49 protein-coding genes are annotated in these 43,215 nt (G+C 27.6%); 29 read left to right on the forward strand and 20 right to left on the reverse strand.

Features of this window, described 5'->3' with window-relative positions; genetic code table 11:
• Positions 1-70: 70 nt before the first annotated feature.
• From BP997_RS04070 to BP997_RS04090, 5 genes are all read right to left on the reverse strand, one after another.
• Positions 71-358, reverse strand: coding sequence for a hypothetical protein (locus BP997_RS04070; protein WP_413828865.1), 288 nt, complete (start codon positions 356-358; stop codon positions 71-73).
• A gap of 45 nt (positions 359-403) precedes the next feature.
• Positions 404-1,516, reverse strand: coding sequence for a restriction endonuclease subunit S (locus BP997_RS04075; protein WP_413828867.1), 1,113 nt, complete (start codon positions 1,514-1,516; stop codon positions 404-406).
• Positions 1,506-3,011: a type I restriction-modification system subunit M gene (locus BP997_RS04080; protein WP_409197622.1), complete on the reverse strand. Its 1,506-nt coding sequence runs from the start codon at positions 3,009-3,011 to the stop codon at positions 1,506-1,508. Before BP997_RS04080 ends, BP997_RS04075 begins: the two co-directional genes overlap by 11 nt.
• A gap of 85 nt (positions 3,012-3,096) precedes the next feature.
• The gene (locus BP997_RS04085) at positions 3,097-6,126 is read right to left on the reverse strand and encodes a type I restriction endonuclease subunit R (protein WP_409197623.1); all 3,030 of its coding nucleotides are present in this window, start codon (positions 6,124-6,126) and stop codon (positions 3,097-3,099) included.
• A gap of 109 nt (positions 6,127-6,235) precedes the next feature.
• The gene (locus tag BP997_RS04090) at positions 6,236-6,514 is read right to left on the reverse strand and encodes a hypothetical protein (protein ID WP_409197624.1); all 279 of its coding nucleotides are present in this window, start codon (positions 6,512-6,514) and stop codon (positions 6,236-6,238) included.
• 185 nt (positions 6,515-6,699) lie between these two features.
• Here BP997_RS04090 and BP997_RS04095 point away from each other — a divergent pair, with 185 nt between their 5' ends.
• The 5 genes from BP997_RS04095 (at position 6,700) to BP997_RS04115 (ending at position 9,557) form a co-directional block, all read left to right on the forward strand.
• Positions 6,700-7,596, forward strand: a complete 897-nt coding sequence (locus BP997_RS04095) for a hypothetical protein (RefSeq protein ID WP_413828869.1) — start codon at positions 6,700-6,702, stop codon at positions 7,594-7,596.
• Between the two features lie 174 nt (positions 7,597-7,770).
• A complete protein-coding gene (locus tag BP997_RS04100; protein WP_409197626.1) occupies positions 7,771-8,082 on the forward strand; it encodes an HNH endonuclease in 312 nt (103 codons plus the stop codon).
• A 15-nt stretch (positions 8,083-8,097) separates the two neighbouring features.
• Positions 8,098-8,463 carry a hypothetical protein gene (locus tag BP997_RS04105; RefSeq protein ID WP_409197627.1) on the forward strand — a complete coding sequence of 122 codons (366 nt, stop codon included), beginning with the start codon at positions 8,098-8,100 and terminating at the stop codon, positions 8,461-8,463.
• A 77-nt stretch (positions 8,464-8,540) separates the two neighbouring features.
• Positions 8,541-8,855, forward strand: a complete 315-nt coding sequence (locus BP997_RS04110) for an HNH endonuclease (RefSeq protein ID WP_413828870.1) — start codon at positions 8,541-8,543, stop codon at positions 8,853-8,855.
• A gap of 105 nt (positions 8,856-8,960) precedes the next feature.
• Positions 8,961-9,557 carry a zinc ribbon domain-containing protein gene (locus tag BP997_RS04115; protein ID WP_409197629.1) on the forward strand — a complete coding sequence of 199 codons (597 nt, stop codon included), beginning with the start codon at positions 8,961-8,963 and terminating at the stop codon, positions 9,555-9,557.
• Between the two features lie 80 nt (positions 9,558-9,637).
• On the opposite strand, the gene BP997_RS04120 is transcribed toward BP997_RS04115, so the two are convergent.
• Complete coding sequence (locus BP997_RS04120) at positions 9,638-9,901, reverse strand: SHOCT domain-containing protein (RefSeq protein ID WP_409197630.1); 264 nt, start codon at positions 9,899-9,901, stop codon at positions 9,638-9,640.
• 128 nt (positions 9,902-10,029) lie between these two features.
• Between BP997_RS04120 and BP997_RS04125 the strand changes: the two genes are divergently transcribed.
• The 3 genes from BP997_RS04125 to BP997_RS04135 all read left to right on the forward strand — a co-directional run bounded on the left by BP997_RS04125 (position 10,030) and on the right by BP997_RS04135 (position 12,517).
• Positions 10,030-10,404, forward strand: a complete 375-nt coding sequence (locus BP997_RS04125; RefSeq protein WP_413828873.1) for a hypothetical protein — start codon at positions 10,030-10,032, stop codon at positions 10,402-10,404.
• 156 nt (positions 10,405-10,560) lie between these two features.
• Complete coding sequence (locus BP997_RS04130) at positions 10,561-10,860, forward strand: DUF2085 domain-containing protein (protein ID WP_409197632.1); 300 nt, start codon at positions 10,561-10,563, stop codon at positions 10,858-10,860.
• Positions 10,861-11,002: 142 nt separating this feature from the next.
• Positions 11,003-12,517: a hypothetical protein gene (locus BP997_RS04135; protein ID WP_413828875.1), complete on the forward strand. Its 1,515-nt coding sequence runs from the start codon at positions 11,003-11,005 to the stop codon at positions 12,515-12,517.
• Positions 12,518-12,555: 38 nt separating this feature from the next.
• Here BP997_RS04135 and BP997_RS04140 read toward each other — a convergent pair whose 3' ends face one another.
• From BP997_RS04140 to BP997_RS04150, 3 genes are all read right to left on the reverse strand, one after another.
• Entirely contained in the window at positions 12,556-12,936 is a 381-nt protein-coding gene (locus tag BP997_RS04140; RefSeq protein ID WP_409197634.1) for a hypothetical protein, read from the reverse strand.
• A 24-nt stretch (positions 12,937-12,960) separates the two neighbouring features.
• Positions 12,961-13,368, reverse strand: a complete 408-nt coding sequence (locus BP997_RS04145) for a hypothetical protein (protein WP_409197635.1) — start codon at positions 13,366-13,368, stop codon at positions 12,961-12,963.
• A gap of 61 nt (positions 13,369-13,429) precedes the next feature.
• Complete coding sequence (locus BP997_RS04150) at positions 13,430-13,819, reverse strand: hypothetical protein (RefSeq protein WP_409197636.1); 390 nt, start codon at positions 13,817-13,819, stop codon at positions 13,430-13,432.
• Between the two features lie 468 nt (positions 13,820-14,287).
• Here BP997_RS04150 and BP997_RS04155 point away from each other — a divergent pair, with 468 nt between their 5' ends.
• The 8 genes from BP997_RS04155 (at position 14,288) to BP997_RS04190 (ending at position 23,802) form a co-directional block, all read left to right on the forward strand.
• Positions 14,288-14,839 (forward strand): helix-turn-helix domain-containing protein, encoded by a 552-nt coding sequence (locus tag BP997_RS04155; protein WP_409197637.1) that lies wholly within the window; start codon positions 14,288-14,290, stop codon positions 14,837-14,839.
• Between the two features lie 52 nt (positions 14,840-14,891).
• Positions 14,892-16,565, forward strand: coding sequence for an AMP-binding protein (locus tag BP997_RS04160; protein ID WP_413824211.1), 1,674 nt, complete (start codon positions 14,892-14,894; stop codon positions 16,563-16,565).
• Between the two features lie 52 nt (positions 16,566-16,617).
• Complete coding sequence (locus tag BP997_RS04165; protein ID WP_413824214.1) at positions 16,618-16,869, forward strand: 4Fe-4S dicluster domain-containing protein; 252 nt, start codon at positions 16,618-16,620, stop codon at positions 16,867-16,869.
• Positions 16,870-16,872: 3 nt separating this feature from the next.
• Complete coding sequence (locus tag BP997_RS04170) at positions 16,873-18,039, forward strand: 3-methyl-2-oxobutanoate dehydrogenase subunit VorB (protein WP_413824216.1); 1,167 nt, start codon at positions 16,873-16,875, stop codon at positions 18,037-18,039.
• A 33-nt stretch (positions 18,040-18,072) separates the two neighbouring features.
• Positions 18,073-19,569 (forward strand): 2-oxoacid:acceptor oxidoreductase family protein, encoded by a 1,497-nt coding sequence (locus tag BP997_RS04175; RefSeq protein ID WP_413824218.1) that lies wholly within the window; start codon positions 18,073-18,075, stop codon positions 19,567-19,569.
• Positions 19,570-19,656: 87 nt separating this feature from the next.
• Positions 19,657-20,964, forward strand: coding sequence for a Glu-tRNA(Gln) amidotransferase subunit GatD (gene gatD, locus BP997_RS04180; protein ID WP_413824221.1), 1,308 nt, complete (start codon positions 19,657-19,659; stop codon positions 20,962-20,964).
• Positions 20,965-20,992: 28 nt separating this feature from the next.
• Positions 20,993-22,864 (forward strand): Glu-tRNA(Gln) amidotransferase subunit GatE, encoded by a 1,872-nt coding sequence (gene gatE, locus BP997_RS04185; protein WP_413824224.1) that lies wholly within the window; start codon positions 20,993-20,995, stop codon positions 22,862-22,864.
• A 29-nt stretch (positions 22,865-22,893) separates the two neighbouring features.
• Positions 22,894-23,802 (forward strand): NAD(P)/FAD-dependent oxidoreductase, encoded by a 909-nt coding sequence (locus BP997_RS04190; protein WP_413824227.1) that lies wholly within the window; start codon positions 22,894-22,896, stop codon positions 23,800-23,802.
• A 27-nt stretch (positions 23,803-23,829) separates the two neighbouring features.
• Here BP997_RS04190 and BP997_RS04195 read toward each other — a convergent pair whose 3' ends face one another.
• Entirely contained in the window at positions 23,830-23,973 is a 144-nt protein-coding gene (locus tag BP997_RS04195) for a hypothetical protein (RefSeq protein ID WP_409197645.1), read from the reverse strand.
• A 98-nt stretch (positions 23,974-24,071) separates the two neighbouring features.
• Between BP997_RS04195 and BP997_RS04200 the strand changes: the two genes are divergently transcribed.
• Positions 24,072-24,638: a GMP synthase subunit A gene (locus BP997_RS04200; protein WP_413828878.1), complete on the forward strand. Its 567-nt coding sequence runs from the start codon at positions 24,072-24,074 to the stop codon at positions 24,636-24,638.
• Between the two features lie 102 nt (positions 24,639-24,740).
• Here BP997_RS04200 and BP997_RS04205 read toward each other — a convergent pair whose 3' ends face one another.
• The gene (locus tag BP997_RS04205; protein ID WP_409197647.1) at positions 24,741-25,025 is read right to left on the reverse strand and encodes a DNA-binding protein; all 285 of its coding nucleotides are present in this window, start codon (positions 25,023-25,025) and stop codon (positions 24,741-24,743) included.
• Positions 25,026-25,319: 294 nt separating this feature from the next.
• Between BP997_RS04205 and BP997_RS04210 the strand changes: the two genes are divergently transcribed.
• From BP997_RS04210 to BP997_RS04230, 5 genes are read left to right on the forward strand one after another with little or no spacing between them, the layout of a single operon-like run.
• Positions 25,320-25,580, forward strand: a complete 261-nt coding sequence (locus BP997_RS04210; RefSeq protein ID WP_413824232.1) for a hypothetical protein — start codon at positions 25,320-25,322, stop codon at positions 25,578-25,580.
• A gap of 18 nt (positions 25,581-25,598) precedes the next feature.
• Complete coding sequence (gene guaA, locus BP997_RS04215) at positions 25,599-26,525, forward strand: glutamine-hydrolyzing GMP synthase (RefSeq protein ID WP_413824234.1); 927 nt, start codon at positions 25,599-25,601, stop codon at positions 26,523-26,525.
• 15 nt (positions 26,526-26,540) lie between these two features.
• The gene (locus tag BP997_RS04220) at positions 26,541-27,254 is read left to right on the forward strand and encodes a hypothetical protein (RefSeq protein ID WP_413824236.1); all 714 of its coding nucleotides are present in this window, start codon (positions 26,541-26,543) and stop codon (positions 27,252-27,254) included.
• A 33-nt stretch (positions 27,255-27,287) separates the two neighbouring features.
• A complete protein-coding gene (locus BP997_RS04225) occupies positions 27,288-28,475 on the forward strand; it encodes a hypothetical protein (protein WP_409197651.1) in 1,188 nt (395 codons plus the stop codon).
• 29 nt (positions 28,476-28,504) lie between these two features.
• Positions 28,505-29,479: a DegT/DnrJ/EryC1/StrS family aminotransferase gene (locus BP997_RS04230; RefSeq protein WP_413828216.1), complete on the forward strand. Its 975-nt coding sequence runs from the start codon at positions 28,505-28,507 to the stop codon at positions 29,477-29,479.
• A gap of 8 nt (positions 29,480-29,487) precedes the next feature.
• Here the strand turns inward: BP997_RS04230 and cgi121 are convergent, their stop codons facing one another.
• Genes cgi121 through BP997_RS04245 form a run of 3 tightly spaced genes read right to left on the reverse strand, consistent with a single transcriptional unit; the run spans position 29,488 to position 32,546 of the window.
• Positions 29,488-29,994: a KEOPS complex subunit Cgi121 gene (gene cgi121 / locus BP997_RS04235; RefSeq protein ID WP_409197653.1), complete on the reverse strand. Its 507-nt coding sequence runs from the start codon at positions 29,992-29,994 to the stop codon at positions 29,488-29,490.
• Between the two features lie 2 nt (positions 29,995-29,996).
• On the reverse strand, positions 29,997-31,487 hold the full coding sequence (locus BP997_RS04240; protein WP_413824240.1) for a (R)-citramalate synthase: 1,491 nt from the start codon (positions 31,485-31,487) through the stop codon (positions 29,997-29,999).
• 27 nt (positions 31,488-31,514) lie between these two features.
• Positions 31,515-32,546: a TIGR01177 family methyltransferase gene (locus tag BP997_RS04245; RefSeq protein ID WP_409199088.1), complete on the reverse strand. Its 1,032-nt coding sequence runs from the start codon at positions 32,544-32,546 to the stop codon at positions 31,515-31,517.
• 124 nt (positions 32,547-32,670) lie between these two features.
• On the opposite strand from BP997_RS04245, the gene nudC reads away from it, so the two are divergent.
• Positions 32,671-33,486 carry an NAD(+) diphosphatase gene (gene nudC, locus BP997_RS04250; protein ID WP_409197655.1) on the forward strand — a complete coding sequence of 272 codons (816 nt, stop codon included), beginning with the start codon at positions 32,671-32,673 and terminating at the stop codon, positions 33,484-33,486.
• A gap of 9 nt (positions 33,487-33,495) precedes the next feature.
• On the opposite strand, the gene BP997_RS04255 is transcribed toward nudC, so the two are convergent.
• The 3 genes from BP997_RS04255 to BP997_RS04265 all read right to left on the reverse strand — a co-directional run bounded on the left by BP997_RS04255 (position 33,496) and on the right by BP997_RS04265 (position 35,611).
• Positions 33,496-34,668 carry a geranylgeranyl reductase family protein gene (locus tag BP997_RS04255; protein WP_413824242.1) on the reverse strand — a complete coding sequence of 391 codons (1,173 nt, stop codon included), beginning with the start codon at positions 34,666-34,668 and terminating at the stop codon, positions 33,496-33,498.
• 169 nt (positions 34,669-34,837) lie between these two features.
• Positions 34,838-35,089: a hypothetical protein gene (locus BP997_RS04260; protein WP_409197657.1), complete on the reverse strand. Its 252-nt coding sequence runs from the start codon at positions 35,087-35,089 to the stop codon at positions 34,838-34,840.
• Between the two features lie 312 nt (positions 35,090-35,401).
• Positions 35,402-35,611 carry a TOBE domain-containing protein gene (locus tag BP997_RS04265; protein WP_409197658.1) on the reverse strand — a complete coding sequence of 70 codons (210 nt, stop codon included), beginning with the start codon at positions 35,609-35,611 and terminating at the stop codon, positions 35,402-35,404.
• Between the two features lie 213 nt (positions 35,612-35,824).
• Between BP997_RS04265 and tsaA the strand changes: the two genes are divergently transcribed.
• Genes tsaA through BP997_RS04295 form a run of 6 tightly spaced genes read left to right on the forward strand, consistent with a single transcriptional unit; the run spans position 35,825 to position 40,212 of the window.
• A complete protein-coding gene (gene tsaA, locus BP997_RS04270; RefSeq protein ID WP_409197659.1) occupies positions 35,825-36,316 on the forward strand; it encodes a tRNA (N6-threonylcarbamoyladenosine(37)-N6)-methyltransferase TrmO in 492 nt (163 codons plus the stop codon).
• Positions 36,317-36,345: 29 nt separating this feature from the next.
• Positions 36,346-37,563 carry an HD domain-containing protein gene (locus BP997_RS04275; protein ID WP_409197660.1) on the forward strand — a complete coding sequence of 406 codons (1,218 nt, stop codon included), beginning with the start codon at positions 36,346-36,348 and terminating at the stop codon, positions 37,561-37,563.
• A 26-nt stretch (positions 37,564-37,589) separates the two neighbouring features.
• The gene (locus tag BP997_RS04280; RefSeq protein ID WP_409197661.1) at positions 37,590-38,147 is read left to right on the forward strand and encodes a UbiX family flavin prenyltransferase; all 558 of its coding nucleotides are present in this window, start codon (positions 37,590-37,592) and stop codon (positions 38,145-38,147) included.
• Between the two features lie 23 nt (positions 38,148-38,170).
• Positions 38,171-38,734, forward strand: coding sequence for a precorrin-6Y C5,15-methyltransferase (decarboxylating) subunit CbiT (gene cbiT / locus BP997_RS04285; RefSeq protein WP_409197662.1), 564 nt, complete (start codon positions 38,171-38,173; stop codon positions 38,732-38,734).
• A 51-nt stretch (positions 38,735-38,785) separates the two neighbouring features.
• Positions 38,786-39,553, forward strand: coding sequence for a hypothetical protein (locus tag BP997_RS04290; RefSeq protein WP_413828880.1), 768 nt, complete (start codon positions 38,786-38,788; stop codon positions 39,551-39,553).
• A 32-nt stretch (positions 39,554-39,585) separates the two neighbouring features.
• A complete protein-coding gene (locus BP997_RS04295) occupies positions 39,586-40,212 on the forward strand; it encodes a molybdenum cofactor guanylyltransferase (protein WP_409197664.1) in 627 nt (208 codons plus the stop codon).
• A gap of 63 nt (positions 40,213-40,275) precedes the next feature.
• Here the strand turns inward: BP997_RS04295 and BP997_RS04300 are convergent, their stop codons facing one another.
• The 3 genes from BP997_RS04300 to BP997_RS04310 all read right to left on the reverse strand — a co-directional run bounded on the left by BP997_RS04300 (position 40,276) and on the right by BP997_RS04310 (position 42,896).
• Positions 40,276-40,479 carry a pseudomurein-binding protein gene (locus BP997_RS04300; RefSeq protein ID WP_409197665.1) on the reverse strand — a complete coding sequence of 68 codons (204 nt, stop codon included), beginning with the start codon at positions 40,477-40,479 and terminating at the stop codon, positions 40,276-40,278.
• 163 nt (positions 40,480-40,642) lie between these two features.
• Positions 40,643-42,124: an IMP dehydrogenase gene (gene guaB / locus BP997_RS04305; protein WP_409197666.1), complete on the reverse strand. Its 1,482-nt coding sequence runs from the start codon at positions 42,122-42,124 to the stop codon at positions 40,643-40,645.
• Positions 42,125-42,179: 55 nt separating this feature from the next.
• Positions 42,180-42,896 (reverse strand): (5-formylfuran-3-yl)methyl phosphate synthase, encoded by a 717-nt coding sequence (locus tag BP997_RS04310; protein WP_409197667.1) that lies wholly within the window; start codon positions 42,894-42,896, stop codon positions 42,180-42,182.
• Positions 42,897-43,215: the final 319 nt, after the last annotated feature.

Raw genomic sequence — 43,215 nt, forward strand, 5'->3', positions numbered from 1 at the left:
AGTAAATCATTATTTATCTAGCTAAAATTAATTATCAGTAATGCTCAAAAAAATAGAAAAAATGAACTCATTATTCCTCAAACGTAGCTAAATTTTTGAATTCAGAATGTTTTTCTATAAAACTATATAAAAGTCTAGCATCTTGTTCATGCTGTGATTCACCAGGTTTATCATAAAAACCTAAACGCATTTTCATATAAAAATCTTTTTGATTTTTACGTAGCAATCTTTGACAACACATTCTATAATCATTAAACAACCATAAATCAATAAGATTAGGAGGAATTACAACATCTTTAATTTCACAAATTTCTAAACAATGCTCATTTAAAAATTTTTCATTTACACAATACCTCATTTTAATAACTCCCTACAAGAAATGCTTTATCAAATATAATTTGAATTAAATCTCTATTTTTGAAACATCTATTTCACCAGACATCAACCTTGGAAGTAAGGTGTCCCTAATTTTAGATAGAACCTCATTCTCTGCATTGTTTCTAATGATTTTTAATCTAATGGTTTTAAATATATGGGATATTTCTGAAATATCTTCAGGCATTGGACATTTTAAATTTAATACTAATCCTTTATCTGTATGGGGAATTGCAGTACCTGTAGTATTGTCACCAATGTATTTTTCATAATATTTTAAATATTGATAAACAATTTCTCGATATTTTTCGTTAACTATTATTTTAGATAATGTAGAACCTAATAAACCATCTTTACCGTAAAAGAGTTTACCAGAGCTAGCTCCATCCATTACCATCAAAATATCTAATTCATTAATTAAAACTCCTTTTTCATCCTTGGCATATAAATAATCTTGTCCAGATAAAACATCAATAGTTAAATAATTTGAAAATCCCTTTTCAAATTGATCTGTTGAAATTTTAGGTTTTTTACCTTTTTTAAATTTACATATGTCCTTTAATTGAATTAAATTGTAGTTTTTAGGAATTTTTCCATTTTCAGAAATTATTAAATCTTCATTCTTTATATTATTAAAATTAATAAAAATTGATTTAAAAAGTTCCATAGCTTGACTTTCTAAATTTTGATTTAACTGATTATTGTTTTTTAAAATATTGTCTATATTTGATAACAATTTTAAAACCTGTTTTTGATACAAAATTGGAGGCACATTTATTTTTAAATGATTTAAAGTATCTGATCTCAAACTAGGAATTGTTGTTCCTTCATTATATTTATTTAAATCAATCCTAGATATATAATAATATAAATATTTGGGAATAATTAAATTTTCATTAATTTCTGTGTAAAAAAGAGTATCAACAGTCCAAAAAGGAGTTTGTTGATAATATACATTAGATATACTCCCTTTTCGTGGAATTAAAACAGAAGGTTTATCATATAAAAAATCAGTAGCATACCCCATTAATCCTCCAGTACCAAAAATAGGAAATTTTCCATTTTTATCCTCAACTTTTTTCTGATTTTTCCCATACTTTAGCTTAATTAATGAACTTAAATCAAATTCTTTAAAATTCAAATCCAATCACCTTTAAGTTTTCTCTGATTTCTTTTTCTAGTTTATTGGATTCTTTAAATAAACTGTCTAGTTCTTTTGTGAGTGTTTCCATTTTTTCTTCGAATGGTATTCCATCGTCTTCTTCTGGTTTAAATCCTACATATCGGCCAGGTGTTAAGATGTAATCGTTTTCTTTTATTTTATCGTAGTCTGCTATTGCGGTGAATCCTTTTTCTTCTTCGAGTGTTCCGTTATCGAAGGCTTCAAATGCTTCACTGATTTTGTTTATGTCTTCTGTTTTTAGTTCTCGTAGTTTACGAGATACCATTGTTCCCATTTCTCGTGCATCGATGAATAATGTTTTTCCTTTTTGTTTTTTGTCACGATTTATAAACCATAGGCATACTGGTATTCCTGTGGTGTAGAAGAGTTGTGTTGGTAGTGCTACTATTCCTTCTATTAAGTCGTCTTCTAGTATTCCTTTTCTTATTTTTTCTTCTGCTTTATTTGTTGTGGAAAGTGATCCGTTTGCTAAGACGATTCCCATTTTTCCTTGTGGTGATAGGTGATGTATCATGTGTTGGATCCATGCGTAGTTTGCATTTCCTTTTGGAGGTATTCCATACTTCCATCGTACATCATCTTCTAATTTTTCTTGCCCCCAACTTTTTAAGTTAAATGGTGGATTTGCCATTATATAATCTGCTTTAAGGGTAGAGTGTAAGTCGTTTAGGAATGTGTCCTCATATGTTTTTCCAAGGTTAGCTTCTATTCCACGGATTGCAAGATTCATTCTTGCCATTTTCCAAGTAGTAGGATTGGATTCTTGCCCAAATACACTTATATTTTTAATATTTCCACTATGATTTTCTATGAAATTTTTGGATTGTACAAACATTCCACCAGATCCACAACATGGATCGTAGACTCTGCCGTTGTAAGGTTGTAGTACTGATACTAAGGTTTTTACTACACATGTTGGTGTGAAGAATTCTCCTGCTTTCTTTCCTTCGTTTTCTGCAAATTTTGATAAGCAGTATTCATAGGTTCGACCGAGTAGGTCCTGTTTGTCTCCATGGGTTGACATTGTTATATTTGTAAATAGGTCTATTACATCACCTAATTTTTGTTTATCTAGTTCGGGTCTTGCAAAATTACTTGGCAATACTCCTTTAAGTGATGAGTTATTCTTTTCTATTGCACGCATAGCTTCATCTATAATTATACCATTATCTTTTTCATGTGCATGTGTGCTTATTATGTTCCATCTAGCTTCTGGTGGTACAAAGAAAATATTTTCTGCAGTGTATTCATCTTTATCCTCCTGGTAACCTTTACCACTTTCAAGGAGTTTGTTGTATTTTTCTTCAAATTTATCTGATAAGTATTTTAAAAATATTAATCCAAGGATTACATGTTTATATTCTGATGCATCCATACTTCCACGAAGCTTATCTGCAGCTTGCCAAATCTTTTCTTCAAAACCAATTTCACTGGTATTGTCTTTTTTAGTCATAAATATTCACTTTTTAATTTTTTTTATTTAATGGAAAAAGTTTATTTTCATTAGATTTCTTATTTTAATAATCTATTTTTATTAATTACATTTCTATTGCGTCTGCCCATTGTTCACATTGTTCTATTACTGTATTTATTGCGGTTTCTAGTCCGTCTGGTGGGTAGTCATGTTCTCGGAGTAAGTGTTTTACAGTTACTCTCATTAGTGCTCTTGCACTTTCTTTTTTATTCCAGTCTATGGTACGGTTTCGGTTTAATTTTTCTGTTAATTCTCGTGTGATGGCTATTAGTTCATCGTTTTCATAGAAGTCTTTTATGTTTTCTGGTTGTGTGATTGCATCGTAAAATGCTAGTTCTTCATTTGTTAGTCCTAATTTCTCCCCCGCATTATTATCTTCTTTTATTTCTTGTGCAAGGTTGATTAGTTCATCTATTACTTCTTGATTGGTGATGTGTCCGTTTACGTATTTGTTCATGATTTTTGTTAGCATTTCACTGAATTTTTCAGATTTAACAACATTTTGATTATATTTTTTCCCTTTTATTTCATCTTTTAAAAGTTTTTGTAATAGTTCAATTGCTAGGTTTCGCTCTTGCATTTTATTTATTCTAGCTAGAAATGTTTCATCAAATAAAGAGGTTTCTTCTTGCACATCAGAGAACAGGTTTATTACTCCTTCACTTTTAATACTATGTTCTAATAATTCTGAGATTTGTTTGTTAATTTCTGCTGGTGATAATTTACCTGGACGTGTGATACGTGTTAGTAATGTTCTTACTGCTTCAAAATAGGCTGCTTCTAATCTTTCTGTTTCAGTTGCTTTACTTCTACATAATGATAGTGCTTGTTTTAATCTTAAAGCATAGGTTAAGAATTCTTCTTTTTCCTCTTCATTGTCTGGTTTTAATAGGAAATTAACCCCTTTTTTAATAGTTTTTGCCCGAATTAAAGGATCATCAGTAAAGAACTGTGTGTAATCTAATCCATGGAATAAGTCATCACAAATTTCTAGTATTTCCTGAAATTTTGGGTATGCTACTTTAATTATATCCATATCCCCATAATTATTCCGATCACGTTTAGTATAATCACTCATTGCTTGGCGTAATGCTGCACTTATACCAATGTAATCTACTATTAATCCCCCAGTTTTATCCGGATATACTCGGTTTACTCTTGCAATGGCTTGCATTAAAGTATGATCTTTCATAGGTTTATAAATATACATTGTATCCAAACTAGGAACATCGAACCCGGTTAACCACATGTCTACGACTATTGCTATTTTGAATTCATCATTAGGGTCTTTAAATTTAGAGTCTAATTCTTTTTTATATGATTTAGTTCCAATTATATCATGCCAATCTTCAGGATCATTATTATTACTAGTCATAACTATTTTTACTTTATCCTGCCAATCTGGATGCAATTCAAGTATACGATTATAAATCTTCATTGCTATACCACGGGAGTATGCAACAATCATTGCTTTTCCTTTTAACTCATACATCCGATTATCCATATAATGATTACTCATATCTTCACATAATGAGTTAATTGTTTCAGAAGCACCTAATAATTCTTCCATTTGACTTAATTTATGTTTACTTGCTTCAATTGCATAAGGTTCAGCTTCAAGTGATAATTCTTCATATTTATCATCAATTTCTTGTAAAGTTTCTGAATCTAATTCTAAGTTAATTACCCGGCTTTCATAATGTATTGGACAAGTTGCACCATCCTCCACTGATTGTGTCATATCGTAAATATCAATATAATCACCAAATACTTCACGAGTACTTTTATCCCTTGTAGCTATTGGTGTTCCAGTAAAACCGATAAATGTAGCATTTGGAAGATTATCATGAACTTTACGTGCTGCACCAATTATCTTCTCACCAGTTTCAGGATTAAACTTCTCCTCTAAACCGTATTGACTACGATGCGCTTCATCACTAATTACAATAACATCCTCACGAAGAGTTAATGGTTCATCTGATAGTTCAAACTTTTGCATAGTAGAAAAAAATATTCCATTAGCAACACGATCATTTAATAATTCTTTAAGATTCTCACGATTAACAGCCTGTTTAGGACTTTGACTAATAAAACCAGAACACTTATTAAACTGATTATAAAGTTGATTATCTAAATCATTACGATCAGTTATAACAACAAAAGTTGGACTATTCATAATATGTTGCAACTTATTAACATAAAAAACCATAGATAAACTTTTACCACTACCCTGAGTATGCCAAAACACTCCCGCTTTACCATCACTAGAAACAGCCTCCTGAGTAGTAGTTAAAGCTTTATTAACAGCAAAATATTGATGATAAGCACCTAAAATTTTAATATACTTACTTGAATCAACAGAGTATAAAATAAAATTTTCTAGTATATCTAAGAATCTGTGCTTCTCAAACATTCCCTCAAATAAGACATCAAAACTTGCAAAACTAGTATCCTTATAATTCCCATCAACTGTTTTCCATTCCATAAAACGATCTTCATTTGAAGTGATTGTTCCAGCTTTACTTGTTGCCATATCACTCATAACAACAAAAGCATTATAAGTAAAAAGAGATGGGACCTCTTTCATATAATTTTTCAATTGCCGATAAGCATTACTAACATCAACTTCTTCACGACTAGGAGATTTCAACTCAACAACAACTAAAGGCAACCCATTAACAAAAACAACAACATCCGCCCTTTTAACACTCAAATCATCAACAGTCCACTGATTAATCACATGAAAAGTATTCTTATCAACATTATCATAATCTATTAATTTAACTAAAGCAGCCCTTTTCTCATTACCATCTAAATAATTAACAGACATTCCCTTCTGTAAAAATTCAGTAAAATTATAATTAGATTCTATAAGATTACTACTTGAAACTAAACCTTTTAACTGATTTACAGCACTATCAATAACACTAAATTTTAAATTAGGATTAATCCGACTTAAACTTTCCCTTAAGTGATCCTCATACAAAGGATTATTATAATCCCTATCAATATTAGGACCATAAAAATGAGTATAACCTAAACCCTCAAACAAACTTATAATAGATTGCTCAAATTCATCCTCAGTAAAAACCATACCATATCACCATTAAAAAAATAAAATTTTATAATTAATATATTATATTATCATTCAAGATATTAATATTAACTTAAAATAAGGTAAAAGTCAAAAAATAAAAAAAGGATTAGTTCATAATTTTCTTTGCACCATAATGAATAATAATACAAAGAATAATAGCACCAATTAAACCAATAGGACCAAGCAATAAACCCAAGAATAAAAGTATACAGTACCCTATTACTTTTAAGAATGCTAAACCAGAACTACCATAACTAGTACCAACACTATCAAAAATAGGCCTATTTACAGAATCAAAAACTCGTCCACACTTTGGACATTGCGTAACTGCCCCATTAGTCCAGAATGATTTACCACAATATGGACATATATACTTATTACTCATAAATATCTTCCCCTTAAAGTTTTTTATGTTAAAATTATTAATATATTATGTTATTCATATTATTTAAAAATTAATCATATTATATTCAACTGAGAAAAAAGTGAATAGTAAAATTTAAAATATAATCAAACATACTATAAATCAATGATAAAATTTAATTAAAAATAATAGGGGGGATATGTTTTATGAGGAATAAGAATTATTTAATATATTATACAATAATTTTAATAATATTTGCAATAGTAAGTTCTTTAATTAATAATTTAATGTTATGGGTTTTATTTGCTATTTATATCCCAGTTGGTTTTTTAACTTCTTTAGCAATAGGATCAGAAAGTAATGATTTTAAAATTGAAACATCTACTCCAAATTACTCAAATAAAACTCAAATAAATAAAGAAAAAGAAATTAATGATCCAAAAAAACAAAAGGACATTGAATCAATTAAAATTAAAAAACCAAATATCCATGATTCTAATGCAATTAATGATGTAACAATATTTCAAAGCCAAAACCTAAAAAAAGTAGAAGAAGCTAAAAAAGAACAGGAATGTTTGAAAAAAATTAAGGAAAAAAATTATTCTTTAAATATATTAAATGCATATGTAAATGATTCTGATTATTGTAAAATGTTATTATTTGAATATGATTTAAGTGATGATGACCTGAAGGAAATTATTAATATAATGAAATCTCAAATTGAATCTGGTGATTCATTAAAATATGGTGTAATGGAAGAGTTGGCGAATCGATCCAGATTCAAACAACAAGAAAATTTTCAAAGATTATTTGATGAGCAAAATGAGAGTAGTAAAATCACCTTATTAGAAGAGGAACCTGACATTAAAGATTTTTATATTGAATTTACCTATTTTGATCATGACAAAATTTACTACGAGGATCCTGAAAATAAGTATTTTCGTTTTGATTTGAGTAAAAATATTGAAAGTATTTGTGATGCAAATAGAATTAAAAAAAATCTAAAAGTAAAAAATAAATATTATAATATGAATGAATGGGATTGCACTCCTTTAGAAAAATTAGAACCTTTTTCAAAAGAAGAAATGAACCTTCTTTTTTAGCACTTATATAAAAAAATATTAAATAAGAATTTAAAATATAGGGAAGATGCTTGTTCTCATTTAGATTCTTTAACTGGTCTTAGCTATAAAAGAACTGATTATTTTAAAACATTATTAAAATAGAATAATTTAAACGAAAAAGAAGGAAATATTATCATTGATACATTAAAAAATTTGTTTAATGAACATTATCCAAAATATGTAATAAGAAACATACCCCCACGGAAAAATACATCTAATAACCCTCCAAAGGTATCCATAAAACGAAATGTTTCCTTAAGTACTAGAACAAAAGTATTAGAAAGAGATAAGTATACCTGTCAAATGTGTGGTAGAAATAGGCATGAGGGTGTTAAATTAGAAGTGGATCATATTATTCCAGTATCAAAGGGAGGATCTAATAATATGAGTAATCTCCAAACATTATGCTTTGATTGTAATAGAGGTAAATCTGCTAAAATATTACCAAATCAAATGAATAAATAAAGGGATTTAAGGAATATGGCATATGATGAAAAAAAAGAAACTATGAAAAAATTGTATGTAATAGTGGGTCCTTATCCCCCTAGGAAATCTTATTTTAATAAGTTATTATCTGACTATGAGTTATCTTATGAAGATGGAGAAGAAGTTATTGGGTATGTTAAAAAATTGATTAATAACAGCATTATAGATGAACTAGATATAAAGCATGAATTAGAAAAAGAAGTAAAAGATAGAAGTTCTATTAATAAACCACATGAAAATCGTTCTGTAGATAAGATTAGATTGAACGCTATGTTTGAATTAAAAATAATAGTAGGTTTACATGAACCGAGAAAACCTTATTTTTATGAATTATTAAATAAATACGAGTTATACCCTTAGATGGAGAGTATATTATTGAGGCTATTGTAGAAAAGATTCATAATTATCAATTATGGGATTATCAAGTAAGGGACGAATTGATATGGCATGTAAAAAATTATTCACAACCAAATTATTCACGAACCGGATATCATTACGAGAGTATTATCAGTGAAAGCATTATTAGAAAACGAGATATTACTTTAACTAAAAGAACATTAGTATTAGAACGAGACAATTACACTTGTCAAATGTGTGGTAGGGATAGATATGATGGTGTTAAATTAGAAGTAGATCATATAATACCAGTATTAAAAGGCGGAAGTGATGATATAAGCAACCTCCAAACTTTATGCTTTGATTGTAATCGTGGGGAATCTGATAAAATATTACATAATCAAATGAATAAATAACTTTTTTATATTAAATTGAAGATTTTTTTATTAGTGAGATGAAAGTATAAAATTTTATATATTTTTATTTTAAATAATTAAATAAAAAAAGGGAGTTTGATATGAGTGGTTAAATATTGCCCAGAATGTGGAGCCGAACTAGAGGATACTCATAAGTTTTGTCCAGAATGTGGACATAAGTTTGATAAAAAAGTAACTAATAAAGAAACAGAAGATATTAAATCTAAAATAACTAATACTAAAATAGATAAATCTACCATATTGAATAAAAAGGTAATTGTTGGAGTAATAGCAGCAATAATAGTAATTTTTGGTATAATTTTTGTAGCAGATTACTTAACCCCAACAGAATCCCCAGATACTAATTTACAATTTCAAATAGTGGATATAAATCAAAACATATATAAATTTAATGATGGCGGTTATGGATTTTATATTAATGGTGAAATAACTAATTTACCAAGCAATACTGATCCTTATACTATTAAAGCAGAATTCTTTGATTTTTGGGGTAATGCACTAGGTGTAGATACTCGTAATGTAACTCAAAGTGGTCCAACTAATGGACAATTCTCTTTAGCTTCATATGGTACAGATAGTGGTATTAAACCACACCATGTAGTGATAGAAATAAAAAATGGTCAAACTGTTTGTGGAAAAACTACTTATAAAATAAATACAAATAATATGCCAACTTTTTAATAGGGATTTTTAACACTTACCCCTTTTTTAACTTTTTCTAAAATTACATAATCAACAAAAATAGTTATTAAAAAAAGAATTTAAAGTAATTCTTTCTTTTTAGCTTCAAATTCTTCTTTAGTTAATAATCCTTTTTCGTATAGTTCAGCATATTTTAATAATTCATCAGCATTACTACTTTGGGGTTCTTCTTTTTGTAGTGGACTTGGAGTTGGAGTATCTTTATTTTTCTGGTAACTATCCCATTTTTCATGTAAATATGTATAAATAGTTTCACATACTTTGGCTGTTGCACCTAAGCTAATTACTTCTCCATCACGCATACGTACATTAACATTACTCATAGCATGTTTAACTTAAGATAATTACAAACGCTGAAAATTTAAAAAGAAAATTTTAAACTATTAATTTAACATACTATAAATCAATCATAAAAAAACTTTAATAAGTGAATGGGGATGTGATATGTTTTATGGATAATAAAGATTATTTAATAATTGGTTTAATAATAGTTATAGTTGGGGTTGTTGCATTATTTGCAGGATTTGCCCTTGCAGGTAATAATAATCCTACAATAACTAGCAATGTAACAGTTAATAATACTACTAACAGTACTAATGATTCTGTAAGCACTAACACTAAGGATTCTAGTGATTCTAAAAATGTGGCAGTTAGTAGTAATTCTCATACAAATTCTAAACAAGTTTCTAATAATGGTAATTTAGATGAAGAGGATGATGAAAAAAAGAGTGTTGAACTTCAAATTAAAGAGTGGGATGATTGGCATCAATCAAATATAACCCCTGATTGGGATAAAATTGGTGGAAATGATGGAATTATAATTTGATTTTTAATTATACGAACAAGACTTTTATATAAAATTAATTATAAAACATTTTCTTGAGAGATAATATGTGTTAAGTTTAACATATTACACCCCCTTTTAAACTTTTTTTATAAAATTTTATTAACTTGTTTTTTCAAATATTTTATTTGATAATGTATGGAATTTACTAATCTTATATGTCATCACAAGCTTGAGAGAAGTTTTCATTTTAAAGGTCATCAGTTTCCAGTCTGTGCTAGGCGTACTGGTGTTTATTTAGGAGTTTTTACCTATATTGTTTATGCTTATTTTTATTTTATAGATTATACTCCTTCACTACTTTTATTTAGTGTTTTAATTTTATTGCCATTGGTGGTTGATGGTGTTACACAAAGTTTAGGTTTTCATGAAAGTAATAATACTTTAAGATTTATTACAGTATTGCTTAGAGGACTAAGTATTGGTATTCTTATTTAAGCTTTGAAATATTATATTTTTTTAGGTTGAGAAGATACAATTTTTAATAGTTACCTAATAAATTCGATGTATACATAATTTTATATCGATTAAAATTTTATATAATAATTATTATAACTCCCAAAAAAGGAGGTGAAAAAAAATGAACTATAAAAAAAAGATTTTATTAATTAACCTATTCTTACTATTTTTAATAATTACAATACCAAGTGTAATAGCAGATGAAAACATAAGCACAGAACCTTCCGGAATTATTGCTAACTCACAAAATAATATTACTTTATATAATGAAGTTCAAAATAATGTAATTTCCTCAAATGATTCAATTCAAAGTAGTATAGATTCATCAAGTGAAGGATCCACAATTATTTTAGAACCTGGAACTTATAATCAAAGTGGAATTTTAGTAAATAAAAGTTTAACATTTGTAGGTAATGGAAAATCTAATTTAATAATCTTAAATGGTAATAATGACAATTCTTCTATTTTCACTATTACTGGTGGTGTTAATGTTAATTTTATTAATATGACATTTATTAATGGTAATAGTTCTGATGGTGGTGCGATTTCCAGTTTTGATAGCCCAATTACAATATCAAATTGTATCTTTGAAAACAATCATGCAAGCACTAATGGTGGAGCAGTTTGTCTTAAAAATTCTTCCCTACAAATAAGTGATTCCCAATTTTATAACAACCAAGCAGATTATGATGGTGGAGCTGTAGCTACTAGTAGTTCAATTAATTGTAAAATTACTAATACTGTTTTTAATAATAATTCTGCACTTGGATGGGGTGGAACTATTTATTCATGGTATACAAGTATGAATTTAAATAATATTAGTATTAGTAATGGGTTTGCAGAAATTGGTGGTGCTATCTTTAATAGTGGAAATATAGTTGCTACTAATAGTGTTTTTACTGAGAATAAGGCTTCTTCCGAAGGTGGATGTTTTTATAATTATGCTAACAGTTTAATAGTTAATAATTGTATTATTTTAAATAATTCAGGTATTCTTGGAAGTGATATTTATTTATATAGAACAAATTCTTTAAGTAATTTTAATAATAATTGGTGGGGTGTAAATAACCTATTAAATAGTACAGTTTATCCGATTAACTGGACTGGAAGATTTGTTCTTGATTATGATAAAACTATTAATTATCCTTCTACTTGGTTAAATTTGAAAACTAGTATAATTGAAAATAATACTACTGGAATTTTAACCATCTTTTTAGAATCAAATAATGGTATGAAAATTAGTAACATGCCTCTTAATGTAACTGTAAGTGTAGATGGTTCAAATTATTATAATAACTTAATTAATGGTAGTGTAACTTATAAGTTAAGCAAAACAAATTCTAATCAAACTATAATTACAACTTGTGATTATCAAGTATTGGTTAATAATTTAAATGCTTTAAACAATACTAATAGCAGCACTAATACAACAAACAATACTTCAAATAATACTAATTCAACAAATAATAGAAATAGTAATCAAAATACATCTACTTTTACTAATTCTACAAATAAACTTGATACAAACAGTTCAAATAAAATTAGTAATGAAGTAAATATGAAGGTAACGGGAAATGAATTCGGCTTACTACTATTAACATTAATAGGTTTAATAGTGTGTAAATTTAAAAAATAGTTAAAAATGAAAAAAATGTTTAAAAAATTTTAATAAATTTATTCTGCTAATTTATTGCGAAATTTTGAACTTTTTTTCATATTTTTATATTCTTCTTTTTTTGGACATTTAAATTCTTCAACTAGTAAAACTAAGTAATCATAATATTCAGGTATATTATTATCTTTACCTTTGATTAATCCACGATAATTAACACCAATATAACCTGTATCACCAATATCCATTTTTAATCTTTCAATAGTACTGAAATTATCGAAAAATCTTTCCATTTCAACAGTATCATTTAAAGGCGCTTTATAATGAATAGCCATAGTTTTATCTTGTCTAGATTTAATCCCTACAAATTCCTGTTTAATTTTAAGTATTTCACCAGATCTCTTCTTAAAAGTTATATAATCACTTATATCTGAATTTACCATTTTATACTCCATGAACCTTATTTTTTAATCAATATGATGGAAAGGACAAGTTCCACAAGTAGGATCATAATAAGAATCTTTAGGTACATTTTTAACAGGATCTAAAAGTAAAGACATGGAAAATATTACATCTCTATCAGGACTAGGTTCACGCACTACAGGTGATAAGCCTCTAAAGTTAACAGGAACAAATCCAGTGTTACTTATATTATATGCTAAATTTCCAACATCCCCAACATCATCAAAGAAGTCTATAATTTCTTTTAAAAATTTAGGTAATGTGTGAAAGTTCATACTTAATAAATGGTCTTGTCTTTGTTTTATTCCAACATACTTAATGTTTACAGCTAAACTTTCACCATTTTCTTTTTGAAAAGTGATATAATTTTCTAAATCCACGTCTTCATCTTTAATTTTGTTTTCTTCATCCATTTTTTTTATCCTCCATTAAAAAATTTTTTAATGTAATTTTTTTTATAAAAAAATATAAAGATTATTGTGATGAATTTTCAAAGTGTAAACCACAACCTGTACACTCATGACATAAATCAATTTCTTCAGGAGTTTTCACAGATTCTTGAACAGTTAATGCCATAAATGAATATTTATTCCCTATTTCATTTTTTTCAAGAACTGGAGATATTCCCCTAAAATAAATAGGTATGTCCCCTGTACTACATATATCCATTTTAAAAGGTTCTATCATGTCAAAACTTTGGAAAAATCTTTGTATAACTTCCATATCCTCTTTAGGTACTCTGAAGTTTATACTCATAAATGCATCTTCTCTAGATTTTATACCTACATATTTTTGATTTACTTCTAATACTTCTCCAGACTGTTTTTTAAATATTAAATTTTCACCAAGATCAGATTCTGACATATTAATTTTTCTCCGATTTTATTCTTTTAGTAAATTTTATAAAAATGATTTACTTTAATTTTTATTATTTCTTTTTTTATTCTTAATTAGAAATAAACTTTAATTTTTATTAATTTAAAATTTATGGTTTCTTATTATATAATAAAATTTATGGTTTCTTATTATATAATAATATATAGCATTTTTTTAATTACAAATAAAAATAATTTGTCATTAATTATCATGAAAATTAATAAAGTATATATTAATAAAAGACTGATATTATTATATGTTAAAATATTTAACTAATACTTTTTTAATATTTTAACTCGAAAAAAAATCTTATTTAATTAAAATTATTAATTTTTTATTACTAATTTTTTTAAAAACTAGAATCTGAAAAATAAAAAATTAGATAACATTATATTTAACTTAAAAATAAATTTTACAAAATTAATTAAAAAAAAATAATATGGTAGGTAGAAAAATATGAATGAATTCGCAAAAGAAATTGGACTTCGTATTAATGACTTAAGAGAATTGTCTGAAATTTCAACAAAAGACTTCGCTGAACAATTAAAAATTGATGAAGATACTTATATTTTATATGAAAAAGGAGAAAAAGATATTCCAGCAAGTTTACTTAATGAAATTGCAAATATTTTCGATGTAGACCTATCCTTATTACTTACTGGTGAAGAAACCAGAATGAACATTTTTGATGTTACTAAAAAAGGAAAAGGAACTAGTGTTGATAGAAGTAAAGAATATGAATATGAAAACCTTTGTAAAAGATTTGCAAATAAAAAATCTGAATTTTTTATAGTAACAGTAGATCCTAAAGAGGATAAAACACCTTCATTAAATAATCATCCAGGACAAGAATTTAATTATATTCTTGAAGGAAGCTTAAAACTATTCATACACAATAATGAAATTGAATTAAACCCTGGAGATTCAGTAATATTTGACAGTACCCATAAACATGCAATGGTTGCTTTAAATAATAAACCAGCAAAATTTTTAGCTGTTTTAATGTAAAAAATGTGAGATTTAACTAATAATAAATATTATTTTTTAGAGGAATAATAAAATGACATCACTATTAAAAAAATTTCTTAAAAGAGTAGATTTCGACTCTTACGAAGACTTTGAAGAAAACTTCGAATTAAAAATCCCAAAAAACTTTAACTTTGGATTTGATGTTGTAGATGAATATGCACGAATAGATCCAAATAAATTAGCACTTGTTTGGTGTGATGATAATGAAGAAAAAACATTCACATTTGAACAAATTAGTAAATTAAGTAACCAAGCAGCAAACTTCTATAAAAAATTAGGAATTAAAAAAGGAGATACTGTAATGTTAACCCTTAAAAACCGTTATGAATGGTGGATTAACATGGTAGCATTACATAAATTAGGAGCTATAGCTGTACCTGCAACCCATATGTTAAAACTTCACGATATTGATTATCGTATCAGTAAAGCAGAAATAAAAATGGTTGTAACAGTAGAAGAAGATTATTTAATCAGAGATTATAATAAAACTCATGAAAAGTATGATTTCGAACGAGTAATAGTAGGAAATAAAGAAATTCCTGGTTGGTATAATTTCAACAGCGAAATCATGAAAATGAGTGATGAATTCGAAAAACCAACAGGAAAAGATATTGTTACTAATGATGATACAATGTTAATTTACTTCACTAGTGGAACTAGTGGAGAACCAAAAATGGTAGCACACACTCCTATCTATGCTTTAGCTCATATTGTAACTGCAAAATATTGGCAAGATGTTGTTGAAGAAGGACTTCATCATACTGCAGCAGATACTGGTTGGGGTAAAGCTGTATGGGGAAACCTTTATGGTCAATGGATAGCTGGAACAGCTATATTTATTTATGACTATGTTAGATTTAATGGATTAAGTTTAATAAAAAAGGTTTTAGATCATCATGTAACAACTTTTTGTGGACCTCCAACTATTTACAGATTCTTAATTAAAGAAGACTTAAGTAAATATGATTTTAGTGATATAACACATGTTACAACAGCTGGTGAACCTTTACCTCCTGAAGTTTTCAAAGTATTTAAAAAACAAACTGGATTAAGTATTAAAGAAGGTTTTGGGCAAACTGAAACCACTTTAGGACTTGGTACATTTATATGGTTAGAACCTAAACTTGGTTCTGTTGGTAAACCAAGCCCATTATATAATCTTGATATACTTGGTAATGATGGTCAAGTTGTAGATATTGGAAGTCGTGGAGAATTAACTTTTTGTATTGATCAAGGTCGCCCTGCAGGATTATTTAAAGAATACTTTAAGAACCCTGAACAAATGAAAAAGAAAAATTTTGATGGTCATTATCATAGTGGAGATACTGTATGGGTTGATGAAGACGGATACTATCACTTTGAAGGCCGTAATGATGATATAATTAAAAGTAGTGGGTATCGTATTGGACCATATGAAGTTGAAAGTGCTGTAATATCCCATCCTAGTGTTCTTGAATGTGCAATTACTGGTGTTCCTCATGAAGTTAGAGGACAAGTAGTTAAAGCAACTATTGTTTTAACTCGAGGATATACTCCAAGTGATGAATTAGCTAAAGAAATTCAAAATCATGTTAAAAAGGTAACTGCACCGTATAAATATCCTAGAGTAATTGAATTTGTTGATGAATTACCAAAAACCATTAGTGGAAAAATCAAAAGAAACACTATACGTGGAGAAGACATAAATAAATCAGATAAAGAATAATTATTACAATAAAATAATGGAAATAAATAAAATATTTTAAGATTTGATAAAAATGAATGAAAATAAACCAAAAGCATATCCTATTATTAATAAAAATAATTGTAAAGCATGTGGGAGATGTATACTTTACTGTAAAAAGAATTGTTTAGTTTTAAGTAAAGGTATTAATAATAAAGGATATCAATATGCAGAATATACTGGAGAAGGTTGTATAGGTTGTGGAGATTGTTATTATACTTGTCCAGAACCTTTAGCAATTGAAGTACGTATTCCAGTGCAAAAAAGAAATTATAAAGGTGAATAAAATATGAGTAGTCAAATGGTTAAAGGAAACACTGCAGTTATAGTTGGAGCATTATATGCTGGTTGTGATTGTTATTTTGGTTATCCAATTACCCCTGCAAGTGAAGTACTCCATGAAGCAAGTAAATATTTCCCAAAAGTTGGACGTACTTTTATACAAGCTGAAAGTGAAGAAGCAAGTATCAATATGATTTATGGAGGAGCATCTGCAGGACATAGAGTTATGACTGCATCTTCCGGACCTGGAGTAAGTCTTATGCAAGAAGGATTCACTTATCTTGCTGGAGCAGAATTACCAGCTGTGATTGTTGATGTTATGCGGGCAGGACCAGGATTAGGTAATATTGGACCTGAACAAGGAGATTATAATCAAGTTGTTAAAGGTGGAGGTCATGGGAATTATAAAAACATTGTTTTAGCACCAAATAGTGTTCAAGAAATGTGTGATTTAACAATGAAAGCATTTGAATTAGCAGATAAATACCGGAACCCCGTAGTTGTTCTTGCAGATGCAGTATTAGGACAAATGGCAGAACCATTACAATTCCCAGAAAGAGCTTATCATAAAAAACCTGATAATTCTTGGGCTGTGAGAGGAAACAAAGAAACAAAAGATAATCTTGTTACAAGTATTTTCTTAGACTTCGACCAATTAGAAGATTTTAATTATTACATACAAGATAAGTATGCAGACATTGAAAAAAATGAAGTTCAATATGAAGGATACAAATTAGATGATGCAAAAATAGTACTTGTTTCATATGGAACAAGTAGTCGTGTAGCAAGAACAGCTGTAGATATTGCAAGAAAAAAGGGTGTTAAAGTTGGATTATTACGTTTAATAACATTATTCCCTTTCCCTAAAGATAAAATTGCTGAACTTTCCGAAAAAGGATGCGACTTCATTAGTGTTGAAATGAGTAATGGTCAATTACGTGAAGATGTTAAAAGTGCAGCATATTGTAAAGATGTGAGTCTTGTGAATCGTATGGGTGGAAATCTTATAGAATTACAAGATATTTTAAATAGAATTTATGTTAACGCAGGTATTGATGAAGAATATAAATTACATTCTAAAGAAAGAAAATATTATATCGATTACACTCACGATGAAACATACAAAGATGAATTAGATAACGATGACATTCTAAGACATAGGGTAATAGATTAAAAAAAAAATAATTTAATGGAGTGTGTAAAAAGAATGAAAACTCAAGAGGAATATGAAGATATACCAGGTTACCCAGATTACCAAATGAAAGTTATAAAAAAACCTAAAAGTCTTAACGATGAATTCACACATAAAGGAAGCGACATAACAAACACTCATTATTGTGCAGGATGTGGACATGGAATACTTCATAAATTAATAGGTGAAGTAATGGATGAACTTGAAATTCAAGATCGCAGTGTGATGATTTCACCTGTAGGATGTGCAGTATTCGCTTATTATTATTTTAATTGTGGAAATGTGCAAACAGCACATGGACGAGCTCCAGAAGTAGGAACTGGAATAAGTCGTGCTGAAGAAAATAGTATTGTTATGAGTTATCAAGGTGATGGTGACCTAGCTAGTATTGGTTTAAATGAAACAATCCAAGCTGCAAATCGTGGAGAAAAAATTTCAGTATTTTTCGTAAACAATACTGTTTACGGAATGACTGGTGGACAAATGGCACCAACAACACTTATTGGTGAAAAAACTAAAACCTGTCAAGAAGGAAGAGATGCAAATTATACAGGTTATCCTATGCATATGTGCGAATTATTAGATAATTTAAAAGCACCTGTATTTATAGAAAGAGTATCACTTGCAACTCCATCTTTAATTAGAAAAGCAAAAATAGCTATACGTAAAGCATTACTTATTCAAAAAGAAGGAAAAGGATATGCCTTCGTAGAAGTATTATCACCTTGCCCTACTAATTTACGTCGTGATGCACAAGGAACAGAAGATTTCCTTATAAATGAAATGGCTAAAGAATTCCCAGTAAAAAGATTCCGGGATAATTATCATGATGTTGAACCTATTGAACGTAGAACTCCAGATTACAGTATTAAAAAATTAGATGAAGTTTTTGAAATTGATCGTTCTAATATGATAACATTAAAAGACGATGAAAACTTTGAAGATGTAACTATTAAATGTGCTGGTTTCGGTGGTCAAGGTGTTTTAAGTACTGGTTTGACTTTAGCTCAAGCTGCATGTGCTGAAGGTAATCATGTTAGTTGGTATCCAAGTTATGGTCCTGAACAAAGAGGAGGAACTAGTAATTGTAGTGTAACTATCAGTCCTCATACTATTGGAACACCTGTTGTTGAGGCTTGTGATTATCTTATTGCCTTAAATAAATCTGCTTTAATGAAATTTGCAGTTGATGTTAAAGATGATGGATATATTTTATATGATTCTCGTGCAGGGAATTATACTCATGAAGATTTGAATGCTAAAGAAAGTGTTCATTTAATTAGAATTCCTGCAAGAGAAATAGCTACTAAAATTGGTAATCCTAAAGCTATGAATACTGCTATTCTTGGAGCCATTATGGAAATTGGTGGTGAAGGAGAATTAATAGCACCTGAAGCTTATGAGAAAGGTATTGAAGAAAGTTTTGCTTCTAAACCTAAATTAATTGACATTAATGTTAAAGTTTTACATGCTGGTGCTAAATGGATGAGAGAAAATCCCAGTAGCAAATAAATAAAAGGAGAATATATTACTTTTATTTCTATTTTTTTATATTTTTTTATAATAATTTTTTTTATATTTTAATTGAGGTATTTTTTTATGACTTATAAAGAATTAAGTGAAAAATTCATTGATGATGCAGGTATTTCTATTGGAGATACTGTTTTTATTGAAAAAGATGATGTTTCATATGAAGGTATTATTTTAGATAGATCTAATGATGCTCTTGATGAATTTATTGTTATTAAATTAGATAGTGGATATAATATTGGAATTAATATTAAGGATGCGAAAATTAAACTAGTTGAAAAAGGGGAAAAACCTAAGATTGGATACGATGATGTTAAAATTGAACATGACCCTGAGAAGATGGATATTAGTATTATATCTACTGGTGGTACTGTTAGTAGTATAATTGATTATAAAACTGGTGCTGTTCATCCTGCTTTTACTGCAGGAGATTTACTTCGTGCAAACCCTGAATTATTAGATATTGCTAATTATGATGTGAAAGCTTTATATAATATTCTTAGTGAAAATATGCGTCCTGAGTATTGGGTGGAAGCTGCTGAATCTATTGCTGATGATATTAATAATGGTTGTGATGGTGTAGTTGTAGCTCATGGTACTGACACTATGCATTATACTAGTGCTGCTCTTAGTTTTATGATGGAAACTCCTGTTCCTATTGTAGTTACTGGTGCTCAAAGAAGTAGTGATCGTCCTAGTACTGATGCTTTTATTAATTTATTTAATAGTGTAGGTGCTGCAAAATCTGATATTGCTGAAGTCACTGTTTGTATGCATGATAGTTTAAATGATAATACTTGCAGTTTACATAAAGGTACAAAAGTTCGTAAGATGCATACTAGTCGTAGGGATACATTTAGAAGTATTGATTGTGAACCAATTGCAGAATTACAACATGGAAATATTATAAGTACTAATTTACCTTACACTAAACGTAACGAAAAGGAATTAAAACTTAACACTAATTTAGAACCTAAAACTGCACTTATTAAAAGTTTTCCTGGTATAACTAATGAATTAATTGATTATCATATTGATAAAGGTTTCAAAGGTTTACTTATTGAAGGTACTGGTTTAGGTCATGTTCCTGAAAATTTAATCCCATCTCTTAATCGTGCTTATGATGAAAACATTGCAATTGTTATGACTAGTCAATGTCTTTATGGTAGAGTTAATATGAATGTTTACAGTACTGGTCGTGAACTTATTAATGCTCACGTTATAAGTGGACAGGATATGACTCCTGAAACTGCTTATGTTAAATTATCATGGGCCCTTGGTCAGAGCGAGAATTTAAATGATGTTGAAAATATTATGACTACTAATATTGCAGGTGAATTAAGTCATAGTAGTTCTGTTAAATATTTTTTAAACTAAAAAAAAATAATGATTTAGGTGATTATTTATGAGTAGAGATTGGAAAAAATTAGGTCTTAAAATGGGATTAGAAGTTCATCAACAATTAGATACTGAAAGTAAACTTTTTTGCCCATGCCCAACAGAATTACGTGATGATAATTATGATGCAGAAATTAAAAGAATATTAAGACCAACTCAAAGTGAATTAGGACAAATTGATAGAGCAGCATATCAAGAATCAATGCAAAAACAAAGATTCAATTATGAATCATATAACACTCATACTTGTCTTGTGGAAACTGATGATGAACCTCCACATGATTTAAATAAAGAAGCATTAGATATTTCATTAACTATAGCTTCACTTTTAAACATGAAAGTTGTAGATGAATTTCATACTATGAGAAAACAAGTAATTGATGGAAGTAATACTAGTGGATTTCAAAGAACAGGATTACTTGCAACTGATGGATATCTTGACACTCCTTATGGTGAAGTTAAAATAGAAACTTTAGGTTTAGAAGAAGATGCTGCTAGAAGAGTTGACAGTGAAGGACCATATACTGAATTCCGTCTTGATAGGTTAGGAATTCCACTTGCAGAAATTACAACAGATCCTAGTGTTCATAATCCTGATGCAATGCAACATGTAGCTTATATGATCGGACAAGTTCTAAGAAGTACTAAAGTTAAAAGAGGACTTGGAACAATCAGACAGGATGTAAATATTAGTATTGCTGAAGGTGCACGTGTAGAAATTAAAGGTGTTCAAGACTTAGAATTAATGCCTGAAATAGTTGAACGAGAAGTAACACGCCAATTAAAGTTAATTGAAATACGTAATCAGTTAAAAGAAAGAAATGCTAAGGTAATTGATGAAATTTATGACATTGATGAAGTATTTAAGGATACTGGAAGTAAGATTTTAAAGAGTGCTAAAAGTATTAAAGCAATTATTCTTAAAGGATTTGATGGTCTTATTGGATTAGAAGTTCAACCAGGTAGAAGATTTGGAACTGAATTATCAGGTTATGCTAAAAAACGTGGTGTTCATGGATTATTCCATACTGATGAATTACCTGCTTATGGTATAAGTCAAGAAGAAGTGGATAAACTTAAAAGATACTTAAAAGTTGAACCTGAAGATGCGATTATTATTGTTGCCGAAAAACCTGAAGTAGCAACTAGTGCTCTAAAAGAAGTTATACGTAGAAGTAAAATGGCATTTGATGGTGTTGTTGAAGAAACACGTAAATGTTTAGAAGATGGAAACACTGAATATATGAGACCTCTTGCAACAGCTAATCGGATGTATTTAGAAACTGATATTCCATTATTCCAAATTAGTAAAGAACACATAAATAAAATTGCTAATAACTTACCTGAATTACCAGATGAGAAAAAGGTTAGAATCATTAAAGAATATAGTTTAAGTGAAGATTTAGCTAATCAATTAGTACGTACTCAAGAAGCTGATATGTTTGAAGAAATCTTAAAACAAGTGAAAGTTGAAAGTACTCCTGTAGCTAGTGTTCTTGCATATGATTTAAAAGAGTTACGTAGGGATAATCATAATATTAACAATATTACTTTTGATAAACTCGTTGACATGTTTAAATTATTAAAAGATAATAAAATTAGTAAAGATGCATTAAATAAACTTTTAATTAGTATTAGTGATAATCCAAGTAAAAATGTTGAAAAATTAGCTGAAGAGAATAACTTAACTTTATTAAGTGAAGATGATGTTCAAAAAATTATAGAAAATATTGTATCTGAAAATGAAACTATGATTAGTGAACGTCAAATGGGTGCTATGGGTCCTTTAATGGGTATGAGTATGAAACAGTTAAAGGGTAAAGCTGATGGAAGTATTGTGAATAAAATTGTCCGAGAAGAAATACAAAAAAGATTATAAAATTATATTATTAAGGAGATTTTGTTAGTATGGAAGAATATGAAATTATCATTATTGGAGCAGGTCCTGCTGGTTTAAGTGCTGGGATTTATGCTGGAAGACAGAATAGTAAAACTTTACTAATAGATAAAGGTTTAACTGGTGGATTAGGATTAGAGGTTCCTGCTATGGAAAATTATCCTGGTTATGAGCATATAAATGGTATGAAACTTATTGAACATACAAAGAATCAATGTGAACAATATTGTCAAATTAATGAAATGGAAAATATTGAAAGTATTAGTAAAGAAGAAGATGGAAGTTTCATTATTAATACTGATAAAGATTCTTACCATACACAAAATATTATTTTAGCTACTGGAAGTAAACATCGCCAATTAAATGTTCCAGGTGAAGAGGAATTTAAAGGTAGAGGTGTTTCTTATTGTGCTACTTGTGATGGAATGTTTTTTAAAAATCGTAAAGTTCTTGTTATAGGTGGAGGTAATAGTGCAGCTCAAGAGAGTATATTTTTAACTAATCTTGGATGTGATGTTCAGATAGTGCATCGGCGGGATGAATTAAGAGCTGAAAAATATTTAACAGATGTTTTAGATAAAAAAGGAATTAATGTAATCTGGAATGCAGTTGTTAAAGAAATTAAAGGCAGTCAAACTGTAGAAAGTGTGATTCTTGAAAAAACTGATGGTAGTATAATTGATGTTGAAACTGATGCATTATTTGTTGCTATTGGAGATCTTCCTCAAAATGAGTTAGCTATTAGTTTAGGTGTTAAATTAGATGATGCTGGTTATATTATAACAGATAAACAACAAAAAACTAATGTGGATCATATTTATGCTGCTGGTGATATTACTGGTGGTATTAAACAATGGGTTGTTGCTTGTGGTGAAGGTGCAGTTGCTAGTAGTATTGCCTTTAATGAAAGAGATTTATAAAAAAAAGGGTTTGGATGGGAGTTTTAGTTAATACTCATCTGTGAAGTATACATAGATAAAATATGCTATTAATAATATAACTATTATTGGTAGTAACCACATGAATACTTTAAATATTATTACTGCAATTAAGATTGCAATTATTATTAATATTAATTGTTCTAATTCCATAAGCTAATTTAACATATTTATAGTATATAAATTTAATTAAGTATAAAAATTATAAATAATTATTATATTAAAAAATTTTTTTTTTACAGGTTATTTAAATGAAACAAATTATTATTATTAACAATAAAGGCCAATATAATCATAGAATTCAAAGAAGTTTATCTTATCTCGATATTCCTTCAGAATTAGTTCCAAATTCATTAAGTATTGATGAAATTTTAGAAAAAGAACCAATGGGTTTAATTATTGGGGGCGGTCCTTCTGCAGAAGGTGCTGGTAATACTGTAGAGTATATTAAGAATATTGATGTTCCTATATTAGGTATTTGTTTAGGTCATCAATTAATAGCTAAGGCTTTTAATGGTGAAGTTACTAGTAGTGAAACTGAAAGTTATGCTCAAGTTACTATTGATATTCTTAATGATGATGATCTTTTTAAAGGTTTAGCTCCAAATATGGATGTTTGGAGTAGTCATAAAGATGAAATTTTGAAATTACCTGAAGATTTTAAAATTATAGCTAATAGTGATTTGTGTGATATTGAAGCTATTAAACATGAAAATAAAGATATTTATGGTATTCAGTTCCATCCAGAAGTTCACACTACACCATTAGGTGATGAAATTTTTATGAATTTTTATAAAATTTGTAAGGATAAATTATAAAAACGATTTATTTTTATATTTTATCCATATTAACTATTTTTTTTTAATTTATTTTTTTTAAGGTAATGAGAAAATTTTAAAAAGAACTTAATTTATTTTTTTTTAGTCTTTGTATCCACAGCAGTTTTTCTTGTCGTGGGGGGTATTAGGGTTTGCATGGTCTGGTGCTGGTTTTCCACAGGTTAATGGTCCTTGTCCTCGTGCAGATCCACAGCATCCTCCTCTCATTTTATTATGATTTAAGATTGCTTCTACATCTAAGTCTTTTACTTCTTCTATTAATTGAATTTCTTCACTGTGACATTTTGGGCAAACTTTATGTTCTCCGTTTAGGGTTATCCAAGTAAATCCGCAATTTTTACATGTGTATTTTAAATTTTTTTCCATTTTAATGAATCTCCAAATTTTTTTTTATAGTAGATTTTGATTTTTTATTTTTTTTTACTACTAAGTATTATGAATATATATTCATAACCCTTTATAAAGATATTGGAAAAAATAATCTTAATAAAAAAAAATTACAAGCAAAAAAAGATAATCAAAAAAACTAATACTACTCCTAAAAAATAAAATTAATAAAATATAATTTAATTTTAAATCTTAGAAAACTATAATTAAAATAAATAATATAAATAAAAACCATATTTATAGATTTATAAAAAAAATTTTAGGAGATAAAAAATGATAGATAATTCTGAAGATTTAAAAAATAAAGCATTAGACAATAAAGTTGGAATCCGTAAAGAATACGTTAATATCATAGTTGGAGATGAAGAACAAAGTTTCAAAATCGCAGGTATCGGACAAAAAGCTGTAAAACTTGAAAAATACATTAAATATGATGATATCATGGAAGCTGTTGAAAGTGGACATGAAGACGGATTAGAAGCAATAATTAAAAAAATCATTGAAGATTATGAACCACCAGCTGAAGAAGAATAAAAAATTCAGGTTAAAATCATGTTTAAACCAGAAAAATTTATCCCAAATGCAATAAAACAAGTAAAAGATGAAATAGGTGATGAAAAAGCTATAATTGCATTATCTGGTGGAGTAGATAGTAGTGTTTGCTCAGTACTTGTTAAAGAAGCAATTGGGGATAATTTAACAGCTGTTTTTGTAGATCATGGATTATTACGTGAAGGTGAAGCAGAACAAGTTTGTAATATTTTTGAAGACCGATTAAACTTCAAATATGTTGATGCCTCAGAAGAATACCTTAAAGAATTAGAAGGTGTAAATGATCCTGAAGAAAAACGTAAAATTATTGGAAGAGTTTTTATAGAAATATTTGAACGAGAAGCTAAAAAGATTGATGCAAAATTTTTAGTACAAGGCACAATTGCACCTGACTGGATTGAATCAGAAGGTAAAATTAAATCCCATCATAACTTAGCATTACCTAGTGGAATGGTTTTAAAAGTTGTTGAACCAATCCGAGAATTATATAAAGATGAAGTTCGATTAATAGGTGATGAACTAGGTTTACCTGAAGAATTAGTTCAAAGACAACCCTTCCCAGGTCCAGGTCTCGCAGTTAGAGTCATCGGACCCTTAACTAAAGAAAATTTAAGAATTTGTAGAAAAGCTGACGCTATTGTTCGTGAAGAAATTAAAGCTTCAGGTGTAGATAAAGATTTATGGCAATACTTTGCAGTTTTAACAGATACTAAAGTTACAGGTGTGAAAGGAGATCAAAGAGATTTCGGTTATTTAGTAGTTTTAAGATTAATTAGCAGTATTGATGCTATGACTGCATATGTTCCAGAATTACCATGGAGTGTTATACGGAAAATTAGTCAAAGAATCACATCAGAAGTGCCTGAAGTCACACATGTTGCTTTAAGTATTAGTGATAAACCTCCAAGCACTATTGAATTTGAATAAAAATTTAATTAGAATATGTCAAATGAAGAAACAAAAAAATGTGAATATTGTGGGAGAGAAATACCCATAAAAGCCCAAAAATGTAGATACTGTTATAATTGGGTTAGTGATGAAGCTATATCAAGAAACCATATTCCAAATAGTTACAACACTAAAGAAAACATCCATCCCATAAATCACATTAATAATGAAAATTTTATGTATAAAAATAGGGAAAATTTCTTAAATTCTAATAAACAAGAGTTTAAGGAAAAAGGTCATATTACGTACAATCATGCTTTTCCTATTAGACGTTTATTCCTTTTAATGATTACTACATTTGGATTATATTCTATTTATTGGTTTTATAATAATAGTAAAATCTTAAAAGAAAATTATGGTAAAAATATTAGTGTAGGTGTACGTACCTTTATTTTTACTTTTATTCCTATTGGTAATTGGATAGTATTTTACTATTTACTTAATGATTGGGAAGATTTAATAGAATCTAGAGGAATTGAATCATTTTCTTCACCTGCTAATTTGTTAATTTATATTTGTATACCCTTTTTAGGTTTATGGAGTATTATTAACATTCAAGAATCTATGAATGATTTTTGGAGAATAGAAGATTTAAATCTTAGAACAAAAAGAAGTTTTACAAACACTGAAATAATTGTTATGATAATTTTTAGTATAATTTGGATTTTACTAATCTTTTTTATCTTAACACTAATAGTATTCATTTAAAAAAAAAAATTTATTTTATTTAATTTGATTTTTATGTCAAAAACAACAAAAAATGCTTACCTTGAAAAGTTAACTAAAGATCTTCAGATGAAATCTGTTAAGGTAGGTAAAGATCTTGAAGGTAGTACTCCTCCTAGTGTTTTTATTGGTAGATGGAGTTATCCTAAAGTATATGCTGGACCAATGATGGTTAATGAAAAAGGAGATACTAGTATTGTGGATTCTCCAGAATCATGGTTACCTGAACATAAAACTCAAGATGAAATTATCAATTACCGTCTTAATTTAGTAAGAGGTAAGCAATTAATCAGTATTAAGGATTTAGATAATCCTTTTGTTGAGAAGTTGCAGGATATTTCTTTAGCTAGTAAATCTATTGATAGTGAAGCTACTTTTGGTAAAATTCCTCATGGTAGTGTTTTAAGTGAGGATAGTACCCCTCATGGTCCTAGTGCTGTGATTGAAAAGTTTGATATTGATGCTGTTAAATGGGATCATCAATTAGAGAAATCTTATTATGATACTGATTTAAAAGCTGCTGAAGCTGTTATGGGTTTGCATGATAAAGATGTTCCGTTTAGTAATATGCAAAAAGCTTTTAGTGTTGGTGCTTTTGGTATTGGTAAAAGTCGTAAGTTAGTTCCTACTCGTTGGAGTATTACTGCTTGTGATACTACTTTAGCAGATGGTTTACTTAAATCTGTTAGGAATTATCCTATTATTGATTCTTATCGTGTTTATGAATATTATAGTTTAAAGAATAAGTATATTATTATTTTATTACCTGTTGAATGGCAGTATGAATGGACTGAAGCTTTTATTAAAATTCTTGGTCAAGAGGAAATGATTTTTAGTGATTATGAATTAAATGGTGGTAAAAAGGAATATTCTTCTGTTGGTGGTTGTTATTATACTGCTAAATATGCTGTACTTGATGAATTAGCTCGTGAAAAGAAACAAGCTGGTTTAATTATTTTACGTGAAGCTTATAATGGTTATGTTCCTTTAGGTGTTTTTAATGTTAGAGAAAATATTAAATTTGCTATGCAAGAACCTTATAAAGAGTTTGAAGATTTAAAATCTTGCCTACATTATGCTAGTACTCAACTTAAAATTCCTATTAGTAAGTATGTTAAGGTTAGTACTTTATTAAATGAGTTACTTCATTCTCATCAAACTACTTTGGATAATTTTTTTAAGAAAAGTCCAAAATATCAATGAAAATAATTATTAAATGGATAAATGTTATTATGAAATTAAAGTTAGCATATAAAAAACCAAGTAAAATTACTCAAATAAATATGTCTTCTTCTTGTATTGGGTTAAATAATGGGGAAGATTATAATCAAAAAGCATGTGATAAAATTAAAAAGTTTACTAAACATGATAGTTGTAAACTTGTTAATAGTGGGAATAGTGCTATTTTTATTGCTATGAATAATGTTAAAGGTGACATTATCATTCCAGATCAAGGGGCTTGGCATGGTTTTAAACAAATTGCTAAGTTTTTAGGTAAAAATTTAGTTACTGTTAAAACCTATTATGGTTTGGTTAAAACTGATTTTTTAGATGAAATTCTTGATGATATTAGTGAGGGTTCTGCTTTATTTTTAACTAGTTTGGCTGCTTATACTGCTGAGCAAGATATGAAGAGTATTAGTAAATATTGTAGGGATAATGGTATTTTACTTGTTGAGGATGTATCTGGAAGTATTGGTGATACTCATGAACATTTATGTAATGGTTTTTATTCAGATGTAATTGTTGGTTCTACTGGTGAGCCTAAAATTGTTAATGTAGGTAATGGTGGATTTATAAGTACTAGTATTCCTAATTTTTTTAAGGATTCTAATATTCTTTTAAAAAGTTTTAAATGTGATAAGATTACTTGTGTTGGTATTTATAATGAGTTAAATTTTGCTAAGTCTAATTTTGTTAATACTGTTAATGCATGTAATATTTTAAAAAAAGGTATTAATAATGTAATGCATCCGGATAAAAGAGGTATTAATGTTATTTTCCGGAATGATAATGCTAAGGAACTTAGTTGGAAACTTAGAGATTCATTTGATGTTGAAGGTAGAGGCATTATTACTCGTTGCCCTAATTATAATCGTTTAAAAATTAAGGGAATTGCTTTGGAAGTTAAAAATTTAGATGTTAAATGTTTAACTAAAAATAATCTTAAGAGTATTATAGATATTATTAATAATATTAATGAATAAAATTTTTTTTATTGATCTACAACTAATTTTGAAGATCTGTCAATTAATATGCTTGTGATGTCCATGATCTTTAATTCTTTTTCTGAAATATCATAAATCTTTAATAATTTATCAATTTCTGGTGATAAAACATTATCATCTCGTGTGAACATATCATTTAATTGATCAATGAAATAATCTGGACAGTTTATTAAAATGATGCATATATTCATTTTTCCTTCATGTAAACCTAACATTTTAAAAGCTTTACTAATCTGTCTTTGACCACTAGTACGTAGGAGAATTTCAACACCTAAATCCTTAGCCAAATTCTCATCACGATTAAAAGCATTGAAAGATTGAATAATACCATGTTCAATATGCTTTAAACCAGCAATACCATCCGCATTTAAAAGTTGAACAATAGTACCATCACAACAATTATCACGTAAACTATCAACATTATCTAAAGTTTCACTAACACTACTAACATTAGCAGTATAACCTAAAATTTCAATATTTTTATCATTAAACATTTTTATTCATCTTGTTTCTTCTTAATTTCTAATAAACGATTAACTCCAATAATATAAGCTTCCACACTAGCATTAATAATATCAGGTTGAGTACTACGTGCAGATATTACATTATTACCTAAACGTAATTTAACAATTACATCAATTAAAGCATCAGCTCCACCAGTGATAGCATCTACATGATACTCTTCTAATTCAACATCAGCAAACTCTTTAACACCCTTATTCACAGCATTAATTGCAGCATCAACTGGTCCAACACCAATACCTGCTTCAAGTATCATTTGATTTTCTAAACCTAATTTAACAGAAGCTGTAGGAGTAACCCTATTACCACTTACAATGGTTACTTCTTGTAAATCAACTTTAGTATCTTCAGCAATATCCATAACATAATCTGAAATAGCTTGAATATCTGCATCAGTTACAATTTTACCTTTATCTGCTAAATTTTTAACTAAATCAAAAATTTTAGATAACTCTTTATTAGTAGTGTATATTCCTAATTGTTCTAAACGATTTTGTAAACCTTTACTTCCCACATGTTTACCAAGAACAAATCTTCTATGATTACCCACTAATTCAGGATTAAAAGGTTCATAAGTATGAGAATTTTTCAACATACCATCAGAATGTATACCTGACTCGTGTGAAAAAGCATTCTCACCAACTATAGCTTTATTAGGTTCCAAATAAGCTCCAGTTAACCGTGACACCATTTTACTTGCAGAATATAATTGATTTAAATTAATATTAGTTGAATAATTATCATATAACTGATTTAAAGAAACTACAACTTCTTCAAGTGAAGCATTACCTGCTCGCTCACCAATACCATTTACAGTTACATGAAATTCACTTGCACCTCCACGTATTCCAGCTAAAGTATTAGCAGTAGATAATCCAAAATCATTATGACAATGAACATCAACAGGGACTCCTAAGCTTGATAATTCTTTATAAAAATTTAGTGATTTTTCAGGAGTTAACATACTAACAGTATCACAAGGACAAATACGACAAGCACCAGCACTTATAGTTTGTTTAAAAACCTCCTTTAAAAAATTCATATCACTACGAGTTGAATCCTCAGCAGATAATAATATTTTTAAACCATGACTTTTAGCATATTCAGTTACATTCACTGCTTGATTTAAAACTTCTCCAGGTGATTTTTTTAATTTATATTCCATATGAATAGGACTAGTAGGAACAACTAAATTAACCATACTAACATCACAATCAAGACAATAATCTACATCCTCTTTTAAAATTCTTGCAAAACTTGCAATTTCTGCATTTAAATTTTCATGAGCAATATCTTGTATAGCTTCTCTTTCCCCTTTACTAGTGATAGCTGAACCCGCTTCAATAATATCTACACCTAATTCATCTAATCTTAAAGCAATAGCTAACTTTTCTGTTGGTGTTAATGAAATCCCAGGAGTTTGTTCACCATCTCTTAAAGTTGTATCATATACTTTGAGTTTCATTATTTAATATCTCCTTTAATATTTGATTTATATTTTTATTATTACAGATATTATTCTTGTTAAACTTCTATGCATTTTAATTTCATAATGTTCTAAAATTTTAAATCCTTTTTCATTCATTATTGGATTAATATCAATATAATGAGGTGTTGCTAAAACAATTAAACCATCTTTTTTAAGATTACCTTCTAGTGAATCTAAAAATTCTTCTAATATTATAGTTGTACTTACACCACCTGTAGTTGTACTTATACCATAAGGTGGATCTGTCACTACCACATCAGCAGGTTCTAACATTTTTAATTGTTTAAAATCTATTTTATAAGTTTTATAATCTTTAATACCTACAAAGTCCAAGTTTAAAGCTGATCCATTTTTCATCTTCCAATTTATATCAGAACCTACAAGTTTAGCACCAATTAAACCTGCTTCAATTAACATGCCCCCAGTTCCACAAAAAGGATCCAATAATAATTCACCCTCTTTAATTCGACTTAAATTAACCATACACCGTGCAAGTTTAGGACTCATACCTCCAGGGTGAAAAAATGGTCTTTTATGAGGTTTAGAATCTTCAAAATGTTTCTTATTTAATTTATATTTTTCCACACATAAAAAAACAGTATCTTCAAAAACCACAACACGAATATAAGAATCAGAACCTACTAATTTAACTTTAATATTAGGAGTATTATCTAAAATATAGCCTCCAATATTTCGTTCGTATTTGACTGTATCTATATCACTATTAAATCTTTTAACTCGTACAACAAAATTATTCTTAATAAATTCACTCCAATCAATGTTTAAAACTGATTTTTCTAAATTTTCAAGAGTAGTTGTTTCAATTAATTGGTGCACTTCATGAGTATAAGCTAAACGATCTGTTAATCTTTTATAACTATGATTAAAAGTTTCTAAATCTAAATTTTCTAGTAAAGTTAAACCAGGTGTTAACTGATTTATATTTGCTTCTATATTTTCTGCATCCATTACAGCTTTTAATTCTGCAAGTGGTAATTTTTCATGTTCTTGAGATTGGATTAAAAGTAGATTCATCAAAAATTTCACATTCCTTAAATATTATTATAATTTTTATTTATTCTATTATATTATAGTATCACTTCTTAATTACTAATTAAATGAAAAAATTTTAAATTTAACATTAAACATATTATATATTATGATTGAAAGTTCAATTTATGATAATTATAAAATAGATTTTAGTGATAACTTTGAAACTAATGATGAATCTTATTATTTCATCTATAATACTAACCGTGAATTATATTTAAACGAAAATCTAAATGTTCCCCAATATAAAGATGAATTAAGTGATTTTTGTATTAATTTTTTATTATATATTGGTACTTTTAAAGACAAACCCTGTTTCGTTGTTAATGTAGATAATAATACTAATACAAATTTTTATTCTCTTTTAGAAATTTATAATATGAATCCCATTTTATATCAGATGGCTGGAAGAGGAGTATTAATAAATGATTGGTACAATTCTTACAAGTATTGTGGCCATTGTGGATGTAAAACTGTACTTGATGAAAAAGATATGATGATGAAATGTCCTTCATGTGGGCAAGTTCATTATACTAGAATTGCTCCAGCTATAATAGTTGCTATAAATAATAATGGGAAACTTTTAATGGCTAAACACAGTTACCATAAAAATATTAATTATGCATTGATTGCAGGTTTTGTAGAAGCTGGTGAATCCATCGAAGAAGCTGTGCATAGAGAAGTTTTAGAAGAAGTTGGTATTAAAATTAAAAATTTAAAATATATGAGAAGCCAATCTTGGCCATTTCCTAATTCATTAATGTTAGGTTTTACAGCTGATTATGAATCTGGTGAAATTAAAGTTGATCACGATGAAATTTTAAAAGCTAAATGGTTTAATGTTAAAGATATTGAATTACCACCATATGATATTAGTATTTCTTCATGGTTAATGGAAGATTTTATTAAAAAAAGTGAAAATTAATATTTTATTTTAATCCCATATTTTTTTAATATTATGACTTATAATTGAAGGAAACATTGTAAATAAATATCCTTTTTTAATAAATTCCTTAACTAAAATAGATTGCTCATCCATATCCCCATATGTACTAATAAGTTCTTCTCCACCTTTTAATTTTAATTGTTTAAAGAAATAATCTAAGTTATCATCAGATAATAAGTTTAAAGTTTTTTGTACTTTTAATTGATAATTTAATTCCTTATTATAATTTTTTTTAAAGGTTTTCTCATAATCTCTTAAATATTTGATATTATCCTCTTTAATTGCATGATTTATTGCTTTTTCTGCAATTTCAGTAGATTGAAAACCTAATATTAATCCCCCACCAGAGGTAGGTTTGACCTGTGATGCTGCATCCCCAATTAAGAGTACTCTGTCTTTAACTAATACTTTGTTTTTATCATATATTGGTATTTTACCATAATATTTCTCTATAATTTCCATATTTTTATACTTTGGATGGTTTTTAATGAAGTTTTCTAAGATACCAATTTCTTCTCCACAAGTATGGTTACTGAATAATCCAATACGATAAATATTTTCATATGTTGGAATTGCCCAAATGAATCCTGGAAATATTTGGTTTTTAACATATAATTCAACAAAATCTTTTTCCGGAATCTTATCTTCAGATTTTAATAAGAACTGTGATCCATTAAAATATTTTTGCTTATTTTTTAATTCTTTTGATATTATTGAATTAGAACCATCTGCCCCAATAATAATTTTACTTTTTATTTGACCCTTCTCTGAGGTGATTACTCCATCTTTTGTGTTAACCCCTATTACTTTAAATGGGTTAATTACTTTTACACCATTTTCTTTAGCCCTATTTAATAAGTATTGATCATAGGCAACTCGATCAATTATATATGCTTCATTTTCTTTTTTAGAAACTGATAAATCATAATTTGGACTGTGTAAGTGTGCTCCTTTAACTTGATTTAAAATTAATTCTTCAGGCAAATTGTTAAATTTTAATATTTTTTTACTTACAATTCCTGCACATTGTAAAGGTAATCCTATATTTTTCTTTTTATCTACAATAGCTATTTGTAAATCTTTATTTTTAGCTAATTTATATGCTAAAGTAGAACCTATAGGCCCTCCACCTACTATTGTTACATCATAATCAAAGGTCATAGTTTTTTTAAACTTCCATTTATATTTATTTTTAGAATTAGTATAGAATTAAAAGAATAAATTATATAATTAATATATTATTTATTATATATTAATTTTTAAGTTTTAAGAAAAAAAGTTAAGTTTCAATGTATCTATTTAATTTTAATATTCTCTTAAAAGTAAATATTTATTTATTAAATTTATAATTAAAGTATTGAACATTTTGTAATATTACTATTTGCTGGAATTTAGCATCCAGTATTTTTTCAATGTGTGCTGTAGCTTTATGATGATTTTCAGGTATATTTTCACTAAAAGTTGTTATAATTGATATGTTTTCCCCATCAGGTAATATTTCATAATCAAATGAAAGGATTTCAGGAAAATTTTTTAAATAATTTATTAATTCATCTTCCTTTTCTTTTGGTAATTTTTTCATTTAAACCCCTTTTTTAAATCCATAAAATAGTTTTTAATAGTATATAGGTTTGTTATAATATAAAAATTTTATGTAAAAAATAGATTAATAAAGCTTTTATGTTAAATTAAAAGATAGTGTATAAACGAATGATTTTAATAAATTTTAAAAAATTAGATTTTTTAATTTTAAACCATTTAAATAGATTTTTTAGAGGAAAAAATTTGTTTTATTTTTTTCTATCCTCTAAAAAAATATTACTTAAATGACTTATTGTTAAATTTTAATAAATAATTTAACAATGAATTTTTTTTTATATAAAATTCATTGAACTTATTCTTTTCCTACAATTACTTCTGTAGATTTAATAATTGCAGCTAAGTCATCGCCTTCTTTTATGTTTAATTTTTCTGCAGATTCTTTTGTGATAACTGCAGTTATTGTTGTAGGGTCTGTAACGTTAATTTTAATACTTGCCATTACTTGACCTTTTTCAACAGATTCGACTTTACCTTTTAAAATATTTCTTGCGCTTATTTCCATTTGATTCATCTCCAAATAACTAGATATAAATTTATGAACTTTAAATGTTCTATAATAACTAATTATAAACAATAGTATTTAAATGTATCCTTTTATCGATAATAAAGAGTTTCACAACGATTTAATTTTATACTTCATAACGATTTTTTATTTATAAGCACTTAAAAATTAAAAGCATCAAATATAAGAACAAATAAAAACAAAAAAACATTTATGAGTAACATAGAATTTGAAAGCATAGGAGAAATACATACACCCTTTAAAAAACTTGAAGGAATGCCAATCCAACCCATAGGAGCACAAGGAGTAAAAGGAGAAATACATATAAAACAAAAGTATCTAGATGGCCTAAAAGATATTAAACACTTTTCACACTTAAACTTAATATACCATTTACATAAAGTAAAAAACTATGAATTAGAAGTTAAACCATTCCTAGATACTAAAACACATGGAATATTCGCAACAAGATCCCCAAAAAGACCTAATCCTATAGGATTATCAGTAGTCCAATTAGACAAAGTAAAAAACAACATTTTATATGTATCCAATGTAGACATATTAGACAAAACACCAATAATAGACATAAAACCATATGTTCCACAATTATATCAAGATACAATAGAAAATCTTAAAATTGGTTGGTTTGAAACTAAAAAAGACCAAGCAAAAACAACTAAAGCAGACTCAAGATTTATAGACTAAAAAAAATAATAATAAGGTGTATTGGTAAAATGTCAAATAAAAAATTTATCAGAGACAGCATACACGGAAACTTACCTATCACACAATACGAAACAGAATTAATAGATTATCCTCAAATACAAAGACTTAGAAGATTAAAACAATTAGGATTCATCTCATTAATTTATCCTGGAGCAAATCATTCCAGATTTGAACACAGCATAGGAACAATGCATTTAGCATCACAATTAGCAGATCAATTAGAATTAACAAATGAAGATAAAGAATTAGTGAGAGTAGCAGGATTACTCCACGATACAGGTCACGGACCATTCTCTCATGTATCTGAAACAGTGCTTGAAGCTCCTCATGAAAAAATAACTGAATATGTAATAAAAAATACTGAAATTAGTGACAAACTAAAAGAAAAATTCAGTTTACAAGATATAACAGACATAATCCATGGAAAAGGAAAATTAGGACCCATAATTAGTGGGGAATTAGATGTTGATAGGATGGATTATTTAATGCGAGACTCATATTATGTAGGAGTACAATACGGAGTAATTGACACACAAAGATTAATAAGTAATTTAAAATTAGAAAAATATTTATTATTAGATATAAAAGGAATTCAAGCTGCAGAATCACTATTAGTTGCAAGATATTTCATGTATCCCAGTGTATACCAACATCACACAACACGTATATTAAATTCTATGTTCAGAAGAGGTATTCAATATTTAATAAAGGATTATGGTTTAAAACCAAAAGAAATGTATAAATACGATGATTCTGACTTAATATGTTTATTCAGAAACAGTGACGGGTATGCTAAAGAAACAATAAATAGATTAGACAATAGACAATTATTAAAAACAGCATATAAAATTGATGTTAAAGAATTCACACAACCAGAAAAAATATTTAAAATCAAAAAAGATGAAATTAATAAAGCTGAAGAAGAAATAAGTGAAGATTATGGTATAAAACGTGACAATGTAATTATTAACATTGCAGATTATCCTCATTTTGATGAAATGAAAACTCAAGTTTCTTTAAACGATAAATTATATCATTTAAATGAAATAAGTAGCATAGTAGGAGCATTATCTGATGCCAGATTTAACTTCCCAGATATAAGTATTTATGTTCCTAAAGAAGATCGTGACAAATTAGAAAAATTTAAAATAGAACATTACTTAAATTTACCAGAACGGAAAAATAGATTCGAAACAATGACATTCGATCAAACAGTATTTGAATAAAAAAAAATTATAAATTGGTGATCCTTTTGATAATAGTAGCATTAACTGGAGCTAGTGGAACAATTTATGGAATAAAATTATTAAAAGCTTTAAAAGATTTAAACATAAAAACCGGACTTTTAATTAGTGATCCTGCAAAAATTGTAATCCACCATGAAACAAATTTTAAATTAGAAGATATAAAAAAATTAGCATCAAAATATTATGAAACAAATGATATAAGTTCAGAAATTAATAGTGGATCATGCAGATTTGAATCCTTAGTCATAGTGCCTTGTAGTATGAAAACATTATCTAGTATAGCAAATGGTTATGCTGATAATAGTATAAGCCGTGTTGCTGATGTTGCTTTAAAAGAACATAGAAAAACTATAATTGTTCCAAGAGAAACACCATTAAGAAGTATTCATTTAGAAAATATGTTAAAAATTTCTAAAGAAGGAGGAATAATTTTACCTGCAATGCCTGCTTATTATAATAAACCAGAAACATTAAAAGATAATGAAAATTTCATAGTAGGGAAAATTTTAGACTCATTGCAAATTGATAATAATTTATATAAACGATGGAATCCAACAAAATAAAAAAAAAGAGATGATTAGGTTTTATGTTAAATGATGATGAATTTATAAAAACTTGTGATGTGCCTGGACCAACTAAAGAGGAGATTAGGGCAATATTATTATATAAATCTAATGTTTGTCATGAAGATATTGTAGTGGATATTGGTTGTGGAACAGGAGGATTAAGTGTAGAATTTAGTTTAAAAGCAGAAAAAGTTTATTCTATAGATAAAAATCCTGAAGCTATAAATATTTGTAAAAAAAATTTAGAAAAACTTGGAAATTTAGATAAAGTAAGTTTTATTGAAAATGATGGTGTGAATGCACTTAAAAATATAAATACTTTTGATATTGCATTAATAGGTGGTAGTGGAAGAGATTTAGAACCTATTTTAGATTTAGTGGATAGTAAGTTAAACCATGAAGGTAGAATTTTAATTCCATGTATCCTCGTTGATACAAAAGTTGATGCTGTTAATAAACTTAAAAGTTTAGGTTATAATCCTAAAATTGTTGAAGTTAATGTAAGTAAAGGTAGAGTTATAGATCGTGGTATAATGATGATTGCACGAAACCCTATTGCTATTGTTTATGCAAAAAAAAGATAAATATTATTTTTTTAATAAATTATTTTAATTTTTATGGAGTTGAGTTTGTTTATGGTTAAGAGGAAAATTAGTTGGAAATTAAAATTTGCTATTGTGCTGATTATTGCAACTATACTAATATATACTGGTAATTTTTATATTTTCCATGATAGTGAAGAAATTTTTTCATATGTTATGATGCATTTAGGATTTATTCCTATAGATATTTTAATTGTTGCTTTAGTAATTGATGATATTTTAGCTCGTAAAGAAAGAGAAGTTATTCTTGAAAAACTTGATATGTTATTAAGTGTGTTTTTTAGTGAAATTGGGGATAATCTTTTAAGTAATTTTACTAAAATTAATCAAGATAAAAATATTATATATAAATATTTAAAGGATATTGAAAATTGGGAAGATTCTGATTTTGAAAGTGCTATGGATGCTATTAAAAGTAAAGGTGTTAAGTTCACACCTGAAATATCAGTTAAAGATCAAGGTGTATTTTTAAATGAAATTCAAACATTACTTGTTGATAAAAGAAATTTTATTGTTAATTTATTAGAAAATCCAAATTTAATGGAAAAGGATAATTTTTCTGAATTGCTTTTAGCTACCTTACATTTAGATGAGGAGTTAAAACATAGAAATGATTTAAATGATTTAACTACTACTGATTTTAATCATTTAATTGGTGATATGAATCGGATTTATACTAATTTAATGTATGAATATGTTTATTATATGTTATATTTAAAGCATAATTATCCTTATATGATTAGTATTGCTTTACGTACTAATCCTTTTGATATGGATGCAGATATTCATGTTAAAGAATGAATATTTTTTATGATTTTTTTAAGTGATTATATATGAAATGTTTAAGTTGTGTAATTCTATGTGGAGGAATGAGTCGTAGAATGGGTCAAGATAAAGGTTCTATGATTATTAACGAGAAACCTATGATAATTCATATACTTGATGTGCTAAACTATGAAATTGATGATGTTATTATAGTTTTAAATGATGAAAGTAGAGTTAGAAAATATGAAAAAATTATAACTCACTACCAAAATGAAAACAAAAAATATCAATTCCATATCACATACCTTACTGATGAAATCAAAAATAAAGGACCATTATCAGGAATCATGACAGGGTTAAAAAAAATAAAAAATTCATACGCATTAATATTACCCTGTGACTCACCATATATTCAAAAAAAATTCATACAAGTAATGAAAGAAAAATTAAACAAAAACCCAAATGTAGATGCAATTATACCTAAACATTTAAAAAATGATGTAAAATCAAATATTGAACCGTTACATAGTATTTATAATAAAGGGCAAGAATTTTTGATTAATGAATTAATAGAAAATAATAAATTAAAAGTTAATGATTTTATAAAACATTTAAAAATAGAATATGTGTTAATTGATAATGAGAATATATGTGAAATTAACTTCAAAAATTTGAATAGTAAAGAAGATTTATAAAAAAATACAATAGCCTAGCTAAAATATATAATAAATAATAATTAATTATTACTAATTTTATTTTTATTTTTCTATTTTAACAGAACGTGGATTTCTTCCCATTTCTAAAAAAAACTTATTAACTTTCTCAATCATTAAAGAATAACTTTTTTTACTAATAGTAAAATCTTTAATATTAGCATAAGCTGGCATTTCACCTGTTCGCTTATTGGTTTCCATAATATTATCAACCATTTCTCGGTATTCTTGTAAAGTTAATGAATCCATTTAATCACCAAATTTATAAAAGAACTTAATACATTAATTTTAAGATAATTATAGTAATATTGTTTTTATTATATAAATCATTCTATTTAATCCTAAAATTAAAAAAGAGAGTATAATTTAAATTAAAAAAATAAGAATATTAAAAAAATAAAATGAAATTTAATTATTCTAATAAAGGATAATTAGGACTTTCATTAGTAATTAAAAGATCATGAGGGTGAGATTCTTTAAGTCCACCAGCAGTAATTTGAACAAAACGTGCTTTTTCATGCATAGATTTAATATCTTTAGCACCACAATAACCCATACTAGCTTTTAATCCACCTATAAGTTGGAACATAACTTCTGAAACTTTACCTTTATAAGGAACTGCTCCTTCTACACCTTCAGGTACAAGTTTTGAATGTTTCATAGGACCTTTAACTTCTTGGAAATATCTATCAGCTCCACCACCAAATCCTCCAGTCATAGCACCCATAGAACCCATTCCACGATAAGTTTTATATTTTCGTCCATTCATCACTACAACATCACCAGGTGATTCATAAGTTCCAGCTAATAAATTACCCAACATTACAGCATCGGCACCAGCACCTATTGCTTTTGCTACATCTCCACTATATCTTAAACCACCATCACCAATAACTGGTATGCCTGAATCTTTAGCTACATCAGCAACTTGACTAATAGCAGTTATTTGAGGAACACCTACACCAGCAACAATTCGAGTAGTACACATACTACCTGGACCAATACCAACTTTTAATGCATCCGCACCTTGAGCAATTAAATCTTCTGCAGCTTCGGCAGTTGCAATATTACCTACACATAATTCAGCATCAATATTATCTTTCATTGTTTCAACGAATTTAACAACATTCATATTATGTGCATGAGCACAATCTATACTGATAATATCTGCTCCAGCTTCATCTAATGCAATAGCCCTATCTAAATCGAATGGACCTGCAGCTGCTGCGACTAATAATTTCCCATGTTTATCTCTTGCAGCATTAGGATGGTTATCATGATTTAAAATATCGCGTATTGTGACTATACCAACTAATTTACCTTCACGTACAACAGGTAATCTTTCTACTTTATTTTCATATGCAATATCTAATGCTTCTTCAGGAGATATAGTTTCTTCAATAGTAACTACATCTGAAGTCATAATTTCATTTACTTTTTTATTAACACCTGAGCGAATCATTGGTTTTACATCACGTTTACTGATAATTCCAACAATTTTGTCATCTTCTATTACTGGTAGTCCACTTATAGATTCATTTTCCATTATATCTTGAACTGTGGTAATATCAGAGTCCGGAGTAATAGTTACTACATCACGTATAGTAATTTCTTCTGCAGATTTTACTTTTTTAACTTCTTCTACTTCCATTTCTGAAGTCATATTACGGTGTATTACACCAATTCCACCTTCTTGTGCTAATGCTATAGCTAATTCAGATTCTGAAACAGTGTCCATAGCAGCACTTAATACTGGAATGTTTAATTTGATTTTTTTTGATAATTGAATTTTAGTATTAACATTTTTTGCTTCTACCCAAGAAGCATTTGGTACTAAAAGAAAATCATCAAAAGTATATCCCTTTGGGGCATTATTTACTTTTTCTGAAAACATTTTTAACCTCTATAAGAAATGATTTAATATAATAATATAATAATAATTAATTTATTTATTCAAAAGATTGAACATAATCTTTTAATTCTTTAACAGCATTTCGATCTATGTGTCCGGTATTTCTATCTCCACCAACACAAGCTGCACCTCTTAAACCAACTACATCTGTTTTAACATCAAATAATGGTTTTAATTGGTCTTTTTTTACTGATCCTGCTAAAGCTACTTGTAGTCCATAACTATGTGTTTCATCCACAAATTTTTGACAATCATCTAAAGAAAAATAATCAAATAATGTATGTCCATCTTTTACTGCAGTATCTAACATCGCTAAATCTGCACCAGAATCTCTTGCAATTTTTGGAATTTCCCAAGGACTTACTGCACCTACACGATGTGCATCAGCATATCCAGATGCAACTACAATTGAATCAGGTTTTGTGTCTTTTACTGCTTTTACAACATTTTTCATTACTTCTAAACCTTCTTCATAATTCTTTGGACCATATAATCCTACTTTAATGTAATCTGCTCCTGAAACTAATGCTCCCATTGCTGCAAGTGATACTGTACCTGGTTTAAATGGAACATCACCTAAAGTTGCACTAACTAATAAATTTTCAGGTGTTAATTCTCTTATATCTTTTATTACCCATGGAAAATTAGCTCCTAAAGATCCTTCTTTAGGATTTTTAACATCAACTATGTCTGCTCCACCTTTAATTGCTTCTAGAGCTTCTTCATGATTTATTGGACTAATTAATAAACGCAATTTGTAGTTCCTCCTGATTATAATATAATATTAATGTATTATTAATATAATTATATTATTATAGTTAAATAAACTTAATAGTTTATTAAATTATTTATTACACTATAAAAATATTTTTAATGATTATTTTTAAGAAATAAATAATATAAAAATTATATTAGGTATTTATATATAATTATTATTATAAAAGGTTTTGTTTTTTATAATTCTTGAAATAGAAACTATAAAATTTATTAATTATTATTTAAAAGAATAAGTTAAAATAACTTTTTGTAAGAATAAGAATTTTTGTATAAAAAAAGGCTGGCAGCGAAATGAA

The organism is Methanobrevibacter sp. UBA412 (assembly GCA_002495685.1).
GTDB lineage: Archaea > Methanobacteriota > Methanobacteria > Methanobacteriales > Methanobacteriaceae > Methanobrevibacter_A > Methanobrevibacter_A acididurans.

Excerpts from the sequence above, each read along its gene's own strand:
- BP997_RS04145 (WP_409197635.1), bottom strand. The coding sequence starts at position 13,368 with ATGGATGAAGAAAACAAAATTAAAGATGAAGACGTGGATTTAGAAAAT.
- cbiT (WP_409197662.1), top strand. The coding sequence starts at position 38,171 with ATGTTAAATGATGATGAATTTATAAAAACTTGTGATGTGCCTGGACCA.
- BP997_RS04095 (WP_413828869.1), top strand. The coding sequence starts at position 6,700 with ATGAGGAATAAGAATTATTTAATATATTATACAATAATTTTAATAATA.
- nudC (WP_409197655.1), top strand. The coding sequence starts at position 32,671 with ATGATTGAAAGTTCAATTTATGATAATTATAAAATAGATTTTAGTGAT.
- BP997_RS04205 (WP_409197647.1), bottom strand. The coding sequence starts at position 25,025 with ATGGAAAAAAATTTAAAATACACATGTAAAAATTGCGGATTTACTTGG.
- guaA (WP_413824234.1), top strand. The coding sequence starts at position 25,599 with ATGTTTAAACCAGAAAAATTTATCCCAAATGCAATAAAACAAGTAAAA.
- BP997_RS04085 (WP_409197623.1), bottom strand. The coding sequence starts at position 6,126 with ATGGTTTTTACTGAGGATGAATTTGAGCAATCTATTATAAGTTTGTTT.
- gatD (WP_413824221.1), top strand. The coding sequence starts at position 19,657 with ATGACTTATAAAGAATTAAGTGAAAAATTCATTGATGATGCAGGTATT.
- BP997_RS04300 (WP_409197665.1), bottom strand. The coding sequence starts at position 40,479 with ATGGATTCATTAACTTTACAAGAATACCGAGAAATGGTTGATAATATT.
- BP997_RS04080 (WP_409197622.1), bottom strand. The coding sequence starts at position 3,011 with ATGACTAAAAAAGACAATACCAGTGAAATTGGTTTTGAAGAAAAGATT.
- BP997_RS04175 (WP_413824218.1), top strand. The coding sequence starts at position 18,073 with ATGAAAACTCAAGAGGAATATGAAGATATACCAGGTTACCCAGATTAC.
- gatE (WP_413824224.1), top strand. The coding sequence starts at position 20,993 with ATGAGTAGAGATTGGAAAAAATTAGGTCTTAAAATGGGATTAGAAGTT.
- BP997_RS04195 (WP_409197645.1), bottom strand. The coding sequence starts at position 23,973 with ATGGAATTAGAACAATTAATATTAATAATAATTGCAATCTTAATTGCA.
- BP997_RS04255 (WP_413824242.1), bottom strand. The coding sequence starts at position 34,668 with ATGACCTTTGATTATGATGTAACAATAGTAGGTGGAGGGCCTATAGGT.
- BP997_RS04190 (WP_413824227.1), top strand. The coding sequence starts at position 22,894 with ATGGAAGAATATGAAATTATCATTATTGGAGCAGGTCCTGCTGGTTTA.
- BP997_RS04160 (WP_413824211.1), top strand. The coding sequence starts at position 14,892 with ATGACATCACTATTAAAAAAATTTCTTAAAAGAGTAGATTTCGACTCT.
- BP997_RS04220 (WP_413824236.1), top strand. The coding sequence starts at position 26,541 with ATGTCAAATGAAGAAACAAAAAAATGTGAATATTGTGGGAGAGAAATA.
- BP997_RS04275 (WP_409197660.1), top strand. The coding sequence starts at position 36,346 with ATGTCAAATAAAAAATTTATCAGAGACAGCATACACGGAAACTTACCT.
- tsaA (WP_409197659.1), top strand. The coding sequence starts at position 35,825 with ATGAGTAACATAGAATTTGAAAGCATAGGAGAAATACATACACCCTTT.
- BP997_RS04155 (WP_409197637.1), top strand. The coding sequence starts at position 14,288 with ATGAATGAATTCGCAAAAGAAATTGGACTTCGTATTAATGACTTAAGA.
- cgi121 (WP_409197653.1), bottom strand. The coding sequence starts at position 29,994 with ATGTTTAATGATAAAAATATTGAAATTTTAGGTTATACTGCTAATGTT.
- BP997_RS04130 (WP_409197632.1), top strand. The coding sequence starts at position 10,561 with ATGGAATTTACTAATCTTATATGTCATCACAAGCTTGAGAGAAGTTTT.
- BP997_RS04135 (WP_413828875.1), top strand. The coding sequence starts at position 11,003 with ATGAACTATAAAAAAAAGATTTTATTAATTAACCTATTCTTACTATTT.
- BP997_RS04290 (WP_413828880.1), top strand. The coding sequence starts at position 38,786 with ATGGTTAAGAGGAAAATTAGTTGGAAATTAAAATTTGCTATTGTGCTG.
- BP997_RS04295 (WP_409197664.1), top strand. The coding sequence starts at position 39,586 with ATGAAATGTTTAAGTTGTGTAATTCTATGTGGAGGAATGAGTCGTAGA.
- BP997_RS04125 (WP_413828873.1), top strand. The coding sequence starts at position 10,030 with ATGGATAATAAAGATTATTTAATAATTGGTTTAATAATAGTTATAGTT.
- BP997_RS04265 (WP_409197658.1), bottom strand. The coding sequence starts at position 35,611 with ATGGAAATAAGCGCAAGAAATATTTTAAAAGGTAAAGTCGAATCTGTT.
- BP997_RS04245 (WP_409199088.1), bottom strand. The coding sequence starts at position 32,546 with ATGAATCTACTTTTAATCCAATCTCAAGAACATGAAAAATTACCACTT.
- BP997_RS04230 (WP_413828216.1), top strand. The coding sequence starts at position 28,505 with ATGAAATTAAAGTTAGCATATAAAAAACCAAGTAAAATTACTCAAATA.
- BP997_RS04260 (WP_409197657.1), bottom strand. The coding sequence starts at position 35,089 with ATGAAAAAATTACCAAAAGAAAAGGAAGATGAATTAATAAATTATTTA.
- BP997_RS04090 (WP_409197624.1), bottom strand. The coding sequence starts at position 6,514 with ATGAGTAATAAGTATATATGTCCATATTGTGGTAAATCATTCTGGACT.
- BP997_RS04150 (WP_409197636.1), bottom strand. The coding sequence starts at position 13,819 with ATGTCAGAATCTGATCTTGGTGAAAATTTAATATTTAAAAAACAGTCT.
- BP997_RS04210 (WP_413824232.1), top strand. The coding sequence starts at position 25,320 with ATGATAGATAATTCTGAAGATTTAAAAAATAAAGCATTAGACAATAAA.
- BP997_RS04200 (WP_413828878.1), top strand. The coding sequence starts at position 24,072 with ATGAAACAAATTATTATTATTAACAATAAAGGCCAATATAATCATAGA.
- guaB (WP_409197666.1), bottom strand. The coding sequence starts at position 42,124 with ATGTTTTCAGAAAAAGTAAATAATGCCCCAAAGGGATATACTTTTGAT.
- BP997_RS04070 (WP_413828865.1), bottom strand. The coding sequence starts at position 358 with ATGAGGTATTGTGTAAATGAAAAATTTTTAAATGAGCATTGTTTAGAA.
- BP997_RS04140 (WP_409197634.1), bottom strand. The coding sequence starts at position 12,936 with ATGGTAAATTCAGATATAAGTGATTATATAACTTTTAAGAAGAGATCT.
- BP997_RS04170 (WP_413824216.1), top strand. The coding sequence starts at position 16,873 with ATGAGTAGTCAAATGGTTAAAGGAAACACTGCAGTTATAGTTGGAGCA.
- BP997_RS04225 (WP_409197651.1), top strand. The coding sequence starts at position 27,288 with ATGTCAAAAACAACAAAAAATGCTTACCTTGAAAAGTTAACTAAAGAT.
- BP997_RS04105 (WP_409197627.1), top strand. The coding sequence starts at position 8,098 with ATGGCATATGATGAAAAAAAAGAAACTATGAAAAAATTGTATGTAATA.
- BP997_RS04120 (WP_409197630.1), bottom strand. The coding sequence starts at position 9,901 with ATGAGTAATGTTAATGTACGTATGCGTGATGGAGAAGTAATTAGCTTA.
- BP997_RS04165 (WP_413824214.1), top strand. The coding sequence starts at position 16,618 with ATGAATGAAAATAAACCAAAAGCATATCCTATTATTAATAAAAATAAT.
- BP997_RS04240 (WP_413824240.1), bottom strand. The coding sequence starts at position 31,487 with ATGAAACTCAAAGTATATGATACAACTTTAAGAGATGGTGAACAAACT.